48 protein-coding genes are annotated in these 54,160 nt (G+C 51.5%); 12 read left to right on the top strand and 36 right to left on the bottom strand.

Going from position 1 to position 54,160, the window contains the following annotated elements; genetic code table 11:
• The coding region (xseA, locus tag BZG14_RS04895) for an exodeoxyribonuclease VII large subunit (RefSeq protein ID WP_077608137.1) at nucleotides 1–845 on the top strand (845 nt) is incomplete at its 5' end.
• Between the two features lie 401 nt (nucleotides 846–1,246).
• Here the strand turns inward: xseA and der are convergent.
• The 19 genes from der to trmJ all read right to left on the bottom strand — a co-directional run bounded on the left by der (nucleotide 1,247) and on the right by trmJ (nucleotide 18,720).
• A complete protein-coding gene (der, locus tag BZG14_RS04890) occupies nucleotides 1,247–2,752 on the bottom strand; it encodes a ribosome biogenesis GTPase Der (RefSeq protein ID WP_077608136.1) in 1,506 nt (501 codons plus the stop codon).
• 93 nt (nucleotides 2,753–2,845) lie between these two features.
• Nucleotides 2,846–4,003, bottom strand: coding sequence for an outer membrane protein assembly factor BamB (gene bamB / locus BZG14_RS04885; protein ID WP_077608135.1), 1,158 nt, complete (start codon nucleotides 4,001–4,003; stop codon nucleotides 2,846–2,848).
• Between the two features lie 9 nt (nucleotides 4,004–4,012).
• Nucleotides 4,013–4,606 (bottom strand): YfgM family protein, encoded by a 594-nt coding sequence (locus tag BZG14_RS04880; RefSeq protein ID WP_077608134.1) that lies wholly within the window; start codon nucleotides 4,604–4,606, stop codon nucleotides 4,013–4,015.
• Nucleotides 4,607–4,617: 11 nt separating this feature from the next.
• A complete protein-coding gene (hisS, locus tag BZG14_RS04875; protein WP_077608133.1) occupies nucleotides 4,618–5,886 on the bottom strand; it encodes a histidine--tRNA ligase in 1,269 nt (422 codons plus the stop codon).
• Nucleotides 5,887–5,938: 52 nt separating this feature from the next.
• Nucleotides 5,939–7,066: a flavodoxin-dependent (E)-4-hydroxy-3-methylbut-2-enyl-diphosphate synthase gene (gene ispG, locus BZG14_RS04870; protein WP_077608132.1), complete on the bottom strand. Its 1,128-nt coding sequence runs from the start codon at nucleotides 7,064–7,066 to the stop codon at nucleotides 5,939–5,941.
• Between the two features lie 15 nt (nucleotides 7,067–7,081).
• The gene (rodZ, locus tag BZG14_RS04865; protein ID WP_077608131.1) at nucleotides 7,082–8,080 is read right to left on the bottom strand and encodes a cytoskeleton protein RodZ; all 999 of its coding nucleotides are present in this window, start codon (nucleotides 8,078–8,080) and stop codon (nucleotides 7,082–7,084) included.
• On the bottom strand, nucleotides 8,070–8,825 hold the full coding sequence (gene pilW, locus BZG14_RS04860) for a type IV pilus biogenesis/stability protein PilW (protein WP_069363247.1): 756 nt from the start codon (nucleotides 8,823–8,825) through the stop codon (nucleotides 8,070–8,072). Before pilW ends, rodZ begins: the two co-directional genes overlap by 11 nt.
• A gap of 24 nt (nucleotides 8,826–8,849) precedes the next feature.
• On the bottom strand, nucleotides 8,850–9,971 hold the full coding sequence (locus tag BZG14_RS04855) for a bifunctional tRNA (adenosine(37)-C2)-methyltransferase TrmG/ribosomal RNA large subunit methyltransferase RlmN (protein WP_069363248.1): 1,122 nt from the start codon (nucleotides 9,969–9,971) through the stop codon (nucleotides 8,850–8,852).
• Between the two features lie 248 nt (nucleotides 9,972–10,219).
• On the bottom strand, nucleotides 10,220–10,648 hold the full coding sequence (gene ndk, locus BZG14_RS04850; RefSeq protein ID WP_069363249.1) for a nucleoside-diphosphate kinase: 429 nt from the start codon (nucleotides 10,646–10,648) through the stop codon (nucleotides 10,220–10,222).
• Nucleotides 10,649–10,797: 149 nt separating this feature from the next.
• Complete coding sequence (gene pepB / locus BZG14_RS04845) at nucleotides 10,798–12,093, bottom strand: aminopeptidase PepB (RefSeq protein ID WP_077608130.1); 1,296 nt, start codon at nucleotides 12,091–12,093, stop codon at nucleotides 10,798–10,800.
• Between the two features lie 201 nt (nucleotides 12,094–12,294).
• The gene (gene iscX, locus BZG14_RS04840; RefSeq protein ID WP_046075004.1) at nucleotides 12,295–12,495 is read right to left on the bottom strand and encodes a Fe-S cluster assembly protein IscX; all 201 of its coding nucleotides are present in this window, start codon (nucleotides 12,493–12,495) and stop codon (nucleotides 12,295–12,297) included.
• A gap of 29 nt (nucleotides 12,496–12,524) precedes the next feature.
• Nucleotides 12,525–12,863 carry an ISC system 2Fe-2S type ferredoxin gene (fdx, locus tag BZG14_RS04835; protein WP_069363251.1) on the bottom strand — a complete coding sequence of 113 codons (339 nt, stop codon included), beginning with the start codon at nucleotides 12,861–12,863 and terminating at the stop codon, nucleotides 12,525–12,527.
• A gap of 2 nt (nucleotides 12,864–12,865) precedes the next feature.
• Nucleotides 12,866–14,716 carry a Fe-S protein assembly chaperone HscA gene (gene hscA / locus BZG14_RS04830; protein WP_077608129.1) on the bottom strand — a complete coding sequence of 617 codons (1,851 nt, stop codon included), beginning with the start codon at nucleotides 14,714–14,716 and terminating at the stop codon, nucleotides 12,866–12,868.
• A gap of 43 nt (nucleotides 14,717–14,759) precedes the next feature.
• Entirely contained in the window at nucleotides 14,760–15,272 is a 513-nt protein-coding gene (gene hscB / locus BZG14_RS04825; protein WP_069363253.1) for a co-chaperone HscB, read from the bottom strand.
• 13 nt (nucleotides 15,273–15,285) lie between these two features.
• Nucleotides 15,286–15,609 carry an iron-sulfur cluster assembly protein IscA gene (iscA, locus tag BZG14_RS04820; RefSeq protein ID WP_046075008.1) on the bottom strand — a complete coding sequence of 108 codons (324 nt, stop codon included), beginning with the start codon at nucleotides 15,607–15,609 and terminating at the stop codon, nucleotides 15,286–15,288.
• Nucleotides 15,610–15,629: 20 nt separating this feature from the next.
• The gene (gene iscU / locus BZG14_RS04815) at nucleotides 15,630–16,013 is read right to left on the bottom strand and encodes a Fe-S cluster assembly scaffold IscU (RefSeq protein WP_069363254.1); all 384 of its coding nucleotides are present in this window, start codon (nucleotides 16,011–16,013) and stop codon (nucleotides 15,630–15,632) included.
• A gap of 53 nt (nucleotides 16,014–16,066) precedes the next feature.
• Entirely contained in the window at nucleotides 16,067–17,281 is a 1,215-nt protein-coding gene (locus BZG14_RS04810; RefSeq protein WP_069363255.1) for an IscS subfamily cysteine desulfurase, read from the bottom strand.
• Nucleotides 17,282–17,311: 30 nt separating this feature from the next.
• Nucleotides 17,312–17,833 (bottom strand): Fe-S cluster assembly transcriptional regulator IscR, encoded by a 522-nt coding sequence (gene iscR, locus BZG14_RS04805; RefSeq protein ID WP_077484560.1) that lies wholly within the window; start codon nucleotides 17,831–17,833, stop codon nucleotides 17,312–17,314.
• A 125-nt stretch (nucleotides 17,834–17,958) separates the two neighbouring features.
• On the bottom strand, nucleotides 17,959–18,720 hold the full coding sequence (gene trmJ / locus BZG14_RS04800) for a tRNA (cytosine(32)/uridine(32)-2'-O)-methyltransferase TrmJ (RefSeq protein WP_077484558.1): 762 nt from the start codon (nucleotides 18,718–18,720) through the stop codon (nucleotides 17,959–17,961).
• A 222-nt stretch (nucleotides 18,721–18,942) separates the two neighbouring features.
• On the opposite strand from trmJ, the gene suhB reads away from it, so the two are divergent.
• Complete coding sequence (gene suhB / locus BZG14_RS04795; protein WP_077608128.1) at nucleotides 18,943–19,746, top strand: inositol-1-monophosphatase; 804 nt, start codon at nucleotides 18,943–18,945, stop codon at nucleotides 19,744–19,746.
• A gap of 155 nt (nucleotides 19,747–19,901) precedes the next feature.
• On the opposite strand, the gene secF is transcribed toward suhB, so the two are convergent.
• The 5 genes from secF to queA form a co-directional block, all read right to left on the bottom strand.
• Entirely contained in the window at nucleotides 19,902–20,849 is a 948-nt protein-coding gene (gene secF / locus BZG14_RS04790; RefSeq protein WP_077608127.1) for a protein translocase subunit SecF, read from the bottom strand.
• A gap of 12 nt (nucleotides 20,850–20,861) precedes the next feature.
• Complete coding sequence (gene secD / locus BZG14_RS04785; RefSeq protein WP_077484554.1) at nucleotides 20,862–22,715, bottom strand: protein translocase subunit SecD; 1,854 nt, start codon at nucleotides 22,713–22,715, stop codon at nucleotides 20,862–20,864.
• Nucleotides 22,716–22,742: 27 nt separating this feature from the next.
• Nucleotides 22,743–23,072, bottom strand: coding sequence for a preprotein translocase subunit YajC (yajC, locus tag BZG14_RS04780; RefSeq protein WP_021022912.1), 330 nt, complete (start codon nucleotides 23,070–23,072; stop codon nucleotides 22,743–22,745).
• A gap of 36 nt (nucleotides 23,073–23,108) precedes the next feature.
• Nucleotides 23,109–24,230 (bottom strand): tRNA guanosine(34) transglycosylase Tgt, encoded by a 1,122-nt coding sequence (tgt, locus tag BZG14_RS04775; RefSeq protein WP_069363261.1) that lies wholly within the window; start codon nucleotides 24,228–24,230, stop codon nucleotides 23,109–23,111.
• Nucleotides 24,231–24,342: 112 nt separating this feature from the next.
• Nucleotides 24,343–25,395: a tRNA preQ1(34) S-adenosylmethionine ribosyltransferase-isomerase QueA gene (gene queA / locus BZG14_RS04770; protein WP_077608126.1), complete on the bottom strand. Its 1,053-nt coding sequence runs from the start codon at nucleotides 25,393–25,395 to the stop codon at nucleotides 24,343–24,345.
• A gap of 215 nt (nucleotides 25,396–25,610) precedes the next feature.
• Between queA and BZG14_RS04765 the strand changes: the two genes are divergently transcribed.
• Nucleotides 25,611–26,051, top strand: coding sequence for a CBS domain-containing protein (locus BZG14_RS04765; protein WP_077484548.1), 441 nt, complete (start codon nucleotides 25,611–25,613; stop codon nucleotides 26,049–26,051).
• 58 nt (nucleotides 26,052–26,109) lie between these two features.
• On the opposite strand, the gene aceA is transcribed toward BZG14_RS04765, so the two are convergent.
• The 3 genes from aceA to BZG14_RS04750 all read right to left on the bottom strand — a co-directional run bounded on the left by aceA (nucleotide 26,110) and on the right by BZG14_RS04750 (nucleotide 30,518).
• Nucleotides 26,110–27,414, bottom strand: a complete 1,305-nt coding sequence (gene aceA / locus BZG14_RS04760; protein ID WP_069363264.1) for an isocitrate lyase — start codon at nucleotides 27,412–27,414, stop codon at nucleotides 26,110–26,112.
• A 78-nt stretch (nucleotides 27,415–27,492) separates the two neighbouring features.
• A complete protein-coding gene (gene aceB / locus BZG14_RS04755; RefSeq protein ID WP_077608125.1) occupies nucleotides 27,493–29,100 on the bottom strand; it encodes a malate synthase A in 1,608 nt (535 codons plus the stop codon).
• A 485-nt stretch (nucleotides 29,101–29,585) separates the two neighbouring features.
• Entirely contained in the window at nucleotides 29,586–30,518 is a 933-nt protein-coding gene (locus BZG14_RS04750; RefSeq protein WP_077608124.1) for a hydrogen peroxide-inducible genes activator, read from the bottom strand.
• Nucleotides 30,519–30,661: 143 nt separating this feature from the next.
• Here BZG14_RS04750 and BZG14_RS04745 point away from each other — a divergent pair, with 143 nt between their 5' ends.
• The 3 genes from BZG14_RS04745 to ppk2 all read left to right on the top strand — a co-directional run bounded on the left by BZG14_RS04745 (nucleotide 30,662) and on the right by ppk2 (nucleotide 33,168).
• Nucleotides 30,662–31,264: a peroxiredoxin C gene (locus BZG14_RS04745; RefSeq protein ID WP_069363267.1), complete on the top strand. Its 603-nt coding sequence runs from the start codon at nucleotides 30,662–30,664 to the stop codon at nucleotides 31,262–31,264.
• Between the two features lie 201 nt (nucleotides 31,265–31,465).
• Nucleotides 31,466–32,269: a copper homeostasis protein CutC gene (locus tag BZG14_RS04740; protein ID WP_077608123.1), complete on the top strand. Its 804-nt coding sequence runs from the start codon at nucleotides 31,466–31,468 to the stop codon at nucleotides 32,267–32,269.
• An 86-nt stretch (nucleotides 32,270–32,355) separates the two neighbouring features.
• Nucleotides 32,356–33,168, top strand: coding sequence for a polyphosphate kinase 2 (gene ppk2 / locus BZG14_RS04735; protein WP_077608122.1), 813 nt, complete (start codon nucleotides 32,356–32,358; stop codon nucleotides 33,166–33,168).
• 3 nt (nucleotides 33,169–33,171) lie between these two features.
• On the opposite strand, the gene phoU is transcribed toward ppk2, so the two are convergent.
• The 4 genes from phoU to BZG14_RS04715 are packed head-to-tail and all read right to left on the bottom strand — an operon-like array spanning nucleotide 33,172 to nucleotide 38,619.
• Entirely contained in the window at nucleotides 33,172–33,879 is a 708-nt protein-coding gene (gene phoU, locus BZG14_RS04730) for a phosphate signaling complex protein PhoU (RefSeq protein ID WP_077608121.1), read from the bottom strand.
• 10 nt (nucleotides 33,880–33,889) lie between these two features.
• The gene (gene pstB / locus BZG14_RS04725; RefSeq protein WP_077608120.1) at nucleotides 33,890–34,708 is read right to left on the bottom strand and encodes a phosphate ABC transporter ATP-binding protein PstB; all 819 of its coding nucleotides are present in this window, start codon (nucleotides 34,706–34,708) and stop codon (nucleotides 33,890–33,892) included.
• An 18-nt stretch (nucleotides 34,709–34,726) separates the two neighbouring features.
• Nucleotides 34,727–36,373, bottom strand: a complete 1,647-nt coding sequence (pstA, locus tag BZG14_RS04720; RefSeq protein WP_077608119.1) for a phosphate ABC transporter permease PstA — start codon at nucleotides 36,371–36,373, stop codon at nucleotides 34,727–34,729.
• Between the two features lie 17 nt (nucleotides 36,374–36,390).
• On the bottom strand, nucleotides 36,391–38,619 hold the full coding sequence (locus tag BZG14_RS04715; protein WP_077608118.1) for an ABC transporter permease subunit: 2,229 nt from the start codon (nucleotides 38,617–38,619) through the stop codon (nucleotides 36,391–36,393).
• Between the two features lie 300 nt (nucleotides 38,620–38,919).
• On the opposite strand from BZG14_RS04715, the gene BZG14_RS04710 reads away from it, so the two are divergent.
• From BZG14_RS04710 to ppx, 3 genes are read left to right on the top strand one after another with little or no spacing between them, the layout of a single operon-like run.
• A complete protein-coding gene (locus BZG14_RS04710) occupies nucleotides 38,920–39,429 on the top strand; it encodes a glycine cleavage system protein R (protein WP_077608117.1) in 510 nt (169 codons plus the stop codon).
• A 21-nt stretch (nucleotides 39,430–39,450) separates the two neighbouring features.
• On the top strand, nucleotides 39,451–41,565 hold the full coding sequence (gene ppk1, locus BZG14_RS04705; protein WP_069363273.1) for a polyphosphate kinase 1: 2,115 nt from the start codon (nucleotides 39,451–39,453) through the stop codon (nucleotides 41,563–41,565).
• On the top strand, nucleotides 41,540–43,051 hold the full coding sequence (gene ppx / locus BZG14_RS04700) for an exopolyphosphatase (RefSeq protein WP_077608116.1): 1,512 nt from the start codon (nucleotides 41,540–41,542) through the stop codon (nucleotides 43,049–43,051). The genes ppk1 and ppx overlap by 26 nt, the downstream gene beginning before the upstream one ends.
• Nucleotides 43,052–43,111: 60 nt before the next feature.
• Here ppx and BZG14_RS04695 read toward each other — a convergent pair whose 3' ends face one another.
• The 5 genes from BZG14_RS04695 to BZG14_RS04675 form a co-directional block, all read right to left on the bottom strand.
• Nucleotides 43,112–44,080 carry a PstS family phosphate ABC transporter substrate-binding protein gene (locus tag BZG14_RS04695; RefSeq protein WP_069363275.1) on the bottom strand — a complete coding sequence of 323 codons (969 nt, stop codon included), beginning with the start codon at nucleotides 44,078–44,080 and terminating at the stop codon, nucleotides 43,112–43,114.
• On the bottom strand, nucleotides 44,074–45,369 hold the full coding sequence (gene phoR / locus BZG14_RS04690) for a phosphate regulon sensor histidine kinase PhoR (RefSeq protein ID WP_077608115.1): 1,296 nt from the start codon (nucleotides 45,367–45,369) through the stop codon (nucleotides 44,074–44,076). The genes BZG14_RS04695 and phoR overlap by 7 nt, the downstream gene beginning before the upstream one ends.
• 38 nt (nucleotides 45,370–45,407) lie before the next feature.
• Nucleotides 45,408–46,097, bottom strand: coding sequence for a phosphate regulon transcriptional regulator PhoB (gene phoB / locus BZG14_RS04685; RefSeq protein WP_069363277.1), 690 nt, complete (start codon nucleotides 46,095–46,097; stop codon nucleotides 45,408–45,410).
• Between the two features lie 107 nt (nucleotides 46,098–46,204).
• A complete protein-coding gene (locus BZG14_RS04680; protein WP_077608114.1) occupies nucleotides 46,205–49,972 on the bottom strand; it encodes an AAA family ATPase in 3,768 nt (1,255 codons plus the stop codon).
• 3 nt (nucleotides 49,973–49,975) lie between these two features.
• Nucleotides 49,976–51,331: an exonuclease SbcCD subunit D C-terminal domain-containing protein gene (locus BZG14_RS04675; protein ID WP_077608113.1), complete on the bottom strand. Its 1,356-nt coding sequence runs from the start codon at nucleotides 51,329–51,331 to the stop codon at nucleotides 49,976–49,978.
• Nucleotides 51,332–51,371: 40 nt separating this feature from the next.
• On the opposite strand from BZG14_RS04675, the gene rdgC reads away from it, so the two are divergent.
• The 3 genes from rdgC (at nucleotide 51,372) to BZG14_RS04660 (ending at nucleotide 54,006) form a co-directional block, all read left to right on the top strand.
• The gene (rdgC, locus tag BZG14_RS04670; RefSeq protein ID WP_198532018.1) at nucleotides 51,372–52,280 is read left to right on the top strand and encodes a recombination-associated protein RdgC; all 909 of its coding nucleotides are present in this window, start codon (nucleotides 51,372–51,374) and stop codon (nucleotides 52,278–52,280) included.
• 123 nt (nucleotides 52,281–52,403) lie between these two features.
• Entirely contained in the window at nucleotides 52,404–53,750 is a 1,347-nt protein-coding gene (trhP, locus tag BZG14_RS04665) for a prephenate-dependent tRNA uridine(34) hydroxylase TrhP (RefSeq protein ID WP_077608111.1), read from the top strand.
• 1 nt (nucleotide 53,751) lies between these two features.
• Nucleotides 53,752–54,006, top strand: a complete 255-nt coding sequence (locus tag BZG14_RS04660) for a YfhL family 4Fe-4S dicluster ferredoxin (protein WP_077608110.1) — start codon at nucleotides 53,752–53,754, stop codon at nucleotides 54,004–54,006.
• Nucleotides 54,007–54,160: the final 154 nt, after the last annotated feature.

Raw genomic sequence — 54,160 nt, 5'->3', positions numbered from 1 at the left:
ACCCCACGCTGGTACAAGGGCAAGAGGCGGCGGTTTCTATTGCCCAAGCCATAGGACGCGCGAATACGCGCAACGAGTGTGATGTGCTGATTGTTGGCCGTGGCGGCGGCTCACTCGAGGATTTATGGTGCTTTAATGAAGAAATTGTCGCCCGTACTATCGCCGCCAGTCAGATCCCCATCGTCAGCGCCGTGGGCCATGAGGTCGATGTCACCATTGCCGACTTTGTTGCCGACGTGCGCGCGCCGACGCCATCAGCCGCCGCGGAATTAGTGAGCCGTGACCTCAGTTATCGCTTGCAGCAATATCAGCAGCGCGAGCAAGCGCTCAAAAACGCGATCGGCACCCTCTTGTATCGCCAGCAACGGGCACTGACGCAGCACGAACACCGTTTGTCGCATCAGCACCCTCGTCGGCGTTTGCAACAGCAAAGTCAGCATATTGATGAGCTACAACGACGAATGCACCAGGCACTCACTAGGCAGTTTTCACGGTACAGCAGCCAACTGAACACGCTAGATACTCGATTGCAGCGCATGACGCCTGACCGTCGTATTCAGCAACATCAGGGTCAATTGGCGCAATACCATCAACGCCTCACCCACGCGATGGACTCGCACCTGTCCCATGCGCAACAGCGACTCGCGACCTTGGTCGCCACCTTAGATGCGGTCAGCCCACTTGCCACCCTTTCTCGCGGCTATTCAATTAGCCGTGATAGTGATGGACACATCGTCACTAACATCAACCAGCTCAAAGAGGATGATACCTTACACACCCAGCTCAGCAACGGCGATGTCACCAGCGTGGTACAACAACGACACCCGCATCAATCTCCTGATTAAACTCTGCACAACAGACATCTGACCGATCAGTAAGCGATCGCGCGATCTGGGGGTTTATTCCCCCTGATCAGCTTCCTACCCTGAAAAGAATATTTATCAATACACTTCCCGAAAGCATAAGTTACATGTTCTGCATTTGGATTTATGGAAGGATAAAAATCTAAATGATGTTTTATTACAGCCTAGATCCAGAATAATCAAAAAGTGTGATGTAGAAAGGGGTGTCGATTTTACCACCGCTCAAAACCTGAGCGGCAGCGCAATGGACTAGGATCTAAGACAACAGATAAACGCGCCCATTAACGTGATTTAGATCACTTTTATTCGGTTACGGATCCCAACAGAGATCGGGCTCGCCATGTCGCGATCAAAAAAGCCCAGCATCGCTGCTGGGCTTTCTATCACTTCTTATTGCGGTTTTTCACCATATCCATTAAGCGTTTACGCTGACGGGATTGAGATAATGTCAGCTTTTCTTTTTTCCCCTCATAGGGGTTTTCGCTGTTTTGGAATTGGATCTTTATTGGCGTGCCCATAATATCCAGGGTTCGCCGATAGTAATTCATCAAATAACGCTTATAAGWATCTGGTAGCTCTTTGACCAAGTTACCATGAACCACCACAATCGGTGGGTTGTAGCCTCCTGCGTGCGCATATTTGAGCTTCACCCGACGTCCACGGATCATCGGTGGTTGATGGTCATCTTGCGCCATTTTCAAAATGCGGGTGAGCATAGCGGTTCCAACACGTTTTGTCGCTGACTGATACGCCTCTTGAATCGACTCAAACAAGTGACCGACCCCGGTGCCGTGCAACGCAGAAATGAAATGCACACGGGCAAAGTCGACAAACCCTAAGCGGCGATCAAGCTCTGACTTCACACGCTCTTTCACTTCACTGTCCAAGCCATCCCACTTGTTGACCGCCAAAACAATCGAGCGCCCAGCATTCAGTGCAAAACCAAGCAAGCTTAAGTCTTGGTCTGAGATATTCTCGCGTGCGTCGATGACCAATAACACCACGTTGGCATCTTCAATCGCCTTGAGGGTTTGGATCACCGAGAATTTTTCTACCTTGTCGGTCACTCGTTTACGACGTCGCACCCCGGCGGTATCAATCATCACGTATTCGCGACCATCACGCTCCATGGGAATGTAAATCGAGTCGCGGGTTGTGCCAGGCATGTCATAAACCACCACGCGCTCTTCACCAAGCATGCGGTTCGTCAGGGTTGATTTACCCACATTGGGCCGGCCAATGATCCCAATTTTAATCGGTAGCGATTGTAAGTATTCATACTCGCTTTCCGCCTGCTCTTCGGTTTTAACCGCGTCTTCGCCACTGTCGAGCGTATCGGCTTCCTCGGTCAAATCGATCACGCCTGCTTGCGCATCGTCCTCGTCAGCTGACACTTGCTCCACCAAAGGCGTCAACGCACGATTAATCAGGCCGCTAACACCTCGGCCATGCGCGGCAGCGATCTGGAACATGTTATCCATGCCTAACTGCCAAAAATCAGCCGTCGCCGTGTCTGGATCAATACCATCYACTTTGTTCACCACCAAGAAGGTAGTTTTTTCACGGGTACGAATATGTCGAGCAATATCCTGATCCGCTGGGGTCAGACCGGCTCGACCATCGACCATAAACAGCACGACATCGGCTTCTTCAATCGCCGCCAGCGACTGCTCTGTCATCTTGGTTTCTACACCTTCTTCGGTGCCGTCAATGCCGCCGGTGTCAATCACGATAAATTCGTGATCATCTAGCAATGCCTTGCCGTATTTTCGATCCCTGGTCAGTCCCGGAAAATCCGCTACTAATGCATCGCGTGTGCGGGTAAGACGGTTAAAGAGCGTCGATTTTCCCACATTCGGGCGCCCCACTAGGGCTATAACAGGAATCATGTAGACCTCTTCTTTTCATTCGCTTTATTAATAAACAAGGCTCCCGACTGTCTTGGCAGCCAGGAGCCTAAAAATAGAACTGGATGGCTTCGCTTACTCGATACTCAGCTTTCTCAGTTGACCATCACGGGTGACCACAATATAGCCATCATCGGTTTGTACCGGTGCAACTGCAATCCCATTCCCTTCTAGAGATTGTTGCGCGACAAAGTCCCCCGTTTGCGGGTCAAGCCAGTGCAAGTAGCCTTGGCTGTCGCCGATCACCAGATAGCCGCCGCTTGCCGCTGGCGCGGTTAAGATACGGTACGCTAACTGTGTATTGCGCCACTTTTCTAGGCCGTTACGTGCATCTAACGCAACGACATTATCTTTATCATCAATAAGATAAATACTATTGCCTGCGACGAGGAAGTCTTTGGCAGAGGAAAAGTCCCGCTTCCACGCCGCTTTCCCGGAGCGCAAATCAATAGAGACTAATTGGCCATTATAGCCTACTGCATACAAACGGTCGCCATCGATTACTGGGGTCGCATCCACATCCACTAAACGGTCAATCTCGGTCGCCCCTTTTGGGGTCGAGATAGGGATCTGCCATATTGAGCGGCCGTTTTCGATCATGGCAGCGCCTAAGCGTCCATTGGCCATCCCCCAGAATACCCCGCCGGAAATAGTCACTGGCGCACTTTCACCGCGCAAGCTCAAGTTCGGCACATCATTAGCGTTATTCCACTGTGGCTCGCCCGATTCTGCATCCAGTGCCACTAACTCACCACGGCTGGTATTAACGATCACCAACCCAGCTTCCACCAAAGGCTTGGCCAGTACTTCACCATTCACGTTCTGTTGCCAAACCCGCTCGCCGGTTTCGGCATCCAGTGCGTAAACTTGACCGGTTTCGCCACCCACATACACTTTGCCGTATGAGGCGCTCAAGCCGCCAGAAAGCAACGCCGGTGTCTCGGTTTGTACCGACTGTTGCCAGACAGCGTCACCGCTTTCTAGATCAAAGGCGGCGACTAAACCTTGGCGGTCCGCCGCAAACACTTTGTCATACGCCACTGTAGGCTGAAGCGCGGAATAGTATTGGCCGACCCCGTCACCCACTTGTGCCTGCCAATGCTGGGTTGATGAAATCTCATTGGTCACTGAAGGCAGTGGCGCCATTTGCACCACATCTTCTTCACCGGCACAGCCTGCCAGTATCGCCATGGTCGTGGCCATTGCAGCCATACGCCATAATCGTTTTTTCATACCACGACCTTATTGACTCAGATTATCAAGCTTCATGTTAACGGTTGGGCTTTCCGCCGCCGCCAATGACGCTGCATACGCGTCTCGCGCTGCCTGCTTGTCGCCCTGACGAAGCAAGACGTCACCACGGATCTCTGCCACTTTCGCCGTCCAACTTTCGGCGGTCACTTTGTCGAGTTCGTTCAATGCGGCTGAATAATTTTCCAACTCTGCCTCAACGCGCGCCAGTCGTGTGGTGACGAGTCCATACAGGGCGTCATCTTTCACGGCTTGCTGCGCGTTTTTGAGTTGCGCCTGGGCACTGTCCAGCTCTCCTTGCGCAACATGCTTTTGCGCCAGCTGTAATGCCGCCAAGGCACGATAACCTTCATGGCCTTCTAGCTCGCTCAGTGACACGGTATCACCGCTTTCAATGCCACTTACTACCTGTTCATATTGCTGCGAGGCTTGCGATTGGTTCGCCAGTTGCTGTGACTGGAAATAACGCCAACCATATAACGCACCCAAACCGACAACGGCACCGATTACAACGGCCTTACCATTGTCTCGCCACCACTTTTTAATGGCTTCAACCTGCTGCTCTTCTGTGGTGTAGACGTCCACGTTCTGTCCTCTTAAATCAATGCTTTTAGTGACGCGGCGATCTCATCCTGATTCAGTGTTTGTTGCTCGCCGCCTTTCAAATCTTTTAACGCCACTGTGCCGTTGGCGACTTCATCTTCGCCCAACACCAGCGCCACAGAGGCGCCGACTTTGTCCGCGCGCTTAAACTGTTTCTTAAAGCTACCACCGCCGAAGTGCGACATCACACGTAGCCCTGGCACCTGCTCGCGTAAGCGCTCCGCCAGTTTCATCCCCACAGCCATGGCACCTTCGCCGGCTGTGACCATATACACATCCACGGCCGGGCGGACATCATCTTGGTTAAGGTTTTCCAGCATTAGAACCAGACGCTCTAAGCCCATTGCAAACCCAACAGCAGGGGCTGCCTTGCCGCCGAGTTGCTCAACCAAGCCGTCATAACGGCCACCACCGCACACCGTGCCTTGCGCCCCCAAGCTATCAGTGATCCACTCAAACACGGTCCGGTTGTAGTAGTCGAGACCACGTACCAAACGGTGGTTTACTTGGTATTCGATACCTGCCGCGTCCAAGAGTTCACACAAACGCGCAAAATGCTGTTTTGATTCGTCATCCAGGTAGTCACCGAGCTGAGGCGCATCCACTAGAATGGCTTGGATGTCTGCGTTTTTGGTATCCAGCACGCGCAATGGGTTGGTCTGCATGCGGCGCTTGCTGTCTTCATCTAACACAGATTCGTGTTGCATCAAAAAGTCCACCAGCGCTTGACGATAATTCGCACGCGCTTGTGGTGAGCCGATTGAGTTAAGCTCCAATCGCACATGTTCCGCAWTGCCCAGCTCGCGCCACATACGTGCGGTCATCATGATTAGCTCAGCATCCACGTCTGGGCCATTGAGGCCAAAGACTTCCACACCAAATTGATGGAACTGGCGATAACGGCCTTTTTGCGGACGCTCGTGACGGAACATTGGTCCGATGTACCAAAGACGATGCTCTTGGTTGTACAGCAGACCATTTTCAATCCCGGCTCGGACGCAGCCCGCTGTCCCTTCAGGGCGCAAAGTGAGACTGTCACCATTGCGGTCATCGAAGGTATACATTTCTTTTTCGACAACGTCTGTCACTTCACCAATGGCACGGCTAAACAAATGCGTCGCTTCCACAATAGGCATGCGAACTTCACTATAGCCGTAAGCGCTCACTACGTTTTTAATGGTAGATTCGAGCTTTTGCCATAAAGGAGATTGAGACGGGAGGCAGTCATTCATGCCTCGAATTGCTTGAATTGTTTTAGCCACGTTAACTTCCGTTACCGAAATGATATAAAAGGGGAGAAGGCCGCCTAACGGCTTAGCCTTCTTGATCGATTTGAGACACCTTGATGCGGTTGCGTTCATCCATCATGGCCGCTTTGGCGCGGATTTTGGCCTCCAGCTCATCCACCAAGTTGTCGTTATTAAAGCGCTCTTTTTGGCGTTTACCATCGAGGTAATAAGCGCTGCGCTTGTTACCCCCTGCCAAGCCGAGGTGAGACGCTTCGGCTTCACCTGGGCCATTGACCACACAACCAATCACAGAGACATCCATTGGGGTCAGTATGTCTTCCACGCGCTGCTCGAGCGCATTAACCGTACCAATCACATCAAACTCTTGACGCGAACAGCTCGGACAGGCAATAAAGTTCACACCGCGAGAGCGGATACGCAGTGATTTAAGAATATCGAAACCAACTTTGATTTCTTCGACCGGATCGGCGGCGAGTGATACACGCAAGGTATCACCAATACCTTCCGCTAATAGCATCCCTAAACCCACCGATGACTTAACCGCACCAGCACGCACACCACCGGCCTCGGTGATACCAAGGTGAAGGGGCTGATCGATTTGCTGCGCGAGTTTGCGATAAGACTCAACCGCTAGGAATACATCTGACGCTTTCACACTGACTTTAAATTGGTCAWAGTTAAGACGGTCAAGGATATCGACATGACGCATCGCCGACTCCACCAAAGCGTCGGGCGTTGGTTCCCCGTATTTTTCTTGCAGATCGCGCTCCAGTGAGCCGCCATTCACACCAATCCGGATTGGAATGTTTTTGTCACGTGCGGCATCCACCACCGCCCGAATGCGCTCTTCTTTACCAATATTCCCTGGGTTGATACGCAAACAGTCGACACCATACTCCGCCACTTTTAGTGCAATGCGGTAGTCAAAGTGGATGTCTGCTACTAAAGGGATCGAGGTTTGCGCTTTAATCTCTTTAAACGCTTCCGCCGCGTCCATAGTGGGTACCGAGACCCGAACGATATCTGCCCCCACTCCTTCTAGCGCTTTGATTTGCGCCACAGTGGCGGCCACATCTGTGGTTCGCGTGTTGGTCATAGATTGCACGGCAATCGGCGCGCCATCACCAATCGGCACATTGCCGACATTGATGCGCGTTGACGGACGACGTTTGATGGGTGTTTCGTTGTGCATATCGACGTTCTCTGATTACTGCGGAAGGCGCAACCGAGCTACTTGGCCGGTTGGGAAGCCATCAAGATCAATGTTGTCGCCATTAAAGGTGATTTTCACCACGCTGGGCGCACCCAATACCAATTGATACGGGATGTCACCCGTTAAGGTCACTTGCTCACCCTCAGATTTTATCCCGGTTGCCAGTCGTTCGCCATTGGCATCTCGCACATCTATCCAGCAATCACCACTAAAGGTCATCACTAGACGATTATTGACCGTACTGGCGGGGGCTTCATCCTCAGACGCTGGCGCTGGTTGTGCCTCAGGTTCAGTTTGCGTCATCGCCTCGTTCGTTTGCCCCGGCTCAACCGCCGTGGCTGATTCTGGCTCCGTCGACACTGAGCGGTTCTCCTGATTAGATACCGGCTCGTTCGCGGTATCTTGTGTGTCAGTTTCTTGTAACTCCGCCCCTTGTGAGGCCGTCGAATCTGTCATCGCAGGCTCGGCCATCGCCGGTGCCTCTGCGGCAACCATCGCGCTATCTTGCTCTGATGGCGTAGTGACAAGTTCATCCGCTTGCTGGCTATCCAGCTGTGTCGGCACAGACGTCATAGCCTGCTGGTTTTGCCAATACCATACCCCCGTGATCCCGACCGCAATAGCGATGATCACCCAAGACAACCACATCAGGCGGCTTTCACTTTTTTGCCGCCGTGTTTTGCGCGAGAAGCTTTGCATTTTTTGTACGGTGGCCGTACTGCTTGCTTCCATATTGCTATTACCTAAAAGCTGATCTGCGTCGATTTGCATCAGCTTGGCATAGGATCGCAAATAGCCACGTGTAAACGTGGCCAATTGATCCATGTCCGGATTGTTTTGTTCAAGATCCTCAATGACGCTGACCCGCAACCGAAGTCGGTCAGCCACATCTCGAACACTCCAGCCCATTTTCTCTCGCGCTTGCTTTAATACTTCCCCGGGCGCAGGTTGGGTATCAGATTGCGCTTGTTCTTCCGTCTGTTCAGTATTCATTCGCTAGGTACAATTGATATTCTTTGGATTCTGGAAACCGTTGCGCCAATCGCTGAGCGTCATGGGCAGCTCGCTCCGTGTAGCCTTGTTGCTGATACGCTTTCACTAGCAATAACAGTCCGGCAGGCTGAACACCAACACGTTGGTGGAGCCGCTTGATACGTGCGACGGCCTCTGCCACTTGCCCGGTATCTATTTCTAATTTGGCAAGTTGTAAACCAGCACGGACATTCAGCGGGTCGTGATCAACCGCTTTGCTAAACAAGGCTTTTGCGCGTTCTACGTGGCCAGCTTTTAGCTGACAAAACGCCGCGTTTTCATAACTGTCTGACACACGATGATAATACGGTTGCACGACTGCTTGCAAAAATGCGTCATTCGCCGCGGCAAATCGCTGTTGTTCGCACAAGAAAACACCGTAATTGTTATACACATCACCTTTTTCAGACGCTTGCGCTAACGCTTGTTGATATAAGCGATCCGCTTTGTCGTTTTCACCGACACGTTGTTGATAATACGCCATCGACAGCGAGGTGCGATAGTAGTTAGGCGCATATTGGCGCGCTTGCTGCAAGTTTTGCTGCGCTTGTTGATAGCGATCACTGTTTAGATAGCCTAATCCCAGTGCAATGCGCGCCTCTGCGGCTTGAATCTTATCAAATTTCGTCTCGCTGTGCGGCGAGCCTGACGATGAACATCCAGCCAACGCCATCAGCACGCCCAATACCCAAACCGTTTTTGTCATGCCATCCCCTTGTCACCCTCTCAGTTAGACGGGTCGAACAGGGATTACCTCCTGTGCGCCCAGTCGCTTCTCGGCACGCTTGGTTCGGTCGACAATGTCACCGGCAAGTTGACCACATGCTGCGTCAATGTCATCGCCCCGTGTTTTACGTACCGTCACCGTAAAGTCGTATTCCATTAAGGTTTTCATAAACCTATCAATACGAGAATTGCTCGGCTTGTTGAATGGCGATCCAGGATACGGGTTAAATGGGATCAGGTTAATCTTCGCTGGGGTGTCTTTTAATAGCTCTGCGAGTTGGCGCGCATGCTCCATATAGTCATTGACATGATCAAGCAAAATATATTCTACCGTCACACGGCCGCGGTTAGCATTTGAGGTTTCAATATAACGGTGTACCGCATCTAAAAAGGCCTCAATATCCCAACGATCGTTAATCGGCATAATTTGGCTACGCAGCTCATCGTTCGGCGCATGCAGTGAGATCGCCAGCGCGACATCGATTTTGCCAATCATTTGCTCCAGGCCAGAAACCACGCCAGATGTCGACACGGTGACTCGGCGCTTAGATAAGCCATACGCATTGTCGTCGAGCATCAAATTTAGTGAAGGGAGCAGGTTTTTCATGTTGAGCAGCGGCTCTCCCATGCCCATCATCACCACGTTGGTGATCGGACGACGACCCGTCTCTTTCTCAACGCCAATCTCTTTTGACGCACGCCATACCTGTCCGATGATCTCAGACACACGCAAGTTGCGGTTAAAACCTTGCGCTCCGGTTGAGCAGAACTTGCAATCAAGCGCACAGCCTACCTGAGAGGAGACACACAGGGTCGCGCGGTCATCTTCGGGGATATACACGGTTTCCACGTCTTGACCACCCACACGCATTGCCCATTTGATGGTGCCATCTTGAGAGTAATGCGCTTCACTGACTGCTGGGGCTTTAATTTCTGCCACCCGCTTGAGCTTCTCACGCAACTTCTTGTTGATGTTGTTCATTTCATCGAAGTCGTCGCAACCAAAGTGATACATCCACTTCATGACTTGGTCAGCACGGAAGGCTTTTTCGCCGAGCTCATCAGCGAAGTAGGCACGCAATCCTTGCCTGTCAAAATCAAGCAGATTAACTTTCTCTGTCGTCATTGGGGGTTGCCTCGTAAGAACTAGCTAGGTGGTAAGACTGAATCATCGCCTCACGCGTGCCGATACCTGACCTTGATCATAGCCAATATATCACCTCGGGACGCGCTTAAGGCGCGAAATTGTACAGGCTTTGGATCACAGTTTCCACTCTCTAACCGCGGGGTTATTCAATGTGGTCGTCTGATATCGATAGGCAGAAAAAAAGAGGCTAATGCCTCTTTTGGAAGATTAAATAGCAGGTGCTTGATTTAGCAGCGAGGATGAATTTCATCCGCGGTGAAAAAGTACGCAATTTCGCGCTCTGCCGACGCTGGGCTATCAGAACCATGCACCGAGTTGTATTGCATGCTTTCCGCATAGTCAGCACGCAAGGTGCCGCAAGCTGCTTCTTCTGGGTTGGTTTTTCCCATCAACTCTCGGTAGCGGCTGATCGCGTGCTCGCCTTCGAGTACTTGCACCATGATAGGGCCTGATGTCATGAACCCAACCAGGGACTCAAAGAAAGGCTTCCCTTGATGTTCGGCATAAAATCCTTCTGCCTGCTCTTTGCTAAGATGGAGCATTTTCGCCGCCACGATACGCAAACCTGCACTTTCGATACGCTGATAAAGCGTGCCAATTAAATTACGCTCTACGGCATCAGGTTTAACGATAGAAAAAGTGCGTTCAATGGTCATTCGCTTGTCCTTTCACTGTCTGAATCTCGCCCGCTAGGGGCAACAACGCGCCTACCCTAGCAAATTTCGTCCTCTGTCCCTATGACCAATCGGGTGAAGCGTTAACTCACACAAAATTTTGTTAACCTTTCACCCGACGTGTCGAAGGTTTATTTCGCTTGGTCGAGCAATACACGCGCCAAGGTTTTCACGCCCATGCCAGTCGCACCAACAGCCCACTTGTCGTTGGCCGCTTTACGATAGGTGCCCGAGCAATCAACGTGCATCCATCCTTTTTGGTAGTCTTCTACAAAATAGGAAAGGAATGCTGCTGCGGTGCTCGCACCCGGCATATACGCCCCCATTGACGCATTGGCGATATCGGCAAACGAAGAAGGAAGTAGCTGACGGTGGAACTCCGCCAGAGGCAATGGCCACATGCCCTCGCCTTCTTTTTGCGCCGCATCAAGCGTGCGATGGGCGAGCTCATCATCAAAACTAAACAGGGCGTGGTAATCGTTACCCAGTGCCGCTTTTGCCGATCCGGTGAGCGTGGCGCAATCAATCAGCAGTTCAGGTTTTTGCTCGCTGGCATACATCAAGCCATCAGCGAGTACCAAGCGCCCTTCCGCATCGGTATTGAGCACTTCAACCGTCACACCATTTTTGTAAGTAATGATATCGCCCAGTTTGTAAGCGCTGCTTGAGATCATGTTCTCGGCACAGCAAAGCACCAATTTAACGCGCTTATTCAACCCTTTGGCAATTGCCATTGCCAGTGCTCCGGTCGCCGTCGCTGAACCGCCCATGTCCGCTTTCATGGTGGTCATAAAGTCAGAGCCTTTAATGCTGTAGCCGCCAGAATCAAAGGTGATCCCTTTACCCACCAAACACGCATACACAGGCGCGTCCGGATCCCCTGTCGGGTTATAGTCAAGTTGTAACATGGTTGGCTTGCGCGCGGAGCCACGACCGACGGTATAAATGCCGTTCCAGCCTTTCTCTAATAAATCCGTGCCCGAGATGATTTTATAAGTGACCTGATCGGGTGCCATGGATTTCACAAATTCCCCCGCACGTGCCACCAGCTGATGCGGGCCGACTTCTTCTGCGGTTTGGTTGATGATATCGCGCACCCAGTCACCTACGGTTTGTCGAAGCTCGAACTCTTGCGTATCGTCCTCGTTCAACACGGTCTGCGTAAAGGCGACCTTATTCTTGGGCCCGCGAAGCCCTTGGTAAAATGCCCACACTAATTCAAGATCCCAATGCTCCCCGGTCAAGCTCAGAGCCGGGACGCCTTGCCCTTCAAGCTTGCGCGCCGCTTGTTGTACCTTGTCTCGCTGATTGGCATCGTTGGAGGCATGGATCACCGCTTTGTCGGTGTCAAAAGAGACCAGCGCATTATCGCCCCACTGTGGCGCCGCCGGTTGATGCGACAGAATAACCTTTAATGTATCTGACATGTTGCACTCCTTGTACTGTCTCGCTGCTTTTGCTGTACAGCGTGTCTCACTGAGCCCTCAGGCAAACGCCTGGACGCCTCAGCAATATGAAAAAAGCGAGCCTATTGGCCCGCTTTGAATGTATGTTTTATTGGCCACGGGTACTGTGCCGAGCCGGTGACGATAACACAAGCATCATCAATCACTCACGAGAGCTAGCCCTCAGTCTCGCTCATCCATCCAGCACATAATGATCGCCTCGAGAATGCGTTCATTGGAACGCTCAGGATCATCATCAAAATCATCCAACTCGGTGATCCACTGATGTAAATCGGTAAAGCGAACCGTTGTCGGATCCACATCTGGGTAGGCGTCACAAAGCTCAATAGCAATATCGAGTGAGTCTGTCCATTTTAAGCTCATCTTGCTTCTCCGTCCGTTGCAGCGTTAGATTAATGATTTTCGGCTGCGTGATTCAAGGTATAGCGCGGGATCTCTACCACCAGATCTTCGTCGGTAATTTTGGCTTGGCAACCCAAGCGTGACTCCGGCTCAAGCCCCCATGCCTTATCGAGCATGTCATCTTCAAGCTCATCGCTTTCATCCAATGAGTCAAACCCCTCACGGATCACCACATGGCAGGTGGTACACGCGCAAGACTTTTCACACGCGTGCTCAATGCCAATGCCATTTTTCAACGCCACATCGAGGACAGTTTCCCCTTCTTTCCCTTCCAGTTCCGCACCTTCTGGGCATAGCTCGTGGTGCGGCAGAACAATAATCTTAGGCATGATTACACCTCATCAATGGATTGGCCGGCCAACGCATTGCGAATCGATTGATCCATGCGGCGTGCCGCAAAAGTCTGGCTGGCTTTGTCTAATGCTTTGATCCCGGCTTCAATGGCGGCGCCATCATTGCCGTTGCGCAAGGCAATCAAGGCTTCTATTTCTTTCACCAACGCTTGCTGCTCGTCAGCATTGAGCAGGTTATCCCCGTCTTGTTGCATAGCAACTAGCAAGCCTTCGATCACACGATCGGCTTCCACACGCTGCTCCGCCAAGTAGCGGGCATCTTTGTCTTCTTCCGCGTGGGTAAATGACGACTTGATCATGGTGGCAATCTCGTCATCACTCAAGCCATAAGAGGGCTTCACTTGGATAGACGCTTCCACTTCGGTGGACTTTTCCATCGCCGTCACGGACAACAAGCCATCAGCGTCCACTTGATAGGTGACGCGAACATGGGCCGCCCCCGCCGTCATCGGTGGGATGCCTTTGAGGCTAAAACGTGCTAATGAGCGGCAATCGTCCACCATTTCACGCTCACCTTGTACCACATGCACTTTCATGCCGGTTTGGCCATCTTTAAACGTGGTGAATTCTTGGGCTTTTGCCACAGGAATGGTGGTGTTGCGTGGGATAATTTTCTCCACCAAACCGCCCATGGTTTCAATACCAAGAGAAAGCGGGATCACATCCAACAACAACATGTCAGAGTCTGGCTTGTTACCCACCAAAATATCGGCTTGCGTCGCGGCACCAACGGCCACCACTTTATCGGGATCGATGCTGGTCAAAGGTTCACGACCGAAAAACGAGCCAACCTGTTCACGTACAGCGGGCACTCGAGTCGAGCCGCCCACCATCACCACTTCCAGCACTTCATCAGCACTGACACCGGCATCTTTCAGTGCACGGCGACATGACATCAAGGTTTTCTTAATAAGTGGGGCAACCAGTTGATCGAACGTTTCACGGCTCAGCTCGCCTTGCCAGCCCAGCACATCGATGGACGCGCTGTCAGCAGAAGAAAGGGCAATTTTCGCCTGCGTCGCCGCGTGCAGCACGGTGCGGCGCTGATCGCCACTGAGAGTGTCAAACCCGGCTTGCTCACAAATCCATTGCTCGAGCAGATGATCAAAATCATCACCGCCCAACGCGGAATCGCCACCGGTCGCCATCACTTCAAACACGCCCTGAGACAGGCGTAGAATCGAGATATCAAAGGTGCCGCCGCCCAAATCATAGACCGCAATCACCCCTTCTTGGCCTGAATCAAGACCATACGCAATCGCTGCAGCGGTAGGCTCGTTAAGCAAACGCAGGACGTTGAGGCCCGCCAGCTTCGCCGCATCTTTGGTCCCCGCACGCTGTGCGTCATCAAAATAAGCGGGCACGGTGATCACCACACCTTCAAGCGCGTCGCCCAAACTTTTTTCCGCACGTTCGCGCACAGTGCGTAAGATATCGGACGAGCCTTGCACCGGATTAATCGCGCCACGACGGGTTTCCACTTGTGGCAAGCCATTTTCGGTTTGTGAAAACTGATAAGGAAGTTGCGGATAACGCGCTTGCACATCGTCTAATGAACGTCCCATCATGCGTTTGACAGACACCAAGGTATTGGCGCTATCCGTTTGCACATACGGGAGGGCATCATAGCCCACGGAAATGGCATCATCACCATAATGGACCACAGAAGGGATCAGTGGCCGATCTTGCTCGTCGTTCAAGGTGGTTGCGGTACCGCTTCGTACCGTGGCCACCAAGGTGTTGGTGGTACCCAAATCGATGCCGACCGCGTGCTTGTGCTCATGCGGCGCGGCACTTTGACCGGGCTCTGAAATTTGTAACAGTGCCATGTCTAATCCTTAAACTTTACTGCGTTGACAGGCGAAAGGGCGATCAACTCATCAGCTGATCTTCGACACGCTCCACTTCATGGCGAAGCTTTTCTGCGAACTTGAGTTTGCGCACAATCACGGCGGCCTCTAGCCACTGTGACGCAGCCAATGCCTGTTTAACCTCGAGAATCAATGTGTCGTAGAGCGACTGGGCTTTTTCACCAAAATCAAACAGCGCCGCTTCATCTTGATTATCGGTAATCGACTCGAGTTCTTCACGCAACGTCATTTGCTGCATCAGAAACTCAGGATCCTGCATGGTTTGCTGTTCGTCTTTTAAGTCAATGCCTTGCAACGTCAGCATATACTCAGCGCGTCGAACCGGATCTTTTAACGTCTGAAACGCGTCATTTACTTGCGATGCTTTCTGTACCGCCTGCAGACGGGTTTTCTCGTCTTGGCTGGCAACATTATCGGGATGGTACTGGCGCTGCAATTCCCGAAACGTTGAAGAAAGCGAGCTACCGTCCAGCTCAAACTGATACGGTAGCTCGAAAAGTTCAAAATGATTCATGTGCTCTCACGGATTACACGTTGAAGCTTTCGCCACAACCACATTCACTACTCACGTTAGGGTTGTTGAATTGAAAACCTTCATTCAAGCCTTCTTTGACAAAATCCAGCTCTGTCCCTTCGAGATAGAGCAGGCTCTTACCATCGACGATTACCTTGACATCATCGTACTCAAAAACCTGATCGCCTTCTTGCAGCTCATCCGCAAATTCGAGTACATAGGCCATGCCTGAACATCCTGACGTTCTCACACCTAGGCGCAAGCCAATGCCTTTGCCGCGGTTATTGAGAAACGCTCTGACGCGATCTGCTGCCGCCTGAGTCATGGTAATAGCCATATATCAACAACCCCTTCGTTTTACTGCTGGTGTTTTTTCTTGTAATCACTGACCGCTGCTTTAATGGCATCTTCCGCCAAGATTGAGCAGTGCACCTTAACCGGTGGCAGCTCTAGTTCTTCAGCGATCTCAGAGTTTTTGATCGCCGCAGCGTCGTCAATCGAGCGGCCTTTCACCCACTCGGTAACCAGCGAGCTCGAGGCAATTGCCGAGCCGCAGCCGTAGGTTTTAAACTTGGCGTCTTCAATGATGCCTTCGTCATTCACCTTGATTTGTAGCTTCATGACGTCGCCACACGCAGGGGCACCGACCATGCCATTACCAATCGATGGGTCGCCTTTCTCAAACGAGCCAACGTTACGTGGGTTTTCGTAGTGGTCAATTACTTTATCGCTGTAAGCCATAATCGTTTCCTCAATATGATTGCTCACTGTTGCCAGCTGGCGCGTTATTCGAGTTAGTGGTGCGCCCATTCAACGGTACTTAAATCGATACCGTCTTTGTACATGTCCCAAAGTGGTGACATTTCACGCAGCTTGTTGACTGCTTCACGCACTTTCTCAATCGCATAATCCACTTCTTCTTCGGTCGTAAAGCGACCAAATGAGAAGCGCAGCGAGCTATGTGCTAGCTCATCGTCGCGTCCAAGCGCACGAAGCACATAGGAAGGTTCTAGGCTTGCTGAGGTACACGCAGACCCTGACGATACCGCCAGATCTTTCAGTGCCATCAGCAAAGACTCGCCTTCAACAAATGCAAAGCTCACATTTAGGTTATGTGGAACACGCTGCTCCAAATCACCATTGACGTAAACTTCTTCTAAATCTTTCACGCCTTCGTAAAAGCGGTTGCGCAGCGCCAGTGCATGCTCAAAGTCTTTTTCGCGCTCTTCTTTGGCGATACGGAATGCTTCGCCCATGCCCACGATTTGGTGGGTTGGCAATGTGCCTGAACGCATGCCACGCTCGTGACCACCACCATGCATTTGCGCTTCAATGCGCACGCGTGGCTTACGGCGAACGTACAAAGCACCAATGCCTTTCGGGCCATACGCTTTGTGTGCGCTGAACGAGATCAAATCGATTTTCATCTCTTTGACGTCCAATGGCACTTTACCCACTGACTGTGCCGCATCGACGTGGAACATAATCTTGCGTTCGCGGCAAAGTTCGCCAATCGCAGAGATATCTTGAATCACGCCAATTTCGTTGTTCACGTGCATGATTGACACCAAAATCGTGTCGTCACGCATGGCTGCGTCGAGCTTCTTCAGATCAACCAAGCCATTTTCTTCCGGCTCAAGATAAGTCACCTCAAAGCCTTCACGCTCCAATTGACGGCAAGGGTCAAGCACGGCTTTATGCTCGGTCTTGCAGGTAATAATGTGCTTGCCTTTCTTGGAGTAGAAATTAGCAATACCTTTGATGGCCAAGTTGTCTGACTCAGTCGCCCCAGAGGTAAACACGATCTCACGCGGGTCAGCATTGCAGTAGTTGGCAATGTTCTCACGTGCTGTATCAACCGCTTCTTCTGCTTGCCAGCCAAAGCGGTGTGAGCGAGAGGCCGGGTTACCAAAAAACCCGTCCATAGTCAGGTACTGACTCATTTTCTCAGCAACGCGCGGATCGACCGGACACGTGGCTGAATAATCAAAATAAATGGGCAATTTCATTTTTTTCTCCAATTACACCGACATTGGTCATCAGGAGCGAACGTTCACGCCTATGGTGGCGCTATTTTGTTTGACCTTCGAGCTAAATGTATTTCTGGGCGCCAATGAGGCATCCAGTTTAGCGTCCTGACGATCTGCTACTTGCTTCACTTCATTATCATGCATCAGCTCACCGAGCGTGATGTCGTTTAAAAATCCGCTAATTCGGGCACTTAAGTCGTGCCACAGAGTATGTGTTAAACAACGGGTGCCGCCTTGGCAATCCGCTTTACCTTGGCACTTGGTCGCATCGACAGATTCGTCAACAGCTGCGATCACCGCACCCACGGCAATATCATTAGCTTCAATGCCAAGACGGTATCCGCCACCAGGGCCTCGTACACTGCTGACTAAGCCCGACTTGCGGAGCCGTGAAAAAAGTTGCTCAAGATAAGACAGGGAAATGCCTTGACGCTCAGAGATGTCCGCCAGTGGTACAGGACCCTGCTCGGCATGAAGCGCCACATCGAGCATGGCGGTAACCGCATAACGGCCTTTCGAAGTCAATCTCATAACACGCTACCTGTGGTGAATAGATGCTCAGATAATTACATACCTGAGTAATTTGGTCAAGTATTTACCTGAGTATTTTTGTCAGGTTTTCACCCTAAGTTACGCATGCTCGGTTGAAAGGATCACTAAGCGCGATGATTATCGGTATTTTGCTCGCTCGATGCCGCTTGTTGGGTCACTTTTTCGATAGATGACAGCACCCCCCGTAAAATATTTAACTCTTGGCTCTCGAGTCGCGCGCGGTTAAAGAGCCGACGTAACTTGGTCATTACCATCCCGGGATGCTGAGTACGAATAAATCCGGTTTTGGTCAGTACGGTTTCTAGGTGCTGATAAAACCGTGCAAGCTCTTCATTTAACGGGTAGGTTTGTTCAAGCGTGGGACCTTGATAGGCTTGGCTGTCTAACCAAGCGACGCGCATTTCATAGCACAGGGTTTGTACCGCCATCGCGAGGTTTAGCGAGCTGTAATCGGGGTTGGACGGAATCGACACATGATAATGGCAGGTCTGTAGCTCTTCATTGGTCAAGCCTGTCCGCTCGCGACCAAAGACAATCGCCACCGGGTGAGTACTGGCTTCTTCCACGGCCTTTTTACCGCATTCGCGCGCATCCAGCATCGGCCACTCAAGTGTCCGGCTTCTGGCACTGGTTCCCACCACAAGACCACAGTCTGCCACTGCCTCTTCTAAGGTCTCGACCACCCGCGCATTGTTGGCGATATCACTGGCACCAGCTGCTAACGCAATGGCTTGGCCATCCACGTCACAGTCAGGCGCGACGAGGGTCATATTGCTAAGCCCCATGACTTTCATTGCCCTCGCGGCTGAGCCAATATTTCCGGAATGGGAGGTTCCCACCAATACGACGCGGATTTGATCTAGCATGATGTTGTTTTCGTCTCTTACGCTGGGCACCCTTGGTGGGGCGAGCAGGTGTCTGTCAGATCTGCGCAGTTTATCACAGTGCAATCGATAATACTTCTCAGCTGAGCGTGTCGCGTCGCTTCACGGACATGGCCGCGGTCAAAAAATACCCACTTTCCTTTTGCTCTGGCTCTGTTATACTCCGCCCCGCTTTCGTTCTTTAACATCCGTTGGGAAAACCGTATGCATCCGATGCTAAACATCGCCGTCCGTGCTGCACGGAAGGCTGGCGATTTTATCGCTAAATCTGCAGAAAACAGAGACAACATCGAAACCGCACAAAAAGGCAGCAATGACTTTGTCACTAACGTCGATAAAGGTGCGGAACAAATCATCATCGACATCATCAAAAAGTCCTATCCAGACCACACCATCGTTGGCGAAGAGTCAGGCGTGGCTGAAGGGAAAGATAGCGACTATCAATGGATCATCGACCCACTGGATGGCACCACCAACTTCGTTAACGACTTTCCGCATTTCAGCGTGTCTATCGCGGTGCGCATTAAAGGCCGCACTGAGATCGGCTGCGTTTACGACCCTATCCGTAATGAGCTGTTCACCGCACAACGTGGTGCAGGTGCGCAACTCAACAACAAGCGTATTCGAACCGGTAGCGCCAAAGAGCTTGACGGCACTATCCTAGCAACGGGCTTCCCATTCAAAGCTAAGCAACATGCTGAAGGCTTTATGGCGGTTGTGAGCGCGTTGTTTGTCGACTGTGCTGACTTCCGTCGCACCGGCTCTGCCGCGCTCGATCTTTGCTATGTCGCCGCAGGCCGTGTTGATGGCTTTTTTGAACTTGGTCTTAAACCGTGGGATATTGCAGCGGGTGAATTGATTGCCCGCGAAGCGGGCGCGATTTGTACCGACTTTAACGGCGGAACCGACTATATGCGTAGCGGTAACCTCGTCAGCGGCGCGCCACGTGTGGTAAAAGGCATGCTGGCCAAAGTACGCGAAAACGCCCCTGAGTCGATGAAAAAGTAATGATCCCCTCTGGGAATAAAAAGCGACGCTCGATGAGCGTCGCTTTTTTTATGCATTCAAATCACCGACTGCCTCTTTGAGACACGCACCCTGTTGAGCGCTTCACGCCGATAATAGCAACATCGCCCCACCATCATGCGGGCAGGGCGAGCGTATTAAGGCATCGCGTCGAATTCTTGCCCTTCTYTTTCCACTTCTGGCACCAAGAGGTGCTCGCGTGCAATTCCCAACTTCAATGCCAGTGCGGACGCCACATAGATTGAAGAGTAGGTACCCACGGTGATACCAATCAGCAAGGCCATCGCAAAGCCGTGGATCATGGTTCCACCCAAGGTGAACAGTGCAATCACCACAAATAATGTGGTGCCCGAGGTGATGGTGGTTCGGCTTAGCGTCTGAGAGACAGACGCATTAATGATTTCATCTGACTCGCCTTTACGCAGCTTACGGAAGTTTTCACGAATACGGTCGAACACCACGATGGTATCGTTCAACGAGTACCCCACCACCGTCAGCAACGCAGCGACGATGGTCAAGTCCACTTCGACTTGGAACAAGGAGAAAATCCCCAAGGTAATGATCACATCGTGCGCCAGTGCCATCACCGCGCCAGCCGCCAAACGCCACTCGAAACGGAACGACACGTAGATCAGGATACAGACCAGCGCGATAATAATCGCCAACCCACCCGCTTCGGTCAGCTCGTCACCCACGTTCGGGCCGACAAACTCGATGCGGCGCATTTCTACCTGGTCACCCGTACCTGCTTTGATGGCATTGAGCACCTCGTTACCGAGGTTCTCACCTTCCATGTCATCACGCGGACGCAGGCGCACCATCACATCAGTGGCACTACCGAAGTTTTGTACCACGGCATCATCGAAACCGTCAGCCGCCAGTGACTCACGAATCTGCGGTAAGTCAGCGGGCTGTTCAAAGCCCACTTCAATCAAGGTACCGCCGGTAAAGTCGAGCCCCCAGTTTAACCACTTAGTGGATAGGGTCACCACAGACGCGGCAATCATGGCGATGGACAACACGAAGGCCAATTTAGACCAACGCATAAAGTTGATCGACATGTCCGGTTTAAATATTTGAAACATGCTTGGACTCCCTTAAATCGACAGTTTCTTGACGCGCTTACCACCGTACACCAGGTTAACCAGTGCACGCGTACCAATGATGGCGGTAAACATCGAGGTCAAAATACCGATCGACAGTGTCACCGCGAAGCCTTTTATCGCGCCCGTTCCCACAGCAAACAAGATGATTGCGGTGATCAGCGTGGTGATATTGGCATCGGCGATGGTACTAAACGCGTTAGAATAGCCACGGTCGATTGCATGTTGAGGATTACGGCCTTCGTGAATTTCTTCACGAATACGTTCAAAAATCAGCACGTTGGCGTCGACCGCCATCCCCACTGTCAAGACGATACCGGCAATACCAGGCAATGTCATGGTCGCCCCTGGGATCAGAGACATAATACCGATGATCAATATGATATTGGCGAGCAAGGCACAGTTGGCAAAAACACCAAAGCGACGATAGTAAATCAAGGTGAAGATCATCACCGCCACCAAGCCCCAGATACAGGCTTGCACACCCATGTTGATATTTTGCTGACCCATTGATGGACCAATGGTGCGCTCTTCAACAATCGAGATAGGCGCAATCAAGGCCCCCGCACGCAGCAGTAGCGCCAAGTTGTGAGCTTCAGCGGCAGAGTCGATACCGGTAATACGGAAGTTACGTCCCAAAGCGGACTGGATCGTGGCTTGGTTAATCACTTCTTCGTGTTTTTCCAAGATCACTTTGCCGTCTTCATCACGCTCGCCGCTGTCTTTGTATTCGGCGAATACCGTCGCCATCAGCTCACCAATATTGCGCTTACTGAAGTCGGCCATTTTGTCACCGCCCTCGCTGTCGAGCGAGATATTAACTTGAGGACGGCTGTATTCGTCGCGTGACGAGCTGGCGTCAGTAATGTGTGAGCCGGTCAAAATGACGCGCTTTTTCAGCACGGCGGGACGGCCATCACGGGTACGCATCAGCTCACTGCCTGGCGGTACACGACCCGCCATGGCGGCAGATAGGTCAGCGTCTTGATCCACTTCGCGGAATTCCAAGGTCGCGGTCGCGCCAAGGATTTCTTTTGCTCGCGCTGTATCCTGCACGCCAGGAAGCTCAACCACAATACGGCTTGCACCTTGGCGTTGAACCAAAGGCTCGGCCACACCCAGCTCATTAACACGATTACGCAGAATGGTAATGTTTTGCGCCACCGCGTAATTACGAATCTCTTTGAGTCGCTCTTCTTTGTACACCGCGGCTAATCGCCCTTCATCTTCATCGACAGAAAAGTTCATGTCGAGGTAGTTGTTCGAGAGCAGCTCTAGCGCTTTATTGGTGTCTTCGGCAGTACGCAGATTTACCACGACACGGGTATTATCTTCTACACGCAAGCCACGATAACGAATACGTGCTTCACGTAAGTCGGTGCGGAAGCTGTCTTCTTGTTGGGTGATCAGCTTTTCTAATGCTGCATCCATGTCCACTTCCATCAGGAAGTGCACGCCGCCACGTAGGTCGAGGCCAAGCTTCATCGGGGTGGCCCCCAGCGTATCCAGCCACGATGGCGTTGCAGGCGCTAAGTTTAAGGCGACCACATAATCATCACTGTCGAAACGCGACATCAAGGCATCACGGGCGCCGATTTGTGCTTCCGTGTCTTTAAAGCGGGCTAAGACGGTACCGTCTTCGAGCGCAATGGATTGGTAGGAAAGGTCGTTCGATTCGAGGGTCTGTTTGATGGAGTCCAACGCAGTCATATCTACCGAGGCGCCACGCGCCCCGGAAATTTGTACTGCTGGATCTTCACCGTATAAATTGGGAAGTGCATACACGATGCCAATAACCAGTGTTATTAGCACCATGATGTACTTCCACAAAGGATAACGGTTTAGCACAGCATGCATCCTTTATGGTTGCGAGAATTAGAGAGACTGGATAGTACCTTTCGGCAGTACTGCCGTCACGAAGTCTTTTTTGATGGTTACTTCGTTATTATCGTTGAGCGCAATCACAATAAAGTCATTGTCTTCAGCGATTTGAGTGATCTTACCCACTAGACCACCCCCAGTTAGCACTTCGTCCCCTTTGCTCATAGATGCCATCAGGTTTTTGTGCTCTTTGACACGCTTAGATTGCGGGCGGTAGATCATAAAGTAAAAAATCACCGCAAAGAGACCAAGCATGATAAAAAGCTGCATTCCGCCACCTTGTGGTCCGGCTTCAGCGGCTGCGTGAGCTTGTGAGATAAACATTCAATCACGTCCTCGTTCTAGTTGTTGAATTCGAAATTAGTCGAGCGGCGGCACTTCCTTGCCACGACGCGCGTAGAAATCCGCTACAAAGGCATCTAATCTACCTTCGTCAATCGCGTTACGCAAACCTTCCATTACACGCTGATAGTAGCGCAAGTTGTGGATAGTATTGAGTCGCGCGCCTAGGATCTCATTACAGCGGTCTAAATGGTAGAGGTAAGCACGGCTGTAGTGGCGGCAAGTGTAACAGTCACACTCAGGATCCAAAGGCGAGGTATCACTTTTATGTTTCGCATTACGGATCTTGATCACACCGCCAGTAATAAACAAGTGGCCATTACGTGCGTTGCGTGTCGGCATCACGCAATCAAACATGTCGACGCCGCGACGAACACCTTCGACTAAATCTTCAGGTTTTCCTACGCCCATCAGATAGCGAGGCTTATCTTCTGGCAGCTGCGGGCAAGTGTGCTCCAAGATGCGGTGCATGTCTTCTTTGGGTTCTCCGACCGCGAGTCCGCCGACGGCATACCCATCAAAACCGATCTCGGTAAGGCCTTCTACCGACACATCACGCAAGTCCTCGTAGACACCGCCTTGTACAATCCCAAACAAGGCATTTTTGTTACCTAGTTTGTCGAAATGATTGCGGCTACGTTTTGCCCAGCGCAATGACATTTCCATCGACTTTTTCGCTTCGGCGTGTGTCGCAGGATACGGCGTACACTCATCAAAAATCATCACGATATCTGAACCCAAGTCATATTGGATTTCCATCGATTTTTCCGCGTCCATAAAGATGCGATCACCGTTCACTGGGTTGCGAAAGTGCACCCCTTCTTCGGTGATTTTGCGGATATCGCCCAAACTGAACACTTGGAAACCGCCTGAGTCGGTCAAAATAGGGCCATGCCACTGCATAAAGTCATGCAAATCCCCGTGCAGTCGCATAATTTCCTGACCTGGGCGTAGCCATAGATGGAAGGTGTTCCCTAATAGGATCTCCGCGCCCGTCCCTTTCACTTCTTCAGGCGTCATCCCTTTAACGGTGCCATAGGTGCCTACCGGCATAAAAGCCGGGGTTTCTACCGTGCCGCGTTCAAAAATTAAGCGGCCACGGCGAGCGCGTCCGTCGGTTTTTTTCAGTTCGTATTCCACGAATCCTCCTCAGTGCCAGAGAAACAGTCTGGCGTGTGTCTTATGCTAACAGATTGACTCTGCCGCAAGCATAGCGCACACAGGCATGAGAGCCCGTGTCCTCATTCTGTCGTCAGTTGTGCTGACGGGTAATAAACATGGCATCGCCATAGCTGAAAAAGCGATAGCGCGCTTCAACCGCGGCACGATAAGCCGCCATGGTGTGTTGGTAACCGGCAAAGGCACTGACCAACATAATCAATGTGGATTCCGGCAGGTGGAAATTGGTCACCAATACATCCACTAGCTGCCATTCATACCCTGGATAGATAAAAATCTGCGTATCATTAAAAAACGGGGACAGTGGCTCACCTTTTTGCTTGGCCGCTTGCGCGGCACTTTCCAGTGAACGCACCGAGGTGGTTCCCACCGCAATCACCCGCTTACCTTGTGCTCGCGTTTGATTGACCGCATCGACCACCTCTTGCGGCACTTCAGCATACTCAGCATGCATGGTGTGCTCTTCAATGTTGTCGACCCGAACTGGTTGGAACGTTCCGGCTCCCACGTACAAGGTGACAAAAGCAATATTGACGCCTTTTTCTTTAAGCGCTGCCATGACGGCATCGTCAAAGTGTAACCCCGCGGTGGGCGCTGCCACAGCCCCTGGCTTCTCGCCATACACCGTCTGATAGCGCTCTTTATCACTGTCCTCATCAGGGCGGTCGATGTAAGGCGGCAACGGCATATGGCCGATGTCGTTAAGCGTATCTACCACGCCTTTATCGCTTTTTAGCTGGATTTCGAACAGAGCATCATGGCGTGCCACCATCTGAGCCGCGACTTGTCCCTCATCGCCGAGGAAAAGCTCAGCCCCGGGTTTCGGAGCTTTAGAGGCACGCACATGAGCAAGGAAGCGCTGCTCGTCGAGCACACGCTCCACCAGCACCTCAATTTTTCCGCCTGAGGCTTTGCGCCCATACACGCGCGCCGGGATCACGCGCGTGTTGTTGAACACCATCAGATCACCCGGCTCAACCAGCTCGAGGATGTCTTTAAACTGACGATGTACCACCTCGCCGCTGGTGCCATCGAGCGAGAGCAAGCGGCTCGCGCTGCGATCCGGTTGCGGATAGCGCGCAATCAACTCATCGGGGAGTTCAAAGTGAAAATCGGATAATTGCATGACCTTTGCCTAGATAAAAAGCAGGCCGCTAGTATAGGTAGCCCACCGTGAAGATCAAGCAAGCTGTAAGCTTGATTCAGGCATGGTTTACACTGGTACCCTTGGGCTCCACGTTTGCCTCGATGCACGTCGTTATCTTGATGCATATCACGTCTAACCCAGCACAACTGCACTACAGTAAAAGTAACCCTGTGTACTGATGACAAGGAGGTGCCATGTTTGTTGTTGATGATATGATGACCCGGCATCCACATACGCTTAGCCCTGACCACACACTTGACGATGCCCACCGTTTAATGCGCGCCGAGCGCTTCCGCCATCTCCCTATTGTGGATGATGATGAGCGTTTGTTAGGACTGGTCACACAAAGAGATGTGCTATCAGCGCAAGCCTCATCACTGGGCAAGACCACCAATGGCGATCACCAGATCCATACCCCCCTATCACACTTTATCGAGCGGCAACTGGTCACGGTCGATCCTGGCGCATCCTTACGAGCGGCAGCGCTAACCATGTTAGAGCGTAAAATAGGCTGTTTGCCGGTAGTGAAACACCAACGTTTAGTTGGGATCATCACCGACAGTGATTTTGTCGCCATCGCGTCGACACTGCTGGAGATCCAAGAAGAAAGTGAACCGGTTGAAGAAGGCGAGTAAATTAAAAAAGGGAGTGCGAAACTCCCTTTTTATGAGGTTGATAACGGATATCGCCTGACTAGAACTGATCTTCTTCCGTCGAGCCCGTCAATGCCGTCACCGATGACTGGCCACCTTGGATAATATTGGTCATTTGATCAAAATACCCGGTGCCCACCTCTTGTTGGTGTGCGACAAAGGTATAGCCATGCTCAGCGGCAGCGAACTCGGGGCGCTGAACCTTTTCAACATAGTGACGCATGCCCTCACCTTGCGCATAAGCATGCGCCAAGTCGAACATGTTGTACCACATGTTATGAATACCCGCTAAGGTAATGAACTGGTACTTGTAGCCCATGTCTGACAGCTCTTGCTGGAAGCGTGCGATCGTCTCTGCATCCAGGTTTTTCTCCCAATTGAAAGACGGTGAACAGTTATAAGCCAGAAGCTGGTCTGGGTACTGAGCATGAATAGCTTCAGCAAACTGTCGTGCTTCTTCCAAGTCCGGTTTCGCGGTCTCGCACCAAATCAAATCGGCATACGGCGCATAGGCTAGGCCGCGCGAAATGGCTTGCTCAATCCCAGGGCGCACGCGATAAAAGCCTTCAGCTGTGCGCTCACCAACGATGAAGTCCTTGTCATATGGGTCGCAATCTGAGGTCAAGAGATCCGCGGCGTTGGCATCAGTACGCGCAATCACCAGCGTATCGGTGCCCGCCACATCCGCGGCTAAGCGCGCCGCCACCAATTTTTGTACCGCCTCTTGGGTTGGCACCAATACTTTTCCGCCCATGTGGCCACATTTTTTCACTGACGCGAGCTGGTCTTCAAAGTGCACGCCTGCCGCGCCAGCCTCAATCATGTTGCGCATCAGCTCGTAGGCGTTAAGCACGCCACCAAAGCCTGCTTCGGCATCGGCTACAATCGGCAAGAAGTAATCCGTGCCCTCCTCTGGCGAACTGCCTTTTGACCACTGAATTTGGTCGGCGCGGCGAAAGGCATTGTTAATGCGCTTAACGACAGCGGGAACAGAGTCGACCGGATACAGTGATTGGTCTGGATACATGCTTGAGGCGGTATTATTGTCCGCCGCCACCTGCCAACCGGATAGATAAACCGCCTCAATACCCGCTTTGGCTTGCTGTACCGCTTGACCGCCTGTCAACGCGCCCAAGCAGTTCACGTAGCCTTTTTTCGCGCTGCCGTTGACCAAATCCCATAGCTTGGCAGCACCACGCTTGGCGATCGTATTCTCCGGCACAAACGAGCCACGCATGTTGACCACTTCTTCAGCCGTATAGGGGCGCTTAACCTGTTTCCAACGCGGGTTTTCCGCCCAATCCTTTTCCAGTTCAGCGATTTGTTGTTGGCGAGTCAAAGTCATGTTCCATTCCTCTTTGTTAGTAGGGCTTTACCAGCCCCTTACTGTCATTCCATGTTTGTTATTGTGCTTCCATGCCCATTACGGCAGGTATTCATAACCTGGCAAGGTTAAGAAGTTAACCAGCTCATCACTGGTCGTGAGCWCAGCCATCAAGGTGGCGGCCTGCTGGTATTGGCCTTGCGCAAAGCGCGCTGCCCCCAGCTCTTTTTCCAGCACCGTCATTTCCTCACCAAGGTACTGTGTGAAGAGCTCCTTGGTCACCACCTTGCCATTGCTCAGTGGTTTCTGATGTTTAATCCATTGCCAAATCGACGCACGTGAGATTTCAGCTGTAGCCGCATCTTCCATCAGGCCATAGATAGGCACACAGCCGTTACCCGATATCCACGCTTCAATGTACTGCACCGCGACACGGATATTATGTCGCATACCGGCCTCAGTGCGTTCACCCTCGCAAGGCGCTAGCAAATCAGCTGCCGTGATCTCAGCGTCTTGCTCGCGGGTGACCGCTAGCTGATTTGGCTTATCGCCAAGTGCGCGGTCAAAAATCGCTTTAGCCGTGTCTGCCAGGCCTGGATGCGCAATCCAGGTGCCATCGTGACCGTTATCAGCTTCTAAGGTTTTATCCTTTTCAATTTTGTCCAGTACCTGCTGATTTTCAGCCGGGTCTTTGCTGGGAATAAAGGCCGCCATACCGCCCATCGCCAACGCACCACGCTTATGGCAGGTTTTGACCAGCAGACGCGAGTAAGCGTTAAGGAAAGGCTTATCCATGGTCACCACTTGGCGATCAGGCAACACACGATCCGGGTGATTGCGCAGCGTTTTGATATAGCTAAAGATATAATCCCAGCGGCCGCAGTTAAGGGCGACGATATGGTCACGGAGGTGATACAGGATCTCATCCATCTCAAACACGGCAGGCAGGGTTTCAATCAGCACAGTTGCCTTAATGGTGCCGCGGCTCAGACCAAACTCGTCTTCGGCAAAGGAAAACACCTCGCTCCACCATGCTGCTTCCTGATAAGCCTGTAACTTAGGTAGGTAGAAATAAGGCCCCGATCCCGTCTCGAGTAAACGACGGTAGTTATGGAAAAAGTACAGGGCGAAGTCGAACAAAGCCCCGGGAATCGGCTTACCTTGCCACATCACGTGTTTTTCGGTCAGGTGCAAGCCACGCACACGGCAGATAAGACGCGCAGGGTTGTCATTCAGCTGGTAGCGCTTGCCGGTTTCTGGGTGCTGATAACTGATGGTGCCATTGACGGCGTCGCGGAGGTTACGCTGGCCTTCAACCACTTGTGGCCACGCCGGCGAAAAGGAGTCTTCAAAATCCGCCATGAAAACTTTCACGTTGGCGTTAAGTGCATTGATTACCATCTTCCGGTCTACCGGTCCGGTAATTTCTAGCCGCCGATCTTGTAAATCCTTGGGAATGCCACGGATGGTCCAGTCGCTTTGGCGAATCGATTGCGTCTCCGGTAGAAAGTCAGGCAGCGCTCCCGCATCAATGCGTTGTTGACGTGCTTCACGCGCTGCCAAAAGCGTAGGGATACGCGCCGCATACCGCTCAGCGAGGCTGGCTAAAAAGCACAATGCATCCTCGGTTAAGATTTCTGCCTGCTCTTCGGTGACTGTCTCGTTAATCACCAACGATTCGCGTAAGGTTGAGCACGCTTCCGTCATATCGCCTCCCTGGCTTATCATTTGTAATCCAATCACAACACTCTTTTCACTACACGCTCTTGGGCTCTCGTGCAGCGCTTGAGTTATTACGTTGGCTTACATTCGCGTAAAAATCAACCAAAGGTCAAAACGAAACGGTGAGACAAAGACAAAAAATTCCACATAAACAACCATTTAAAAAATTAGAGCATAAGCTCGAATGTGCTTTTTTATGCCTATCAGCAGAATGATATAACACTGCTACTGGGATCATAATTTTGTCACCATCTTGTAATCAGTTACGTAAATAAATTACAGATCGCGCACTTTACCTTCTCGTGAAAAAGTAAAAAACAAAAATAATTTCAATCTCTTAGGAAAAAAAGCAAAAAGCCGCTCCCCTAGATGCTGCTTTTTTCGTGATAATAATCCAACGGCTTCAGCGTCTTTTTGGCAAGGTTAAAATAGATGATAATGCTGAGATAAAGTAGATAAACCAGTTTAAATCACTCATTTTGGTCTCTTTGTTCCTTAGCTATTGGGGAAAGTAGCTCTGCGACCAGATCAGCGAGCTTGTTGAACGTATCAATCCGACTCGAAGAAGGACGCCAGACCACTCCGATATCACGGTAGGCCGCTTCCCCCGGCGGCGTTTCTAAATGCACGTCGAGGTTATCAATCAAGCCATGATCAATGGCCATTTGCGGTATAAAGGTCACACCATTGCCGTTGGCCACCATTTGCACCAAGGTGTGTAAGCTAGTCGCCATGAAAGGATTAATCTTCTGCGAGGCCGTCATTTGACAGGCAGACACCGCGTGGTCGGTGAGGCAGTGTTCTCGTTCAAGCAAGAAGACAGACTCATCGGGGAGGGCGTCATAATCAATCGGTAACTCAAGCTGCGCAGCTTGCTTTTGGCTCATCACCATTTTAAATGGATCCCGCCCCACCACGCGGCGAGTCATGGTGCCAATATCCATGGGTAAAGCCAGGATGAGGATATCCATTTCGCCGTGTTTTAGCGCGGTGAGTAAGTTCGCCGTCGTATCCTCGCGCAATAGCAAATCTAGATTGGGATAGTGTTGATTGACCTGCTGAACCACATCACACAACAAGAAAGGCGCAATGGTGGGGATGCAACCCAGCCGGACTTTGCCGTGCATAGGGTCTGATTTAACTTGCGTTAGCTCCATCAAATCCTGGCTGCGTGCTAGAATTTCTCGGCTACGGCGCACCACCTCTTCGCCCATGCCTGTGAGTACCAAGGTTTTATTGTCACGCTCAATGAGCTGAGCACCAATCAGATCCTCGAGGTTTTGGATCCCCGCGCTCAACGTAGACTGGCTGACAAAACACAATTTGGCTGCTTCGCCAAAATGCCGTGTTTCGGAAAGGGTAACCAGATAGTGTAGCTGCTTTAAAGAAGGATATTTGCTCATACAGTCATATTTTAAACAATCGTATTTTWCGATTATTACAATCTATTAATTCCACTTTTTTCAATCTAACAAGTTCGCTATAGTTTGTCTCGCTTATATAGGAACCTGATTATCAGGAAAACATTTAAACTAGGAGCTGAGATATGGTACTCGTAGGTCGTCAAGCACCAGATTTTACTGCCGCTGCCGTACTAGGCAATGGCGAAATCGTTGATAACTTCAACCTGAAAGAGTTCACCAAAGGCAAAAAAGCGGTTGTCTTTTTCTACCCACTCGACTTCACTTTCGTGTGCCCATCAGAGCTGATCGCATTCGATAAGCGCCTGAGCGACTTCCAAGCTAAAGGCGTTGAGGTTATCGGTGTGTCTATCGACTCTCAGTTCTCACACAACGCGTGGCGTAAAACGGCTGTCGAAGACGGCGGTATCGGCGCAGTGAAATACCCACTGGTTGCTGACGTTAAGCACGAAATCTGTAAAGCATACGACGTTGAGCACCCAGAGGCTGGCGTTGCCTTCCGTGGTTCTTTCCTCATCGACGAGGAAGGCGTTGTTCGTCACCAAGTTGTTAACGACCTACCACTAGGCCGTAACATCGACGAAATGCTACGCATGGTTGACGCACTGAACTTCCACGAGAAAAACGGTGAAGTTTGCCCTGCACAGTGGGAAGAAGGTAAAGCGGGTATGGCAGAATCTCCTGAAGGTGTTGCTGCATACCTGTCTGAGCACACTGACGACCTGTAATAAGGTCAAGTGCCCCGCACTGGATAATGTGAGACAATAATGAGGCCCGGCAAACCGGGCCCTTTTTGTATCTGCTCGCCTCACCGTATCGGCTGATTCTCTCCCAACAAACCCTTTCCAACTAACACTAGGCGTTTTCCCCTCACCCTGTCACAATAGTTTTAGCTATGCTGACACGGTGCGTTTCGTCAAAGGGGTGGTATGTCTGTCTTGGTTGAAGTTTGTATTGATAGTATCCGTTCATTATCGCTGGCCGAACACGCTGGCGCAGATCGGATTGAACTGTGTAGCGCACTGCGCCTCGGTGGCTTAACCCCGAGTGATGGCTATATGCAACAAGCCGCTCAAAAAGCACGAATCCCTATTTATGCGATTATCCGGCCGCGAGAAGGCGACTTCGTCTATGCCAGTGAAGAAATAGAAGTGATGCTGCAGGATATTGCCAACGCCCGCCAAGCCGGGTGTGCAGGCGTGGTGATCGGCGCACTCACGCCAAGAGGTCAGCTCGCTCTACCGGCGATAGACGCCATGCTTGCCCAAGCACAGGGAATGGGCGTGACCTTCCACCGCGCATTCGATCATTGCCAAGATCCTCACGCGGCGCTCGAAGCAATCCTTGCCCGCCCAGCGATTGAACGGATTCTTACCTCTGGGCAGGCGGCGAACGCTTTACAAGGCAAAGAGGCACTCAAACAGTGGGTAGACGCCACACGCCATACCTCATTGACCATCATGCCAGGCGCAGGCGTGACCCCCGACAATGCACAAGCGATTTTAACGACCACCGGCGCACGTGAAATCCACTTGTCGGCACGCACCGAGCAAGTAAGCGTCATGCAATCAAACGCCTGCGCATCGATGGGCGATGGGGACGATGCCCGTTATCCGATCACCGATCCGGCAAGCGTTCGTCTGGTCAAAGCCATTGCCAATCGTTTTAAACCTCGGTGTAATGCCGTGATCAGACAACATGGCAATGTGACCCACTCTAGTCTTTTGAGGTGATATACGCTTTCGCTACTTGAATCCATTGCATCCGAAAAGTGAGTTTTCTACCGTGATCCCATCGCTGTGGTAAAAGGAGAGCGGCCTTGTCGGATAAAAAAGCACACAAGATCAGCAAAAAACATTACGAGAAAAAGCTAACCGAATTACAGATTGAGTTGGTCAAACTTCAAGAATGGGTCAAGCAAGAGCAGTTGAAAGTGGTGGTCATTTTTGAAGGGCGCGATGCCGCCGGTAAAGGCGGCGTGATTAAACGGATCACCGAAAAGCTCAATCCGCGTGTTTGTCGAGTCGTCGCGCTAGACAAGCCCACAGAGCGCGAACGCACGCAGTGGTATTTTCAACGTTACATTGAGCACCTGCCCGCCGGTGGTGAAATTGTCTTGTTTGACCGCAGTTGGTATAACCGCGCCGGTGTCGAGCGAGTCATGAACTTTTGCAGCGATGAAGAATATGAAGAGTTTCTTCGCACCTGTCCCGAGCTAGAGCGTATGTTGATCCGCTCCGGGATCATCTTAATAAAATACTGGTTCTCGGTATCGGACGAGGAGCAAGAAAAGCGCTTCGCGGAGCGAATTAACACCCCAATAAAGCGGTGGAAATTCAGCCCCATGGATCTCGAGTCTCGTAGTCGTTGGGTGCAATACAGTGAAGCCAAAGACCGCATGTTTGCCTACACCGACACCAAAGAAAGCCCTTGGTGGGTGGTAGAAGCCGATAACAAAAAACACGCTCGGCTCAATTGTATCGCCCACTTACTCTCACAAATCCCTTACCAAGAAATTGACTACCCCGCGGTCACCCTCCCAGAAATCAATAAGGAAGGTTACGTGCGTATGCCTTTGCATGACCAGAGCTTTGTCCCAGACGCCGTCAGTGACTGGATAGACGACGAGTAGCGATTATTTGAGGAGCTTTTCCAGCTCCTCTTTTTGAATGTGGCGAACGTCTTTGCCTTTGACAAAATAGATGATGTATTCACAAATATTCTGACAGCGATCGCCCACTCGCTCAATGGCTCGGGCCGACCACATCACTTTCAGCACATTGGGAATCGAGCGTGGATCTTCCATCATGTAGGTCATCAGCTGACGCAAAATCCCCTCGTATTCACGGTCCAACGAGTCATCTTTACGATAGACTTTCATTGCCGCATCAATATCCATGCGCGCAAAGGCGTCTAACACATCGTGCAGCATTTTAGCGGCGCGCTGACCCAAGGCTTCGAGTGATACCAAAAACGGCWGCTGAGAATAGCTCGAGTTGTCGAGCGCCATTTTAGCGATACTGTCAGCAACATCACCAATTCGCTCAAGATCAGTGATGGTCTTGATGATTGCCATCACCAGCCGCAGATCGCTCGCGGTGGGCTGACGTTTAGCAATGATGCGTGTACATGCCTCATCAATCGCCACTTCCATGCCATTCACTTTGTGATCTTCACGAATAACATGGCGCGCGAGCTCCACATCTTGATTGTGCATGGCGCGCAGCGCATCGGTTAGCTGACGCTCAACCAAGCCGCCCATTGCCAGTACGTGGGTGCGAATGGCTTCAAGCTCTGCGTTAAACTGACCAGAAATATGACGGCTAATATTGTGGTTATCCAAGGCCTGCTCCTTATCCGTAGCGCCCGGTGATGTAGTCTTCGGTTTGTTTGTTTTGTGGTGTGGTAAACAAGGTATCGGTATCCGCGTATTCCACCAAGCGCCCCATATTAATAAACGCCGTTTGATCCGAGACCCGCGCCGCTTGTTGCATATTATGGGTAACAATCACCACTGTGTATTGATTCTTTAAGTCATTAATCAGCTCTTCAATGGTCAAGGTTGAGATGGGATCCAACGCTGACGATGGCTCATCAAGCAGCAAAACTTCAGGTTCAATCGCGATCGCCCGCGCGATCACCAGCCGTTGCTGTTGCCCACTGGACAACCCAAACGCATTGTCATTGAGGCGATCTTTCACCTCATCCCATAATGCCGCGCCACGCAATGAACGCTCGACGGCATCATCGAGTGTTCTGGGATCATTGATCCCTTGTAAACGCAGTCCAAAGATCACGTTTTCATAGACAGATTTGGGGAAAGGGTTAGGACGCTGGAACACCATCCCCACTTGGCGGCGTAATGCTGGCACATCCATGTCGCGATGATAGATATTTTGCCCGTGCAGGGTGATCCCGCCTCGAACACGGCAACCATCCACCAAGTCATTCATCCGATTAATACAACGTAGCAATGTTGATTTACCGCACCCAGACGGTCCGATAAACGCAGTGACTTTCCCTTTGGGAATACGCATACTGATATCAAACAACGCTTGGGTCGACCCGTAGTAAAGGTTGAGATCCCGAATAGCTAACGCGGTTTGCTCGTCAGGCAAATTCCCCAAGTCTAAGCTAGGCGTGACACCTATGGGTGGCGTTATCGAAAACATCGAGCGGGATCCTTATCGTTATAATTCCAATGCGCGATACTTTTCACGCAAGTAATGACGAATACCAATCGCGGACAAATTGAGCGCCACGATCACAGACACAAGCAAAAACGACGTGGCGTATACCAAAGGACGCGCCGTTTCGATGTGCGCGCTTTGAAAGCCGACATCATAAATATGGTAGCCCAGATGCATGAACTTCCGCTCTAAGTGCAAAAACGGGAAGTTACCATCCACTGGCAAAGAGGGAGCGACCTTAACCACTCCCACCAACATTAAGGGCGCCACTTCTCCGGCTGCACGAGCGACCGCTAAAATCAACCCTGTCATCATCGCAGGACTGGCCATCGGCAGAACCACCCGCCAGAGCATTTCTGATTGGGTGGCGCCAAGGGCAAAGGCACCATGGCGGACACTGGTCGGGATCCGAGCCAGCCCTTCTTCTGTAGACACTATCACCACAGGTAAAGTGAGGATCGCTAATGTCAATGCCGACCAGAGAATGCCTGGCGTACCAAAGACAGGGGCAGGCTGAGCCGCTTGATAAAACAGCTCATCAATGGTGCCACCGATAAAGTAGACAAAAAAGCCTAGCCCGAACACCCCGTAAACAATTGACGGCACCCCGGCGAGGTTAACCACAGCAATGCGAATAATACGCGTAAATGCCGTTTTCGGCGCGTATTCGTGAAGGTATACCGCGGCAAGCACCCCTAACGGGGTGACAATCACTGACATCAACAGCACCAAGAAAACGGTGCCAAAAATCGCGGGAAAAACGCCCCCCGCGGCATTACTGTCTCGTGGTGGTTCCGATAAGAAGGCCGCGACCTGGTATCCCCAAAATTCAAGCTTCTCAACCGCACTCATGGCGTTGGGATACCAAACATTAATCACATTTTGCAGTGGCAACGCCACGGTGTCACCGTGGCTATCTTCAACAACCAGCGCGCCTGTTTGTTGTTTTTCTCGCAACTGTTTAAGCTTTTTCTCTAGCTGATGATACTGCGATAGCAGCTGTGAACGACGCTTATCGATTCGTTTTTTGTCTGCCGTGTTTAGCTGGCTGTCTAATGAGAGGGACTTTTCCTCCAGCCGCAATTGCTCCAGCCGATAGTTAACACCCGCTAAGTGTACTTGCTCGATGTCATTGATCACCGCGCGACGCGCCGCTAAATCTTCCAAGCGTTGATAAAGTTCAGACAGCACTAATGCATGTCGGTGGCCACCGGCGTCGACGTATGCTTGAGGCTTACCATAAAACATGCCATTTTCACTTCGCTCGATCATCGCCATTTCAACTGGCGTGTGCTGGCTTTTGATCTGAAACGCAAGTAGCTGACGAAAATCAATGCCCGCTTGTTCTCGATTACCGGTTTTAACTACCAAACGTTGGTAGCTAGGCTGGCGATAGGCTGGCAATGCAACACCGGCATCTTCAAGCTGCGTCGCATCAACCTGGTCGGTTCGGTAAATTTGTCCGACCACGGTTTCTACCCCCTGCTCACTCTTCACTTCAAAGCTGGTGACTGGTGTCGGCCAGAAGTAGCCTAAGCCTCGATAACCGAGCAATAACAGCACTCCGAGAATCGCGATCAGACTGACACTGACCATTCCGGCCGTCATCCAAACCCAGGGAGTGCCAGATTTTATCCATGGACGCATGCGCATTCTCGTCTCGGTTAAAGGTTGCTGTACTTGTCACGCAAACGCTGACGGATCAGCTCTGCCAATGTGTTAAAGACAAACGTGAAGACAAAAAGAATAAAAGCGGTTAAAAACAGCACCCGATAATGGGAGCTACCCACTTCAGACTCCGGCATTTCTACCGCGATATTGGCCGATAAGGTACGTAATCCTTCGAGCAAATTCCAATCCATGATCGGCGTATTGCCAGTAGCCATCAGCACGATCATGGTTTCACCCACCGCGCGCCCAAAACCCATCATCACAGCAGAAAAAATACCTGGGCTCGCGGTAAGCAACACCACCCGGGTCAAGGTTTGCCAGTGTGTTGCCCCTAAGGCCAAGGCACCGTTTTTAAGGTGTGGAGGCACCGAAAAAATCGCATCTTCGGCCATCGAGAAAATGGTTGGGACCACCGCAAAGCCCATCGCGATACCCACGACCAACGCATTGCGCTGGTCATAGCCGATGCCAAGCTCATATGTGATAAATTGGCGTGCATCCCCCCCTAACCACAGCTGCTCTACCCATGGCCCCAGGTACGCGGCGAATACGCCCACCAGCAATAAGGCCGGAATGATGACCACAATTTGTGCGTTATCAGGTAAGCGGCGTCGCACATACCTTGGGATCATGCGCCACACCCCGCTTAGCCCAAGCAAAACAAGAGGGATAAGCAAGAGCAGCAAGAAGACGCTAGCAATGTGCGATTCAACCCAAGGTGCCAGCCACAAGCCGGCCAAAAAGCCGATAATGACGGTGGGTAACGCTTCAATTGTTTCCACCGTCGGCTTCACCCAACGCCGTAAGCCAGATGACATAAAGTAAGCCGTGTATATGGCTGCCCCTATCGCCATCGGCACTGCGAAAATTAAAGAAACCAAGGCGACTTTTAAGGTTCCAAAGATCACCGGAACCACGCTCAGTTTTGCTTCAAAGCTGTCATCCGCAGAGGTCGATTGCCACACATATTGGGGATACGGATACCCTTCATACCACACTTTCTGCCATAGCGAGTGAATACTCACCTCTGGGTGAGGGTTGTCAACAGTCAACCATTGCCATTGACTGTCAACCACAGCAATCAGCCCGTTTGCGCGAGGCGTAAACGCCAAAGCATCAGGCAGCGCGGTAAACTGAGCATCGAAATGGCGCACCTTTTTACTGGTGGCATGCACTAGGCTGAGTCGTCCGGTTTCATCCACCGTCGCCATGCTTTTGCGGTGACGCTCTGGTGCAAGACGCGCCACGCCCTCTCCCGGCGAAAACGCGCGTACTTCGGTTAACGACGGCTCGCCATTTTTCACCACATCGAACCATTGTGTCACTGTGCCGTCTTGGTGCTGAAGGAGCAAAGAGCGCCCCCCGGCTAGCATCGCCATTTTCGTGACCGGACTGGTGACGACATTGTCGAGATTGACCGTTTCGCGCAAGGCTAGATCGTTTCCCTTTAAGCGCCAAATCGCTAAGCGATTTTGTTGATGGACAAACAAGCGCTGTCCGTCTCCTGATAACGCAATATGGTCAACGGCTTGTGAAAGGGGCACCGTGCTTTTTTGCGTACCCCGATAGACGACCAGGCGGTTATCCTGGGTAACGGCAGCCAGCACTGGCGGGATGGTTTGACCATGTAAACTATCCGGCACCGCAACAGTAAGCTGGTTAAGCGGCTGCGCGCTCGCGTCCACTATCAACTCACGACCAAAGGCCGGCATAGTGGACAATTGAGGGACCACTGAAGCGTCAGCTTGATACTGTGTACGAAAGCGTAATTGCCAAACAGCCACGCGCCCTGGTGTCTTTTCTACCGCCAAAAACGGCGTAGATGCTTCGACGCGGCTTATCGCAGGCTTATCCATGCTGGATAACGGCTGCTGTAATACCGTTTGCGCGCGTGGCACGGCGCTGGCTGCGGGCGTCCCAGACCGTGACGGGCGCTTGACTACGGTTAACACCCCTCGATCATCCAAGCCATACGCCAACTGATTGCGCGTATCGGCGCCAATGTATTGAGGCACGCCGGGAGTGGCTACGCTAAAACGCTCACTCAAGCTGACACTCGCTTGGTGAAAAAGCGGTACCACCACTGTGAGTAAGTAGAAGAAAAGAAGCAGCAGGGTCACTAATACCATCACGCCACCAAGACGTACCGTTTGGCGAGTCAGTTTATCTTTAAACCGCCGCGCCGGTCGGGTATCCGTTAATGATGGTGAAGAGTGGGTCATTCGTGCCTCTTTTTATTGAGCAAGCCCTGCATTGTATGTCATTACAATGACAATTTTGTGACAGCGGTATCCTGTCATAGCCCGTAAGGATCAACGCGTTGCGGCGCTTTCCTTTAGTGTATCGCGCGCGGTCATTCACGCCTAGTGACTTGGTTGCCACGCAATAAATATGCAACAAACGGGCTTTAGGCTTGCCCAAGTTGATATTGGGCACACTTTCGTGAGTTTAGCCTCTCGCAGCATAGACAACACCTTGACTGACCTCAATAATTGTCTGAACAATCGCCGTAAGGATCACGCATGAAACACTTTGTTATCACCTTAGTCGGCCCAGATCGCGCAGGCCTGGTTGATCAGATATCACACACAGTGTTCAGCCATCATGGCAACTGGCAAGCCAGTCGGCTCAGTCAGCTACCAGGGCAATTTGCCGGTATCATTCACATTTCGGTATCAGACACGTACGCTGATGCCTTGGTTCATTCGTTACGCGCGCTCGATGGCTTGCAGCTGCTGATCGCCGATGCGACACCCGCTTCGCCGTCTCCGATCACCCATACCTTGTCGGTGACAGGCAACGACAGGCGTGGCATCGTTCAAACGCTCAGCCAACTGCTCGCCGCTCATGGCGTCACCATCAACAAACTCAACACCCAAACGCAAAGTGCCGCCAATACGGGCGGGCAAATTTTCACCGCAGATTTTTATTTAACTGTCCCACCAACGGCGGACATTAACGTATTGCATGAAGCCCTTGAAACGCTGTCAGACGACTTGATTGTCGATTTTGACAGCAATTTTATTCAGTAGAACAGGATTTTCTTACGCGTTATGACTTTAGACTCTTATCATGTCGACAAAGAACTTAGCTGGCTTTCTTTTAATGAACGTGTCTTGCAAGAAGCTGCAGACAAAAGCGTCCCGATTATTGAGCGAGTCCGGTTTTTAGGCATTTTTTCATCCAACCTTGACGAATTTTATCAAGTACGGTTTGCCGACGTGAAACGGCGCATCATCATTGATGAGGAGCGGGGAGTAGAAAGTCATGCCAAAGAGTTGTTGAGCAAGATTCAAGCGAAAGTCGTCAAGCTGAACCAAGACTTTGATCATCTTTACAATGATATCTTGCTAGAAATGGCCCGCCGCCACATTTTTTTAGTCAACGAACGTCAACTCTCTGACCATCAAGCCCAGTGGCTAAGGCGTTATTTTAGAAGCAATATTTTGCCTTACATCACGCCAATCATGCTTAACAAAGACGTCGATGTTTTAAGCTTTTTGAAAGACGCCTATTCTTACCTCGCCGTTCAGCTGAAAAAAGAAGGGGAAGAGCCCAAGTATGCGCTGATAGAGATCCCCACTGATGAGCTAGAACGCTTTGTTAAAGTCCCTGAGCCAAAAGGAAAACGGCAGCGTAAAACCATCATTTTACTCGATAACATCATTCGTTTGTGTTTAGACCAAATTTTTAGTGGCTTTTTCGACTATGACACGGTCGAAGCGTACGCGATGAAAATGACCCGTGACGCAGAATACGATCTGACCAATGAAGTGGAGCACAGCCTGCTTGAGAATATGTCAGAAAGCTTGGATCAGCGTTTAACCGCCCTGCCCGTTCGGTTTGTTTATCAACGCGATATGCCGCCAGAAATGGTGAGCAAGTTGATTCAGGTATTAAAAATCTCCGACTACGACAGTGTCTTACCGGGTGCGCGTTATCACAACTTTCGCGATTTTATTGGCTTTCCGAATGTGGGGCGTAAATACCTGGAAAACCCGCCTCTGCCCCCATTCGAGTCAGCAGATTTTCAACTACAAAACAACGCATTTGAGGCCGTTCGCCAACGCGATATTCTCCTTTATTATCCCTACCATACCTTCCGGCATATGACCGAGCTGGTGCGCCAGGCCTCCTTTGACCCTAAGGTGCGCAGTATTCGTATCAATGTGTACCGCGTAGCGAAAAACTCCCGCATCATTAACTCAATGATTGATGCCGCCAACAATGGCAAGCGTGTCACCGTGGTCGTTGAACTCCAGGCGCGCTTTGACGAAGAGGCTAACATCGAGTGGTCACGGGTGCTCACGGATGCTGGTGTAAAAGTAGTGTTTGGCACCCCTGGGCTCAAAATTCACTCGAAACTGTGTTTGATTTCTCGTCGTGAAGACGGGGTGCTGCGCGATTATGGTCACATTGGCACAGGCAACTTTCATGAGAAAACAGCGCGTATTTATACCGATTTTGCCTTATTTACCGCGGATCAACAGCTGACATCAGAAATTCGTAAAGTCTTTGATTTTATTGAAAATCCCTACCGTCCTGTTAAGTTCAATCACTTAATTGTCTCGCCACGTAACTCGCGGCGGCGTATGTATAAATTGATTGAACGTGAAATTGAACATGCACAGGCCAAGCGTAAGGCTGGTATTACCCTCAAGGTCAACAACCTGGTCGACAAAGGATTGGTGAACCTGCTTTACAAAGCGAGCAATGAAGGGGTGAAAATCCGCATTATTGTGCGCGGCATGTGCTCGCTGGTGCCAGGGGTTAAAGGAGTCAGTCAAAATATCAAAGCGATCAGTATTGTCGACCGCTTCTTAGAGCACCCCCGCGTGTTTGCCTTTGAAAACGGCGGCGAACGTGATATGTATATTTCGTCTGCCGATTGGATGACCCGCAACATCGATAACCGCATTGAGGTTGGGGCACCCATTCGCGATCCCAGACTGAAAGATCGCATCATGGCGATCTTAGAAATTCAATTTTCCGATCGCGCGAAAGCCCGCGTTATCGATAAAGCCATGTCTAACGCCTACGTAAAACGCGGTAACAAAAAGAAGATCCGCTCGCAAACCGAGATCTATGATTACCTTAAACACGTGGAGCGCCAAGAACTCAAAAACGCGGAAAAGTTGCAACATGACACACCCCCAGTCAAAAAATAAGCCTCGCGAAATCGCAGCGGTTGATCTCGGCTCTAACAGTTTTCATATGGTCGTCGCGCGCGTCGTTGGCGAAGGACTGCAGATAGTGAGTCGTCATAAACAACGTGTGCGACTGGCCGCCGGGCTGGATGAACAACATCGCCTCAGTGATGAGGCGATCCGCCGTGGTGTCGAGTGCTTAGCCATGTTTGCTGAGCGGTTGAACGGCCTCGACATGGAAAATGTCCGTATCGCCGCTACCCACACCTTGCGCCAAGCGCGCAATGTCGACACCTTCATCGAACGGGCGAGACAGGTTTTACCCTACCCGATTGAAATCATTTCTGGGGAGGAAGAAGCGCGTCTTATTTATATGGGCGTCTCCCATACGCAGCAAAACGTTGGCCGAAAATTAGTGATTGATATTGGGGGCGGCAGTACAGAATTAGTGATCGGGGATAACTTTGAGCCCGCACTAGTTAACAGTAAACGGGTTGGCTGTGTCAGTTATAACGAGCGCTTTTTCCCCAAAGGCAACATTACGCCTAAGCAATTTGCCGCCGCACAGCTGGCTACCCAACAAAAGCTAGAAAGCTTAGCGTCTCAATACCGCCAAGCCAGCTGGCAAGTGGCACTCGGTGCGTCAGGCACCATCAAAGCGATTCGTGAAGTGATTATCGGCCTCGGTGATGAAGATGGGATTATCACCCGTAAGCGGTTAGATAACCTGATCGAAAAGCTGCTGAAATTTAAAAACAGCGACAGTATCGACTTGCCCGGCTTGTCGGCTGACCGCCAACCGGTTTTCGCCGCCGGCGTCGCGATTCTTTCTGGGATATTTGATGCGCTTGCCATCGAATCGATGCGCTTCTCTGATGGTGCATTACGTGAAGGGTTGCTCTATGAAATGGAAGACCGCTTTCAGCGTACCGATATCCGTGGTCGCACGACGGATGATATGGCAGCACGCTACAACATCGACCTGAGCCACGCCCGTCGCGTGCAACATACAGCGGCGTATTTTTATGCGCAAGCCGAGCCGGATAAGGGCAGCAAAAAAGCAGAGCTCGCCGGGCTTTTGAATTGGGCTGCGCTGCTGCACGAAGTGGGGTTAAGCATTGGTTATCCTGGCTACCACAAGCATTCTGCGTATATTTTGCGCAATACCAATTTACCTGGGTTTAACCAAGAGCAGCAAACCGTGCTTGCCACCCTCGCGCGCTTCCATCGTAAGGCACTAAAGCTCAACGAGATGCCTAAGTTTACCTTGTTTAAACCTAAGCTCATCGAGACGCTGATTTGCGCACTACGGTTAGCCTGTGTGTTGCATTCACAGCGTAACGACGAGGCCTTGCCAGAGATTGATCTCAGTGTCGACAAGAAAGGGGCATGGCAGCTCACCTTCCCGACAGGGTGGTTGCAAGAAAACCGCTTGCTCGCGGCGGATTTGGAAGCCGAAAAGCAATACTGGCAATCCGTAAACTGGACGCTGACTTTTAGTGACTAAGCGCGCGCCAAGCGTTCGCTTGCGCAACGCCGAGTCCCTCACAAGCCGATTATCTCGCAGCTAGTCTTTTAGCGATGCATCCAGCCCTAGTGCTTGTCTTTGCGCGCGCACCGCTTGAGCCGGCAAGGGAATATAGCCTTGCTGGCTCACCGCCTTCTGCCCTTGCGCCGACAAAATATAACGCATAAATGCCGATTCAAGGGGCGCCAGCGGCTGATTGGGGGCTTTATTGATGTACAAATATAAATAACGGGTAAGGGGGTACTCACCCGTTCGAATCGCTGAAGGGGTGGGCTTTATCGCCGCTTTTCCCTGGTGTGAAATCGCCAACATGCGCGCGCCAGAGGCCTGATGACCAATTCCTGCATACCCGATAGCATTCAGCGAAGAGGCCACCGACTGCACCACTGACGCCGAGCCAGGCTGCTCATTCACATCGGCACGAAAATCCCCACGGCACAACGCGGCTTGCTTAAAATAACCATAGGTACCGGATACCGAGTTGCGGCCGAATAATTGTAAATCTCGGTTGGCCCAACGGCCTGATAAGCCCAATTGCCCCCAGGTTGCCACCGGCTGACTCGCGCCACACCAAAGCGTGCGAGAAAATACCGCATCCAGCTGTTGAAAGCTGATGGCGCGTAAAGGGTTATCTTGGTGGACATAGACGGCCATCGCATCCACCGCAACGGGGACCGCGGTAGGAGGATAGCCAAAACGTGCTTGAAACGCATTTTCTTCACTGACCCGCATCGGACGACTCATGGGGCCAAGTTGGGCTGTCCCTTCCACCAGCGCGGGGGCGGCGGAGGCAGAGCCTGGCGTTTGTAGCTGTATATTCACTCCGGGATGCAACCGTTTGAACCCTTCCGTCCAAGCGGCCATCATATTGGCTAGGGTATCTGATCCCACTGAGCTCAAGTTACCGGATATACCACTGCTACGTTGATAATCAGGCAGGGTGTCAGCATGACTAAGGCTCGCCACACTCAATAGCAGGCAGGCTGTGGCCAAAAACCGCTTTAACATGCTAACCGCTCCGGTAAGGTAAAGGAGAACGTGCTCCCTACCCCGAGTTCACTTTGAATATCTAATTCCGCATCGTGATGACTGAGCGCATGTTTTACAATCGCCAGCCCTAAGCCACTGCCACCCGTTTCACGGGAGCGCGCTTTATCTACCCGATAAAAACGCTCGGTTAACCGATCCAGATGTTGCGGCGCGATACCCTCGCCACTGTCCTGCACTYCCAAGCGTGGGCCTTTGCTTGCGCGATACCAACGCACAGTGATCCCAGCTTTGGGCGGAGTATGCTTTACTGCGTTATAAACTAGGTTGGAAATCGCACTGCGTAATTGGTCATCATTGCCTTTTACTTTAAGGCTGGTATCAACTTCAAACGTGAGTACATGCTCACTATCACCACTTAAAGCTTGGGCTTCTTTTTGTAGCACATCAAGCATGGCTGGCACATCGACAAGATGATCCAACTCAGGCTTGGCCGCCGCTTCAATTTTAGACAGGGTCAAAAGCTGTTCCACCAGTGACTCCATCCGGGACAATTGCTCGGTCATCACCCCATGTGCTTTGGGCCACATGGGACCGACGACCATCTCTGGATCTTCCGTCATTTCTAAGTAGCCACGTAACACCGTCATCGGCGTGCGTAGCTCATGTGAAACATTGGCGAAAAAGTTGCGGCGCATCCCTTCCAGTTGCTTCAACTGAGTGATATCACGCACCACCATCAAATATTCGCCTTCCGCATAGGGCATGGTCCGGAACTCAAGTGTGCGCGCGCTATTGAGGTGAGAGCGCATCTCAAGCGGCACATCGTAGTTGGCATCAGCTATATAGCTGACGAATTCAGGGGCGCGGATAAGATTACTGATATGCTGACCATTATCATCAGGCATACGCAAGCCAAGCAGCTCTTGGGCTAATTTGTTACACCAGACAATGGCACCGTCACGCTCAAACACCACCACCGCATCCGGTAAAGACTCTGCCCCGTTGCGAAAGCGACGAATCAGATTCGCCAGCTCCTTACGGCGACGACGATTACGCTTTTGTAAGCGATAAATCCCATTAAACAAAGGCTCCCAGGAGCCGGTGCCAGAGGGTGGCATCAGGCTTTTGTCTTTCCAAAGCCAATCGGACAGCTTGACCTGCTGATGCAGGTGCCAAAGCAGCATGGCAACGGTAGCGCCAAGCAATAGCCAAGGTAGGCCACCAAACAGCCAGCCTATAATAAACCAAGGTAAATAAAAAAAAGCCAGCTCCCAGGCTAGCTTCTTCCAAGACAGTCGTTCGACCATTGCGTCTCCATGCAGCCTACACCTGATGTAGGCCGGATTTAACTACGTGTTGAAAAGCGGTATCCAGCGCCGCGTACCGTTTGTACCAATTTAGCGTGCCCACCGGCTTCTAGCACTTTGCGCAAACGACGAATATGCACATCGACCGTTCTATCTTCAACATAGACATTGGTGCCCCACACGTTATTGAGTAGCTGCTCGCGGCTATATACACGCTCTTGATGGGTCATGAAAAAGTGCAACAGCTTAAACTCGGTCGGCCCCATGTCTAGCGGCTCATCATTGGCGGTCACTCGGTGCGAGACAGGGTCAAGTTTCAACCCTTGTACTTCAATAACATCATCCAAGGTTGTCGGCGATACACGGCGCATCACCGCTTTTAATCGCGCCACCAGCTCTTTCGGCGAGAAAGGTTTGGTGATGTAGTCATCTGCGCCTACTTCCAGGCCTCGCACTTTGTCTTCTTCCTCGCCCCGTGCGGTCAGCATCACCACAGGAATCTGTCGGGTCAACTCTTCCCGCTTTAAGTGCTTAATAAGATTGAGCCCCGATCCACCAGGTAACATCCAATCCATCAGGATCATTTCTGGGTAAGGCTCGCATATTTGCGCCAGTGCCGAATCGTAGTCTTCTGCCTCAACCGTTTGATAACCTTTTTGTTCAAGCACAAAACAAAGCATCTCGCGAATGGGGGCTTCGTCTTCAACAACGAGAATCCGTCTAACCATGATAATTACCTAGTGTTATCATTGAACTGGCGCCATTATGTGGATTTATTATGACATTTTTGTGACCCAGCGCGAGCTATTTTCCCCTTGTGTCGACAGGCTGTGACCTAGCCAACACCTTGCTCTGTCACCATGACTTTGCTTGCGCCACCACCTTGGCTATCTACGCGCACTTGCGCACCAATCCGTTCAACCAGCGTATTCACATGCGAAATCACCCCAATTTGTCGGCCATCCGCTTGCAGAGTGTCCAAGCAGGCGAGCGCCATTTCTAAGCTGTCAGGATCTAGGGTGCCGAAGCCCTCATCAATAAACAATGAGCCAAGCTGGCGGGTATCTGCCGCTAAAGAGGCCAGTGCTAGCGCCAGCGAGAGCGAGACTAAAAAGCTCTCTCCGCCAGACAGTGATTCGACACTACGCACCTCATCACCCATATCATGATCGACCACTTGTAGCGCCAGCAAGCTATCCGGTACCGTTTGCAATGCATAACGTGGTGACAATGACGCCAAGTGCTCATTGGCAATCTCGACCAGCTGGGACAAGGTTAACGACTGCGCAAGATTACGGAATTTAGCGCCACTGGCAGAGCCTATCAGGTCGGCCAATTTCAACCATTGCTCGGTTTGCTGCCTCTGTCCCTCGATTTTTTCGGTCAGCGAGCCGGCTTGCTGTTTGGCTTTTTCCGACTCCGTCAATTGATGGCGGAGGGTGAAGAGCCGCTGCTCGTTTTCTTCAAGTGCTTGTTGCCAACTCGCTTGCTGCGCGCTAAGTGATGCCTCATCCTCCGCGAGTTGCTGCGTCGCTAGCCAAGCACTTGCATCAGCGATGGCCTGCTGACAATGACTAAGCTGTTGCTGACGCTCATCAAGGCGTGTTTTTGCTTCTTGATAACGCGCCTCAACGTCGCTGATAGCCTGTCGCTCATTAGCTCGCCATGCCTCACTGTAAGAAAGTGCGGTAATTAAATCATACTGATGAACACCAAGCTCCGGCTGCCATTGGATCCAACGTCTAACACTTGCGCGGTAGCGCTGGTCCGCCTCACGCTGCTGGGTATCGAGAGTTTGCTGACGCGCCTGTACGCCCGCGCGCTTTTCACTGGCCTGCGTATACGCCTGCTCAGCGTGGTTACGTTGCGCCCGCTGCCCGTCGATGGCGGCTTTATATTCTCGCTCCAACGCCTCTAAATCTGATTGCGGGATCAGTGCTTGGCGCGCGACACTTTGTTGTTGATGCTCTTGCGCCAACACAACCAATTGCGCTTGCCGTGCTTGAATATCTTCCGACAAGCTCTGACACTGCTGCGAGAGCGTGGCCAGTTCGGTCTCTCTTTGTTGTTTGTGCTCAGCAAGCGCCGCTTTTTCATCTTGCAGCGCCTGGTAGGCCTGAATTTTTTGCTCCATCTGGCGGATATAATGCGCCGCCCCCACCTGTTGCAGGCTCGCCAGCCATTGCCCAGCACCTAACTGCTGATCCAACGATTGGCTGACGCGCGTGAGTTGCGCGTGTTGCTGTTGCCATTGCTCATCAATCGCGTTGAGTCGTGTCTCACACTCAGTCAGTGACTGATCAAGTTGATGACGTCGTGCCACTCGCTGCTCACGTGCATGTTGGAGTTCCGCGATGGCCGTATCCATTTGTTGCACGTGCGCAAGCTGTCGTTGGCGCTCCGTCATCGCTTGATAACAGGTTTGATACTCGGCATAGGTTTGTTGCGCCTGTGCGTCAATCTCGCCGAGGATGTCACTGAGTGGACGTGATAAGTCGATGGCTTCATCCAGCTCAGCGATCGCGGCAGACACCTCGCGTTCGCATTGCTGTCGCTCAGCCTGCCAAACAGCCCCCTGTTCTCTCAGCTCGGCGCACGCGTGCTGGCTTTGCTGGTGCTGTTTCTGCCAATAATAGTATTCGGCATTGTGCTGGTTATACGAGGCTTGCAAGGCGTCTACACGCGCTTGCTGCTGGGCGATCATGCCTTCAATCGCGGGGGCATGGTGCAGATAAGGATGTTCGGTAGCCCCACAGAGCGGACAAGGATCCCCCTCGTGTAAGGTTTGGCGAAGATCATCAAGCTCGACCACCGCCATCGCTTGTTGAAGGCTATTCTGAGCCTCCTCCACCTGAGCCTGCTCGCGGGTTAGTGTCTCTTTCAAGTGGGCTAAATGCGCTTGGCTGTCCGCAAACAATGCTTGGTGTTTTTCCAGCTCCGCTTGATTATGCTGACAGCGCTCTTGCCAATACTGCCAGTTTTTCCCCTCATTGAGCACCGCGTCTTGCTGCTGCTTTTGAGTGTGCAATTTGCTATACCGCGCCTGATCTGCGTCTTGATTTGCCTGCAGCGCCTCAGGATCCAGCGCTTGTCGCTTGGCTTTCAGCTGCGCACTACTGTCATCCACTTGGGCAATGTCTTTGTCCAACTTGTCACGTTGCGGCTGCCAATGTTGCTGCTGATGATAACGGGCTTGATACTCTTCTTGCAGCGCCGAGAGAGTATCTTGGCAATCGAGGTACTGGCGCAGGTTATCGAACACCGGCTGATAGTGCTCCGCCACATGCGAGAAGTCACCATATTGCGCGATTTCTTGTTCTAACGCCGTCTCGCGACGTTGCTGTTGCTCGGCTTGTTCGCGCGCATGGACGAGTGACTGGTGAGCATGACGATACTTTTGCTGCTGCTCATTCAACGCCACGTTTTGATCGTGCATTTGCCGCTCAATGCCGGACAATTGCGTATCGATTTGCTGCGCCTCACGCACTTTAGGCTCAATATCCGCCCAATATTGCTCGGCCTCAGCCAATGCTCGGTTGGCGGCGCGCCAGCGTTCGGCCTCTTGTTCATATGCTTGCGCAATCTCGCGCTCTTCGCGTGCAAGTTGATGGCTTTCGAGTGTGAGCGCTTGGCGTTGCCATTGGGTAGTCTGCACCGCTTGCCAGTCATCGCGCGCCACTTGCACTCGCTCTATCTCATCCAACGCCTCTCGCCGCGCGGCAATGCCTTCTCGCGCTTCACTCGCTTCATCGAGCGCCTGCTGAGCCGTCTCGACACCCTGCTGCGCTTGGGCAAGGTGCGTGTGTTGTTGGCGGTAGTCATTGAGTTTTCTCAGCTGAGTTTGTAAATCGTGAATGTGCTGCTGGCATTGCGCCTGCTCTTGATGCAGTTGCTGTTCTTCATCATCCGTGAGTAACTGAATATCGCCCAACTGTTGGGTCAGTTGATCCAGTGCTTGCTTTTCATCGCGGGCCCGCTCGTGGGCCATTTGCGACAGCCGGCTGTATATCTCAGTGCCTGTCATCCGTTCAAGTAAGGCCGCTCTATCATCGGCAGACGCTTTTAAGAAAGCGGCAAAATCCCCTTGTGGCAACATTACCGCACGGCGGAACTGTTCATAACTGAGACCAACGAGACGCTCTATTTCGCTAAGGACTTCTTGCTTTTTCCCGGCAATACGCTGACCTGTGGCGAGGTTTTCCAGCCAATGTTCACTCGCCTGTATGCGGCCATCCGCCTTGCCCCGCGCCCGGCGTACCGACCAATGTGCGCACCAACGGCTGCCGTCATAGGCGACAAAATCAACCTCTGCGTATCCCTCACCTTTGCCACGCGATAAGATACTACGCACATCATTGGCTTTAACCCGAGTGGCCGGGTCACCCAAGCCAATATCCGCATCATGCTTTTTATTGGACTGAAAGCGTGGGATCTTGTCGTAAAGCGCCAAGCAAATCGCATCCAAAAGCGTCGACTTTCCCGCGCCTGTTTTGCCTGTGATCGCAAACAAGCCACTGTCACCCAGTGGTCCTTGTGAGAAGTCCAATGCAAACGGATGTTGAATGCTGGCCAAATTCTCGCCACGTAATGCCAGGATTTTCATCGTTTATTGATCCTCGTCCTGTTCCAGTTGCGCCAATAACTGAGAAAACGTTGCTGATAACGCCGTATCCGGTTCACCTTGATACTTTTGCTGCCAGCCATGACGCAGTACCTGATAAGGCTCAACCTCAGATAACCGTTGTTGCCGAAAGCCACCTGTTTGTGGTTGTTCTCGATAATGAGGGGTAATTTTCGCAAGCCGTACGGGTTTACTCTCTAGCGCGGCTAAGATCTTTTCTCTTAACATCGGCTGGGGTTTATCCAATAAAACAGGGACATCAAGCAAAGGCTGCTGCGACAGCGGTAAAGGCTCAAGCGTGAGCCCCGCCAAGGCGTCGAGTACCGTCTCCAGCGGTGCGGGCTGTTCCGGCACTCTCCATAAATCTACCGCACGCGGTACATAATGTGGCACCACACTTTGTAGCTGGTTGTCTTCAAGGGTCACGGCTAATACTTGGTGCCGATAATGTCGCTCTGATAACGATAGTGGAATCGGTGAGCCGCAGTAACGGATCCGGGATTGTTTCGCCACTTGCTGGGCTAAGTGCAAATGCCCGAGTGCGACATAAGCAATATCCTCACTGAAAATATCTGCCGGCAGCGCATGCTGATTCCCCCCCAGAATGCGTCGCTCTGACATCTCTGATAACTCGCCACTGGCCATATACACATGGCCCATTGCTATCAATGCCTGATCAGCGCGCGCATTCTCACGCCCCGCTTGCTCCGTTTGCTGATAAATAGCTCGCACTCCCTCAATAAGCCGATCGTCCTTTTCATCGAGCCCTTCTGTACGTAAATCACCACTTCGCAAAAAAGGTACTGCCAATACCCAAGCCGCGACCTCGCCTGACTTATCGGTAATTGGCACGCGCATACGTTCAGTATCTAAATCGCCATCTCCATCTCTCGCGATGGCGCCAATTAAGTGTAAATCAAAGGCTTTGAGTAGCTCGTGTGGGGCGTCGAGTTTGCTAGGTGAGTCATGATTCCCGCCAGTGATCACTACATTTAAGTCTGGCAGTGCTTTGGCAATGTCAGCTAAAAATCGATACAGCATCCGCCAAGCACTGGCGGGTGGGTTAGCACTGTCAAACACATCTCCCGCCACCAATAAGGCATCGGCTTGCTCATCAATGAGACATTGCTTAAGCCAATCGAGAAAAGCTTGATGTTCATATTGGCGATCATAACCATGCAGCTGATGACCAAGATGCCAATCGGAGGTATGAATGATTTTTAACACAACTGAGGTAATCCATTCGTTGAGGAAGTTGGGCAAGTTTGTCTCGCTGAAGTCGCGAGCAGGGTTAAATTCTACGCTAATTGCAGCGACATTCGAGAGTGAATGCAATACCATGTTGCCTTTCTCACAACAGGATGGATAAAGCCTCGCCATGATTTGGTTTAAGAATTTACTCGTCTATCGTCTTACCCGTGATATTCCTCTCGATCCAACCCAATTGGAAAGCCAGCTGAAAGAGTTCGGTTTTACCCCGTGTGGCAGCCAGGACATGCAAAAGTTTGGTTGGGACAATGCGCTGGGTAAGCACGGCGATATGCTTACGCATGTCAGCGGTAACAATATCCTGATCCGCGCTCGCAAAGAAGAAAAGTTGCTCCCCGCGTCGGTGATCAAAGACGCCTTGGAAGAGAAAGTCGACGCCATGGAGCAAGCCCAAGGGCAACGCCTGAAAAAGCGCGAGAAAGATAGCCTAAAAGACGATGTGGTCATGGAGCTCTTGCCACGTGCCTTCACGCGCCAAAGCCAAATGTGTGCCTTGCTCATGGCCGATAAAGGCCTGGTATTAGTTGATGCAGCCAGCATCAAAAAAGGCGAAGAGTTGCTCGCGCTATTACGAAAATCTATCGGCAGCTTACCTGTCGTGCCGGTTGAAACCGAGATCCCAGCAGAGCACGCGATGACCGAATGGGTGAAGCAAGGCCAAGCGCCGCAAGGCTTTCACCTCGGTGATGAGGCAGAACTGAAAGCGCTACTCGAAGAAGGTGGGGTGATTAAATGCAAACAGCAAGATCTCACCAGTGACGAAATTCAGGCGCACCTAGAGGCAGACAAACAAGTCACCAAGTTATCCATGGACTGGYAAGAGCAAATCGACTTCATATTAGGCGATGATTTGAGCCTGAAGCGCCTGAAATTTTCTGAAGAGATCCGCGATCAAAACGCTGACATCGACCGAGAAGATGTTGCCGCCCGCCTTGATGCTGACTTATCGCTGATGTGCGGCGAGCTCGACACGTTATTAGAAGGCTTATTCACGGCTTTAGGCGGTTTAAAAACCGACTAACTAATCCCTACAAAGATTAGGTAAATTCGGCTGGTAGTGTGGGCAATGTCACAGTAAAATGGCGCCCACACTCACCTTCAACGTGAAGGTGCCTGACTTATACTCAGACTCAAGCTTGGAATTATGTTTACGCCAGAATTACTCTCTCCCGCCGGTAGCCTAAAGAATATGCGCTATGCGTTCGCCTACGGGGCCGACGCCGTGTATGCCGGTCAGCCACGCTACAGCCTGCGTGTGCGCAACAATGAATTCAACCACGAGAACCTGAAAATCGGCATCGATGAAGCCCACGCACAGGGTAAGAAATTCTACGTGGTTTGTAATATTCAGCCGCACAACGCCAAGCTCAAAACCTTTATTCGCGATCTCAAGCCGATTATCGATATGGGCCCTGATGCGCTGATCATGTCGGATCCTGGCTTGATTATGATGGTGCGTGAGCACTTCCCTGATATGGCAATCCACCTTTCCGTGCAAGCCAATGCGATTAACTGGGCGACCGTCAAATTTTGGCAGCAGCAAGGGATTGAGCGTGTGATCTTATCGCGTGAACTAGCACTGGAAGAGATCGAAGATATCCGCCAACACTGCCCTGAAATGGAGCTTGAGGTGTTTGTTCACGGCGCGCTATGCATGGCGTATTCTGGTCGTTGTTTGCTATCAGGCTATATTAATAAGCGCGATCCAAACCAAGGTACCTGCACCAATGCCTGCCGTTGGGACTACAAAGTTCATAAAGGCAAAGAAGACGACGCAGGCCAAGTCGTACAAGTTCAAGAAGTGACCCCAACCCTGGGTAAAGGCGAGCCGGTTGATGATTTGGTATTGCTCGAAGAGGGCGGACGTCCGGGTGAGTTGATGGCCGCTTATGAAGATGAGCACGGCACCTACATCATGAACTCAAAAGACTTACGCGCCATTCAGCACGTTGAGCGCTTGACCCAAATGGGCGTACACTCGCTAAAGATCGAAGGCCGCACTAAGTCTTTCTATTACTGCGCACGCACCGCACAGGTGTATCGCCAAGCAATTGATGATGCCGTGGCCGGTAAACCATTCGATGAGAGCCTGATGAACACCCTCGAGAACCTTGCACACCGGGGCTACACCGAAGGCTTTTTACGTCGACACACCCACGATAGCTACCAAAACTATGACTATGGCTATTCGGTTTCTGACCAACAGCAATTTGTCGGCGAGTTTACTGGCAAGCGCCGTGGCGATCTGGCTGAAGTGGAAGTGAAAAACAAATTTATGCTCGGTGACAGCCTTGAGCTGATGACACCACGCGGCAATGTTCATTTCACCTTAGAAGCGATGGAAAATCGTAAGTCAGAAACCATCACAGATGCCAAAGGCAGCGGTCATTTCGTATTTATTCCTGTGCCAGAAGATATGGATCTAGAGTACGCGCTACTGATGCGTAACCTACAATCAGGACAAGATACACGTAACCCATCGGGTAAGTGATATGGCACTACTCATCACCGATAAATGTATAAACTGCGACATGTGTGAGCCCGAGTGTCCCAACGGGGCCATCTCGATGGGTTCTGAGATCTTTGAGATCGAGCCTGATTTATGCACCGAGTGTAAAGGCCATTACGAAAAACCAACGTGCCAGTCGGTCTGCCCGATCTCCAAATGCATTATCACCGATCCCGATAATGCCGAGACCGAGGATCAGCTCCTAGAAAAATTTGTGGTCATCCAAGGGATGGCCTAAACCACTAAAAGCGCCGCGAGGCGCTTTTTTTATGTCTGTATCAATCTAATCTACAACAGTGAACTAACGCTAAGCGCTTAACAGTAATACATGGCAGTCTCAAATGAAGGGGTTGCGCTCAGACTCACACATATCGCAATTGGTACCCTAGGGT

The organism is Salinivibrio sp. IB282 (assembly GCF_001995685.1).
GTDB classification, from domain to species: Bacteria; Pseudomonadota; Gammaproteobacteria; order Enterobacterales; family Vibrionaceae; genus Salinivibrio; species Salinivibrio kushneri.
Note: the sequence above shows the minus strand (reverse complement) of the source record. Positions and strands in the feature narration are given on the sequence as shown.

Bases quoted from the DNA above. Each gene is read 5' to 3' on its own strand.
- ppk1 (WP_069363273.1), top strand. From the start codon at position 39,451: ATGACTTTAGACTCTTATCATGTCGACAAAGAACTTAGCTGGCTTTCT.
- BZG14_RS04715 (WP_077608118.1), bottom strand. From the start codon at position 38,619: ATGACCCACTCTTCACCATCATTAACGGATACCCGACCGGCGCGGCGG.
- bamB (WP_077608135.1), bottom strand. From the start codon at position 4,003: ATGAAAAAACGATTATGGCGTATGGCTGCAATGGCCACGACCATGGCG.
- queA (WP_077608126.1), bottom strand. From the start codon at position 25,395: ATGCAATTATCCGATTTTCACTTTGAACTCCCCGATGAGTTGATTGCG.
- rodZ (WP_077608131.1), bottom strand. From the start codon at position 8,080: ATGAATACTGAACAGACGGAAGAACAAGCGCAATCTGATACCCAACCT.
- BZG14_RS04740 (WP_077608123.1), top strand. From the start codon at position 31,466: ATGTCTGTCTTGGTTGAAGTTTGTATTGATAGTATCCGTTCATTATCG.
- pepB (WP_077608130.1), bottom strand. From the start codon at position 12,093: ATGTCAGATACATTAAAGGTTATTCTGTCGCATCAACCGGCGGCGCCA.
- trmJ (WP_077484558.1), bottom strand. From the start codon at position 18,720: ATGCTAGATCAAATCCGCGTCGTATTGGTGGGAACCTCCCATTCCGGA.
- iscU (WP_069363254.1), bottom strand. From the start codon at position 16,013: ATGGCTTACAGCGATAAAGTAATTGACCACTACGAAAACCCACGTAAC.
- pilW (WP_069363247.1), bottom strand. From the start codon at position 8,825: ATGACAAAAACGGTTTGGGTATTGGGCGTGCTGATGGCGTTGGCTGGA.
- iscR (WP_077484560.1), bottom strand. From the start codon at position 17,833: ATGAGATTGACTTCGAAAGGCCGTTATGCGGTTACCGCCATGCTCGAT.
- BZG14_RS04765 (WP_077484548.1), top strand. From the start codon at position 25,611: ATGTTTGTTGTTGATGATATGATGACCCGGCATCCACATACGCTTAGC.
- yajC (WP_021022912.1), bottom strand. From the start codon at position 23,072: ATGTTTATCTCACAAGCTCACGCAGCCGCTGAAGCCGGACCACAAGGT.
- BZG14_RS04695 (WP_069363275.1), bottom strand. From the start codon at position 44,080: ATGTTAAAGCGGTTTTTGGCCACAGCCTGCCTGCTATTGAGTGTGGCG.
- BZG14_RS04745 (WP_069363267.1), top strand. From the start codon at position 30,662: ATGGTACTCGTAGGTCGTCAAGCACCAGATTTTACTGCCGCTGCCGTA.
- iscX (WP_046075004.1), bottom strand. From the start codon at position 12,495: ATGAGCTTAAAATGGACAGACTCACTCGATATTGCTATTGAGCTTTGT.
- hscA (WP_077608129.1), bottom strand. From the start codon at position 14,716: ATGGCACTGTTACAAATTTCAGAGCCCGGTCAAAGTGCCGCGCCGCAT.
- iscA (WP_046075008.1), bottom strand. From the start codon at position 15,609: ATGGCTATTACCATGACTCAGGCGGCAGCAGATCGCGTCAGAGCGTTT.
- trhP (WP_077608111.1), top strand. From the start codon at position 52,404: ATGTTTACGCCAGAATTACTCTCTCCCGCCGGTAGCCTAAAGAATATG.
- BZG14_RS04675 (WP_077608113.1), bottom strand. From the start codon at position 51,331: ATGGTATTGCATTCACTCTCGAATGTCGCTGCAATTAGCGTAGAATTT.
- BZG14_RS04710 (WP_077608117.1), top strand. From the start codon at position 38,920: ATGAAACACTTTGTTATCACCTTAGTCGGCCCAGATCGCGCAGGCCTG.
- BZG14_RS04750 (WP_077608124.1), bottom strand. From the start codon at position 30,518: ATGAGCAAATATCCTTCTTTAAAGCAGCTACACTATCTGGTTACCCTT.
- hscB (WP_069363253.1), bottom strand. From the start codon at position 15,272: ATGAATCATTTTGAACTTTTCGAGCTACCGTATCAGTTTGAGCTGGAC.
- phoB (WP_069363277.1), bottom strand. From the start codon at position 46,097: ATGGTTAGACGGATTCTCGTTGTTGAAGACGAAGCCCCCATTCGCGAG.
- aceA (WP_069363264.1), bottom strand. From the start codon at position 27,414: ATGACTTTGACTCGCCAACAACAAATCGCTGAACTGGAAAAGGATTGG.
- pstA (WP_077608119.1), bottom strand. From the start codon at position 36,373: ATGCGTCCATGGATAAAATCTGGCACTCCCTGGGTTTGGATGACGGCC.
- pstB (WP_077608120.1), bottom strand. From the start codon at position 34,708: ATGTTTTCGATAACGCCACCCATAGGTGTCACGCCTAGCTTAGACTTG.
- BZG14_RS04660 (WP_077608110.1), top strand. From the start codon at position 53,752: ATGGCACTACTCATCACCGATAAATGTATAAACTGCGACATGTGTGAG.
- BZG14_RS04680 (WP_077608114.1), bottom strand. From the start codon at position 49,972: ATGAAAATCCTGGCATTACGTGGCGAGAATTTGGCCAGCATTCAACAT.
- suhB (WP_077608128.1), top strand. From the start codon at position 18,943: ATGCATCCGATGCTAAACATCGCCGTCCGTGCTGCACGGAAGGCTGGC.
- fdx (WP_069363251.1), bottom strand. From the start codon at position 12,863: ATGCCTAAGATTATTGTTCTGCCGCACCACGAGCTATGCCCAGAAGGT.
- BZG14_RS04810 (WP_069363255.1), bottom strand. From the start codon at position 17,281: ATGAAATTGCCCATTTATTTTGATTATTCAGCCACGTGTCCGGTCGAT.
- ndk (WP_069363249.1), bottom strand. From the start codon at position 10,648: ATGACCATTGAACGCACTTTTTCTATCGTTAAACCTGATGCCGTAGAG.
- BZG14_RS04855 (WP_069363248.1), bottom strand. From the start codon at position 9,971: ATGACGACAGAGAAAGTTAATCTGCTTGATTTTGACAGGCAAGGATTG.
- ppx (WP_077608116.1), top strand. From the start codon at position 41,540: ATGACACACCCCCAGTCAAAAAATAAGCCTCGCGAAATCGCAGCGGTT.